Origin of the sequence: Cellulomonas sp., from assembly GCF_035634735.1 — a bacterium.
Taxonomy (GTDB): domain Bacteria; phylum Actinomycetota; class Actinomycetes; order Actinomycetales; family Cellulomonadaceae; genus Cellulomonas.
This window is the reverse complement of the sequence record NZ_DASQCJ010000172.1, coordinates 1-45510: the sequence shown is the minus strand read 5'-3', so window position 1 is coordinate 45510 and position 45510 is coordinate 1. Positions and strand designations below refer to the sequence as shown.

Below are 45510 nucleotides of genomic sequence, written 5' to 3'. Positions count from 1 at the left end.
GCAGGCCGAACATCTCCTTCTCCTCCTCCGGCTCCGCGTGGTCGTAGCCCAGCAGGTGCAGGATCCCGTGCGTCGTGAGCAGCAGCAGCTCCTCGGCCGTGGAGTGGCCGGCGGTGCGCGCCTGCTCGACGGCGACCTCCGGGCACAGCACGACGTCGCCGAGCAGCCCGGCGGGCGTCGGCTCGTCGGCGCGCCCGGGGCGCAGCTCGTCCATCGGGAACGACAGCACGTCCGTGGGGCCGGGCTCGTCCATCCACTTCACGTGCAGGTCCGTCATGACCTCGGTGTCGACGAACATGATCGACAGGTCGGTCTGCGGGTGCACGTGCATCTGGTCCAGGACGAAGCGGGCGAGCGCGGCGAACTCCGCCTCGTCGACCTCGTGCCCGGACTCGTTGTTGACCTCGATACTCATCTCTTCGTGCTGTCCCAGCGTGCGTAGGCGTCGATGATGTCGCTGACCAGGCGGTGCCGGACGACGTCCGAGGAGGACATCCGGCAGAACGCGACGTCGTCCACGTCGTCGAGGATCGACTCGACCACCCGGAGGCCCGAGGTCGTGCCGGACGGCAGGTCGACCTGGGTGACGTCGCCGGTCACGACCACCTTGGAGCCGAAGCCCAGGCGGGTGAGGAACATCTTCATCTGCTCGGCCGAGGTGTTCTGCGCCTCGTCCAGGATGATAAAGGAGTCGTTGAGCGTGCGGCCGCGCATGTAGGCGAGCGGCGCGACCTCGATCGTGCCCGCCTCCATCAGCCGCGGGATGGACTCGGGGTCGACCATGTCGTGCAGCGCGTCGTACAGCGGGCGCAGGTACGGGTCGATCTTCTCGCTGAGCGAGCCGGGCAGGAACCCGAGTCGCTCCCCCGCCTCGACAGCGGGCCGGGTCAGCACGATGCGGTTCACCTGGCGGGCCTGCAGCGCCTGCACGGCCTTGGCCATGGCGAGGTAGGTCTTGCCGGTGCCCGCGGGGCCGATGCCGAACGTGATCGTGTTCCGGTCGATCGCGTCGACGTACTCCTTCTGGCCCGCGGTCTTGGCCCGGATGGTGCGGCCGCGGGAGGACAGGATGTTGAACGTCAGCACATCGGCCGGGCGCGTGGCGGTGCCGGCGGTGAGCATCGCGACGGAGCGCGTGACGACGTCGGGCGTCAGGGGCGTGCCGGCGACGGCGGTCTCGACCAGCTCGTCGACCAGCCGGGCGACGAGCGCCACGTCGCCGGCCGGGCCGGCCAGGGTGATCTCGTTGCCCCGGACGTGCACGTCGACGCTGGTGAAGCCGCCCTCCACGGCGCGCAGGACCTGGTCGTCCATCCCCAGGAGCTCGACCATGGACACGCTCGACGGGATCGTGATCCGGTGCTCGACCCGGGCGGCGCCGGGGAGCGATCGCCTCGGGCGATCGGGTGTGGTCTCGGCCATGTGCTCGGCGTGCGCCGTGCGCTCCATTCATCGAGGCGGGACTGGTGCTCCCATCCTACCGACCACCACCGACGGACCGCCCCCGGATTCTCCCGGTCGCGGCGGGCCCCCGCCAGGTACCGATGGCCCTACCGGACCGCGACCGCGGGGAGCACAGTAGGGAGAGCGGGTGCAACGACGCCCCCGCGGTCGTACCGGAGGTGCACGTGGCCAGCTATGTCCAGGACTTCTCCGAGGGTGGCAAGGACCAGAAGGACCTGCTCGGCGGCAAGGGCGCGAACCTCGCCGAGATGACCCGCCTCGGCCTGCCGGTGCCGCCCGGCTTCACCATCACCACCGACGCCTGCCGCGCGTACATGCGCACGGGCCAGCTGCCGCCCGAGCTGCGGGTGCAGGTCACGATGGCGGTCCGCCGGCTCGAGGACGCGCTGGGCCGCGGCCTCGGCGACTTCCACGAGCCGCTGCTCGTCTCCGTGCGCTCGGGCGCCAAGTTCTCCATGCCCGGGATGATGGAGACCGTGCTCAACGTCGGGCTCAACGACGCGTCCGTCAAGGGGCTGGCCGAGCTCGCGGAGGACGAGCGGTTCGCGTGGGACTCGTACCGGCGGCTCATCCAGATGTTCGGCAAGACCGTGCTCGACATCGACGGCGACGTGTTCGCCGACACGCTCGACAAGGCCAAGGCGGCCAAGGGCGTCGAGCAGGACGTGGACCTCGACGCGGCGGACCTCCGCCAGCTGGTCGAGGCGTACAAGGAGATCGTGCGTGCGGAGTCCGGGCGCGAGTTCCCGCAGCACCCGCGCGAGCAGCTCGACCTGGCGATCGTCGCCGTGCTGCGGTCCTGGAACACCGACCGCGCCCGGCTGTACCGGCGCCGCGAGCGCATCCCGGACGACCTGGGCACCGCGGTCAACGTCGTCAGCATGGTGTTCGGCAACCTCGGGCCCACCTCCGGCACCGGCGTGGCGTTCACCCGCGACCCCGCGACCGGGCACTCCGGCGACTACGGGGACTACCTGGCGAACGCGCAGGGCGAGGACGTCGTCGCCGGCATCCGGAACACCCTGAGCCTGGCCGAGATGGAGCAGGTGTCCCCGCAGGCGTACGGCGAGCTGCGCCAGGCGATGCGCCGGCTCGAGACCCACTACCGCGACCTCTGCGACGTCGAGTTCACCGTCGAGCGCGGCAAGCTCTGGATGCTGCAGACCCGGGTCGGCAAGCGCACGGCGCCGGCCGCGTTCCGGATCGCGACCCAGCTGGTCGACGAGCACCTCATCACGATGGACGAGGCGCTGGCGCGGGTCAGCGGCGCCCAGCTGTCGCAGCTGATGTTCCCGCGGTTCGACGCGCACGCCGAGCGCACCCTGCTCACGACGGGCATGGCCGCCTCCCCCGGCGCCGCGGTGGGGCGGGCGGTGTTCGACTCCGCCACGGCCGAGGCGCGCGCCGCCGCGGGCGAGGACGTCGTGCTGGTCCGGCGGGAGACCAACCCGGACGACCTCGGCGGCATGATCGCCTCGGTCGGCGTGCTCACGGCGCGCGGCGGCAAGACGTCGCACGCGGCGGTCGTGGCGCGCGGCATGGGCCTGACCTGCGTGGTCGGTGCCGACGCGCTCGACATCGACCTGCCGGCCCGGTCCATGAAGGTCGACGGGCACGAGGTCGCGGAGGGCGACGTCATCGCGATCGACGGCTCCACCGGCGAGGTCTACCTCGGCGCGGTGCCGGTCGTGCCCTCTCCCGTCAGCACGTACCTGGCCGAGGGGCTGGACGCCGCGCTCGAGCAGGCCGGCGCGGACGAGCAGACCGCGGACCTGGTCCGGTCCGTGCACCGGGTCCTCACGCACGCCGACGACACCCGGCGGCTGCACGTGCACGCGAACGCCGACACCGCCGAGGACGCCCGGCGGGCCCGCGCGCTCGGCGCGCAGGGCATCGGCCTGTGCCGCACCGAGCACATGTTCCTCGGGGAGCGGCGGGTGCTGGTCGAGCGGGTGGTGCTGGCCGCCGACGACGAGGAGCGGCAGGCCGCGCTCGACGCCCTGCTGCCGCTGCAGCGCGAGGACTTCGGCGCGCTGCTCACGGAGATGGACGGGCTGCCGACCACGATCCGGCTCATCGACCCGCCGCTGCACGAGTTCCTGCCCGACCTCACCGACCTGGCCGTCAAGGTGGCGCTGGCCGCCGAGCGCGGCGAGGAGGACCCGCACGACACGAGGCTGCTCGCGGCCGTGCGCCGGATGCACGAGGCCAACCCGATGCTCGGGCTCCGCGGCGTCCGGCTCGGCCTCGTGGTGCCGGGGCTGTTCGCGCTGCAGATCCGGGCGATCTGCGAGGCCGCGGCCGACCGGCTCGAGGCGGGTGGGACCCCGCACGCCGAGATCATGGTGCCGCTCGTCGGCTCCGTGATGGAGCTGCACCTGGTCCGCGACGAGGCGCTGCGGATCATGGCCGAGGTCGGCGCCGCGCGGGGCGTCGCGCTCGACCTGCCGGTCGGCGTCATGATCGAGCTGCCGCGCGCGGCGCTCACCGCCGACCGCATCGCCGAGGTGGCGCAGTTCTTCTCCTTCGGCACCAACGACCTCACGCAGACGACGTGGGGCTTCTCCCGGGACGACGTCGAGGGGGCGTTCTTCCCGGAGTACCTCGCGAACGGGGTGCTGACCGTGTCCCCGTTCGAGACCATCGACACGAAGGGCGTCGGCCGGCTGGTCCGCATCGCCGTCGAGGAGGGCCGGGCGACCAGGCCGGACCTCACCGTCGGCGTCTGCGGGGAGCACGGCGGTGACCCGGAGTCGATCCGGTTCTTCGACTCGGTGGGCCTGGACTACGTGTCCTGCTCCCCGTTCCGGGTTCCGGTCGCGCGGCTCGAGGCCGGCAGGGCCGCGATCCAGGGAGCCGACTCCGACGCCCGGTGAGGGGGCGCGCGGCGCCGCCCGCCCGGTTGGGACACCGGGCGGGCGGCGGCGGGCGCCCGTTCCGCCACCCGCGCGACCTCGATGGTTGCCGACCGCCCCGCGACGGCGCACCCTCGACCCCGGCGGGCCGGGACGCGCGGAACGCCGGGTGCGGGGCGGGCTGCGCGGCTAGGCTCCCGCGTCCGGGGTGCGTCGGCACAGGATCGGGCGGGGGGCGGGACGGTGCGGCTGATCGGCTGGGGCGCGATCTGGGGCGCGGGGCTGTTCCTCGTCCCGTACCTCGCGGTCTCCGCGCTCGGGGTGCTGGTCAACCCCGCGGGCGCCGGCTACCTCCTCTTCTCGCTCCCCGTCGTGGTGGTCACGGGCGTGCCGGCGGGCGCGACCGCGGGCGCGCTCGGTGGCGCGCTGGCGGCTGCGGTCGCGCCGCTCGCGCGACGGGGCGCGACGGCGGTCCCGGCGCTGGCCGGGAGCGCGGCCGCGTACTTCGCCGCGCTGACGCCCGCCGTCGTGGTCGGGGTCCTGCTGCTCGCGCCCGCGTACGCCCGGCTGGAGCTGGCCGCGCTGTCCCCCGTCGTCACGCTGGGCGCGACCGGGCTGGCGACGTGGGGCCTGGCTCAGGAACGACGGCGGGCGGCGCGCGCCGCCGTCCCGGTGCCCCTGCCCCCGGGGTGGTGAACCCGCCCCGCCGGCGCCGCCGCTCGGGCGGGCTTCCCGTCAGGCCAGCGGCAGCCAGACCCGCATGGCGCCCGGGGCGCGGTTGCCCCACTGCGCGTACGGGATCGCGGTGAGCCGGACCGGGCGTCCCGCGGGCGGCAGGTCGGCGCCGGCGCGGTACAGCGGGACGTCGGACGCGTCTGTCGCGACGCCCTCCGCCACGATGCGCGGCAGCGGGTCGTCGCCCGGGACCACGGTGAGCGCGGCGCCGGCCCGGAGCCGCACGTCCTCCACCGACGGGCCGTCGGGGTGGTCCGCCTGCTCGACGCAGTACACGACCGGGCCGCGCACGATCGCGACCGAGCCGCGCACGGCGTCCACCCGCGGGTGCGCGGCGACGGCGGTGGCCGGCATGTCGAGGTCCAGCTCGACCCGGCGCGTCCCGGGGGGCAGCACGAGGTAGCCGTCGTCCAGCGGCAGGTCCGCCCGGGTCGTCGCCGCGAGCGGCGCGCCGTCGACGGTCACCCGCACGCCCGTGGCCCAGCCGGGGACGCGCAGCGCCAGCGATCCGGTGAGCGCGCCGTCGACCTCGACCCGCACCCGGCCGTCCGCCGGGTAGGCGGTGTCGACCCGGACGGTGCCGGCACCGAGGTGCCCCGGGACCTCGATCGTGGCCGCGCCGTACAGGTGCACCCGCAGGGTGTCGTCCGTCGCCGTCGCCAGGTAGGCGTGCAGCGACGCGACGAGGCGCGCGATGTTCGGCGGGCAGCACGCGCAGGAGTACCACGGCGTCCGGCGCGACGGGGCGTTCTCCTCCTCGCGGTGGCCCTCGCGCAGGTGCAGCGGGTTGGAGTAGAAGAACGACCGCCCGTCCGCCGACACCGAGGCGGCGACCGCGTTGAGCAGCGCGCGCTCGATGGCGTCGGCGTACCGCGAGCCGCCGTCGGCCAGCAGCATCCGGTACGACCACTGCACGTCCGCGATCGCGGCGCAGGTCTCGGCGTAGGCGCGGTCCGGCGGCAGCTCGTACGCGTCGCCGAACGACTCGTCGAAGTGCCGCGAGCCCATCGCCCCGGTGACGTACATCTTCTGGTGGTGCGCCGAGTCCCACTGCGCGCGCATCGCGGCCAGCAGAGCGGGGTCGCCCTGCTCGGTGAACACGTCCGTGACGCCCGCGTCCAGGTAGAGCTGCCGGACGGCGTGGCCGGTCGCCTCCAGCGACTCGCGGACCGGGGCGTGGTCCTGGAAGTAGTGCGCGCCGAGCCGGTCCGGCCCGAGCAGCGCCAGGTCCTGGCCGCGCTCGTCGACCATCCGGCGGGCCGTCGCCAGGTACGGCTCGTGGCCGGTCTCGCGGTACAGCTCGACGAGGGCGGTCTCGACCTCCGGGTGGCCGCAGTAGCCGACGCGGCCCTCGGGACCGAACGTCGCGACGACCAGGTCCGCGCAGCGGCGGGCCAGCGCGAGGTAGTCCGCCCGGCCGGCGCCACGGTGCAGCGCGACGCCGGCCTGGACCAGGTGCCCGGCGCAGTACAGCTCGTGCGCCCAGCGCAGGTCCGCCCAGCGCTCGTCGGGGCGGTCGACCTGCACGAACGAGTTCAGGTAGCCGTCCGCGTCCTGCGCCCGGGTCAGCAGGTCGAGGATCCGGTCCAGGAAGGCGTCGAACGCGTCGGTCCCGGTGCGGCCGATCTCCCAGCCGATCGCCTCCAGCACCTTGTAGACGTCCGAGTCCGCGAACTGGTAGCCGACGAACGTGCCGTCGTGCTCGCCGGTGACCCGGCGCAGGTTGGGCAGGGCGCCGCTGTCCTCGAGCATCCCGATGCTGTGCGGGAGCGTCGCGTCGGCGTTGAGGCGCTGCCAGCGGCCGAGGTGGCCGGCGGGGTCGAGCCGGACCGCGGAGGCGGGCAGCGGGCGCTGCGCGAGGCGCTCGGTGGCGCGCGGGGCGACGGGGCCGGGGTGCGCGGGGCCGGGGTGCGCGGGGCGGGCGGTCGTGGGGGCCGCGGTCGGGTCCGCGGAGGTGGTCGCGTGCGTCATGGGGCTTCCTCGCCGTGAGCGGTGCAACGGTGCCCGCGCCACTCTCCCGACGGTTCTACATCGTTGTCAAACGGGAGATCACGGGCCGCCGGGCATCCGCCGACGCGACGACGCCCGGCCTCCGCAGGGGGGAGGAGGCCGGGCGTCGACGGGCGGGTCCCGGGCGTCAGTCCGCCGGGCCCGCGATCAGGGTGACGGTCGCCGTCTGCGTGGTGCCGTCGGTCGCGGTCCAGGTCAGGGTGACCTGGTCGCCGGGGGCGTGCGCCGCGAGCGCCGCGCTCAGCGCGTCGCCGTCCGCCACGGCGGTGCCGTCGACCGCGGTGACGGTGTCGCCCGCCGCCAGGCCGGCCTGCGCCGCCGGGGTGCCGTCGATCACGCCCGCGATGGTCGCGCCGGCGCCGGTGGAGCCGGTCGCCCCGTCGAGGCCGCCCAGGCCCGGGACGGTCGTGGTGGCGCCGGTCGCCAGCTGCACGCCGAGGAACGCCGGGTAGCCGAGGGTGATCGTGTCGGAGTCGTGGCCCGCGATGATCTGCGTCGCCACGTCGAGCGCGTCGTCGATCGGGATGGCGTACCCGGTGATGTCCGCCGAGCCCGAGGACGCCGCGGTCGTGATGCCCACGACCTCGCCCTGGTCGTCCAGCAGCGCGCCGCCGGAGTCGCCGGACACCACGTCGGCGTCGACCTGGATCAGGCCGGTCAGCGACTCGCCCGACGACACGCCCTCGGCCTGGGTGGTGATCGACTGGTCGAGCGCGGTGACGGTGCCGTCCGCCGCGAGCAGCACGCCGCCGCCCTCCGCGTTGCCGACCGCCGTCACCGCGTCGCCCACCGCGAGGTCGTCGTCGGAGTCGAGCGTGGCGGTGGTCAGGCCGGACGCGCCCTCGAGCTGGAGGACCGCGACGTCCGCGCTCGCGTCCGTGCCGACGACCTGGGCGGTGTACGTCTCGCCGGTGGCGCCGATCGTGACGGTGATCTCGGTCGCGCCCTCGACGACGTGGTTGTTCGTCAGCACGAGGCCGTCGGAGGTGAGCACGACGCCGCTGCCCGCCGCCTCGGCCGACTGGTAGCCGAGCACCGTGTTGATCAGCACCACGCCCTGCTGCTGGGCCTCGGTGGCGGTGCTGGTGTCGAGCGTGGCGGTGCCGGTCGAGGACGAGCCGGAGGAGCCCGGGCCGGGGAGCCCGGTCGACGGGCTGCCGTACCCGTACCCGGAACCGGAACCGGACGACGAGCCGCCCTGCGACCCGGTGGACCCGCTCGACCCGCCGAGGCCGAACGCGGAGCCGTCGCGGCCCGCCGAGGCGGTGAGCCCCGTGCCGGCGGTGGGAGCGGGCCAGCCGAGCGCGACCGCCGAGCCGCCGAGGACCAGCGCCCCGGCGACCGCGCCGGAGGCGACCAGCGCGACGGCGGTGCGGCGCCGGCGGGAGCGGCGCGGGGCGGGCGGGGCGGCGGCCGGGTCGCCGGGGCGGGCGGTGTCGCCGGGGTGCGCGGTGTAGCCGGGGTGCGCGGCGGCGAACGCGGGGTCGACCGCGGGCTGCGGCGGGGTCGCCGGCTGCGGCGCGGCGGGCTGCTGCGGGTCGGTCGGCTGAGCGGCCTGGTCGTGCTGGTCCATGCTGGACACCTCCTGCGGGGCGCCGCTGTGGCGCCGACAGGAGCAAGAGAACGCCCGGATCCCGGAAGGTCGCTGAACCCTCCCTGAGCGCCACCCATGAACCCGTCCCCGACGCCCCGCGCGAGGTCGGCACAACCGGGTGAGGTCGTCACTCGTCCGTGACGACCTCACCCGGTTGTGCCGACCTCACGGCCGCGGGCGGGGGCGGGTCAGGCGGTGAAGCGCTCGGACCGCTCGACCACGTGGGCCGTCTGCGTCGCGTCGTCCCAGGTGTAGACCGTGCGGCCCTCGATGAGGACGTGCTCGGCGCGGGCGTGCACGTCCAGCGGGTCGCCCGACCAGATGACGACGTCGCCGTCCCGGCCCGGCTCCAGCGCGCCCACGCGGTCGTCCAGCCCGAGGAACGCCGCCGGGTTGACGGTCAGCGCCTCCAGCGCGGTCTCCCGCGGCAGGCCGTCCTTGACCGCGAGCGTCGCCTGGTGCACCAGGAAGTTGATCGGGACCACCGGGTGGTCCGTGGTGATCGCGACCCGGACGCCGGCCTTCGCCAGCGCGGCGAGGTTGGCGATCGCGCGGTCCCGCAGCTCGACCTTCGACCGGGAGGTGAACATCGGGCCGAAGATCACCGGGATGTCGCGCTCGGCGATGACGTCGGCGATCTTGTGTCCCTCGGTGCCGTGGTTGAGCACCAGGCGGTAGCCGAACTCGTCGGCCAGCCGGATCGCGGTCACCAGGTCGTCGTGCCGGTGCGCGTGCTGGTCCCAGGCGAGCTCGCCGTCGAGCACCCGCGCCAGCGTCTCCAGCCCGAGGTCGGCCTTGAACGGCTCGCCCTTCGCCTCGGCCGCGGCGCGCGCGGCGCGGTAGTGCTGCGCGTCCGTGAACGCCTGCCGGATGATCAGCGCGGTGCCGAGCCGGGTCGACGGGGTCTGCTTCTTCTCGGCGTAGACCCGCTTGGGGTTCTCGCCGAGCGCCGACTTCACCGAGACGGCGGCCTTGATGACCTGCTCGTCGATGGTGCGGCCGCCCCAGGACTTGATCGCGACGGACTGGCCGCCGATGGGGTTGCCCGAGCCCGGCTTGACGACCACCGAGGTGACGCCGCCGGACAGCGCGTCGCGGAAGCCCTCGTCGTCGATGTTGATCGCGTCGATCGCCCGGACCGCCGCCATGTTCGGGCCGGTCATCTCGTTGGTGTCGTTGCCCGCGACGCCCTCGCCCTCCTCGTGGATGCCCACGTGGCCGTGCGCCTCGACGAAGCCCGGCAGCACCCAGCGGCCGGTGGCGTCGACGACGGTCGCGCCCTCGGGGACGGCGACGTCGGCGCCGACGGCCTCGATGCGGCCGTCGCGGATGAGGACGGTGCCGCCGTCGATCGGGTCGGAGGAGACGGGGACGACGTGGCCGCCGGTGATGGCGACGACAGTGGAGGTCATGACCTCCACCGTACGTCGGCCTCCGGGGCGGTCCGCACCCGCGGCCCGGGCGCCCGGCGGCCGGGCCCGCACGCCGCGGGGGCCGCGCGTGTGGCACGGTGGCACGCGTGCGATACGTGATCATCGGCGCCGGCGCGGTCGGCGGGACCATCGGCGGGCTGCTGGCGGAGGCGGGGCGCGAGGTCGTGCTCGTCGCCCGCGGCGCCCACCTCGACGCGCTGCGGGCGGACGGCCTGCACCTGACGACGCCCGCGGGCGCGCGGGTGGTCCGGGCCGCGACGGCCGCCGGGCCCGAGGACGTCGACCTGCGCCCCGGCGACGTGCTCGTGCTCGCCGTGAAGGGCCAGGACACCGCCGCGACCACGGCGCAGTGGGCCGGCCGCCCGGTCGCCGGCGGGCGCACCGCGGGCGAGGACCTGCTGCTGGTGTGCGCGCAGAACGGCGTCGACAACGAGCGCACCGCGCTGCGCCGGTTCGCCCGGGTCGCGGGGATGTGCGTGTGGCTCCCGGCGACCTTCCTCGAGCCCGGCCGGGTGTCGGCGGCGGGCAGCCCGGTCACGGGCGTGCTCACCACGGGCTCGATCCCGGCGGGCGAGCCGGACCCGGACCTGGCGGCGGTCGGCGCCGACCTGGAGGCCGCCGGGTTCCGCGCCCCGGTCGTGCGGGACGTCATGGCCTGGAAGTACGCGAAGCTGCTGAGCAACCTGGGCAACGCCGTCGAGGCGCTGTGCGGCCCGGTGCGCGAGCCCGCGGCGAAGGAGTTGCTGACCGCGACGGCCGCCGAGGCCCGCGCGGTGCTGTCCGCGGCCGGGATCGAGCCGACGTCGCCCGAGGAGGAGGCCGCGGCCCGGGGCGACTTCACGCTCGTGGAGCTGCCCGGCGTCACGCGGCGCGGTGGGTCCTCCTGGCAGAGTCTGGTGCGCGGCGCCGGGTCGATCGAGGCCGCCTACCTCAACGGCGAGATCGTCCTGCTCGGCCGGCTGCACGGCGTGCCGACCCCGCTGAACGCGGCGCTGCTGCGGCTCGCCGAGGCCGCCGCGGCCGCCGGCGCGCAGCCGGGCGGGCACGACGCGGCCGAGATCCTTGGCGCGGCGCGGGCCGCGGCCTGACCGGGGCGGCGACGTGCTGAGCGACGAGGCGGCGGGCCGGGCGGACGGCGGCAGGGCCGCGGGCGGCACCGCTGGCGGTCCGGGGGCGGCGGGCTCCTCCGCGCCCGCCGCCAAGCCGCTGCCGCCCGGCCCGCCGTCCACCCGGGTCGACCGCTGGGTGTGGGCCGTCCGGCTCACCAAGACCCGCGCCGCGGCGGCGACCGCGTGCCGCGCCGGCCACGTGCGGGTCAACGGCGAGCGCGCCAAGCCCGCGACGTCGGTGAAGGTCGGCGACGAGGTCCGGGTCCGCGGCGACGGACCGGAGCGGATCGTCGAGGTCGCGCACGTCCTGGAACGCCGGGTGGGCGCCGAGCCCGCGGCCCGGTGCTACGTCGACCGCACCCCGGCTCCCCCGCCGCCGTCCCAGGTGGCGGTCGCCGCGCAGCGGGACCGGGGCGCCGGCCGGCCGACCAAGCGCGAGCGCCGCGAGATCGACCGCCTCCGCGGCCGCGGCTGACCCGCACGGGCGCGCGGCTTCGGGCGCGGACGGTCGCGCACGGGCTCGACAGTGGATGGTTGTGACGGACACGCCGTCGGCGTGTCCGTCACAACCATCCACTGTGGACTGCTGCCGGGCCGGCCGGGCGGGTCAGCCCCCGCCGGGCCGCGGCCCCACGCCCAGGCGCGCCGCCAGCGCCATCGCGTCGACCGGGGCGCGCACCTTGGCGTCGTTGTCGAAGTACACGTACACGTCCCGCCCGCCCGGCGCCGGGGCGGCCGCCGGCCCCAGCCGGCGCGCGTCCTCCGGCTCCCCGCCCGCGGCCCACGCCCGCACCCGCGCCGCCCACCGGTCGAGCGCGGGGTCGTCGTAGCCGGAGACGTACAGCTCGGAGTCGCCGTGCAGCCGCACGTAGACCAGGTCCGACGTGACGTCCTCCAGGTACGGCCAGCGCCCCGCGGTGTCCGCCACCACCAGCCCGATCCCGTGCTCCCGGAGCAGCGCCGGGAACTCCGGCGTCTCGAACGACGCGTGCCGCACCTCCAGCACGTGCCGCAGCGGCCGGTCGGCCTCGGTGGTGGTGAACGCCCGGTCGTCGAGCCGCTCGTCGTGCCGCCCCGCGAGCTCCGCCGCGGCGGCCGTCGTCCGCGGCAGCAGGTCGAAGAACCGGGCCAGCCGATCGGGGTCGTAGCCGAGCGTCGGCGGCAGCTGCCACAGCACCGGGCCGAGCGCCGGTCCCAGCGCGAGCACCCCGGACGCGAAGAAGTTGGCCAGCGGCACCTCGACGTCCGCGAGCTTCTTCATGTGCGTGACGAACCGCCCGCCCTTGACCGAGAACACGAAGCCCTCGGGCACCTCCGCGCGCCACGCCTGGTAGGACTCCGGGCGCTGCAGGGCGTAGAACGAGCCGTTGATCTCGATGGTCCCCAGGTGGCGGGAGGCGTGCTCGAGCTCGCGGCGCTGCGGCAGGCCCTTCGGGTAGAACACCCCGCGCCACGGCGCGTACCGCCACCCCGAGATGCCGATGCGGACGGTCGAGGTCATGGCCGGACCGTAGGCAGGCGCCGCGCGCGCGGCAACCGGTCCGCCCGGCCCGCCCGGACGGGTGACGCGCCCGGCCGCGTCGCCGCGCGTTCAGCCGTTCGACACGCGCGGGACGCCCGATGACGGTATGCCTGGCGGGTGCACGCCGACCCCGCCCCGCTGCCGCCGACGCCGGCCGGTCCCCCGACGCCCGGCCCCGCGGCGCACGGCGCCGACGCCCCGGCCGCCGCCGCCCCCGCCCCCGGCGCGCGCGGCCGCGTCGTCGCCTGGTCCCTGTGGGACTGGGGCTCCGCCGCGTTCAACGCCGTCATCACGACGTTCGTGTTCACGCGCTGGCTCACCAGCGACGCGTTCGTCGACCCGGCCGTGGTCGCGGCGGGCGGCGACGCGCTGGACGCCGCGCTGGCCCGGCACTCCACCTGGCTCGGCTGGGGCCTGACCGCCGCGGGCGTGCTCATCGCGCTGCTCGCCCCGCTGTCCGGCACCCGCGCGGACGGCTCCGGGCGACGCCGCCGGAACCTCGCCGTCCAGACCGCGGTCACGGTGGCGCTGTGCGCGGCGATGGCCCTGGTGCGGCCCGACCCCGACTCGCTCACCGCGAACCTGCTGCTGGGCATCGCGCTGCTCGCGGCCGGCAACCTCACGTTCGAGCTCGCCAGCGTGCACTACAACGCCCTGCTCCCCCGGGTCGCGACGCCCGCGACGCTCGGCCGGGTCAGCGGGCTCGGCTGGGGCGCGGGCTACCTGGGCGGGATCGTGCTGCTGCTCGTGCTGTTCGTCGGGTTCATCAACCCGGAGGTCGGCTGGTTCGGCGTGACGGGCGAGGACGGCGCGAACATCCGGGTCGCGGTACTGGTGTCGGCGCTGTGGTTCGGCGCGTTCGCGATCCCGGTGCTCGTCGCGGTGCCGGACGACCCCGCGGAGGCCGCCGCGCGGAACCGTCGGCCGGGCGTGCTCGAGGCGTACCGCCGGATCGGCGCCGACGTCCGCGACCTGTGGCGGACCTCGCGGAGCACGGTGTGGTTCCTGCTCGCCAGCGCCGTGTACCGCGACGGGCTCGCGGGCGTGTTCACGTTCGGCGCCGTCATCGCGTCCGGCACGTTCGGGTTCTCCGCGAGCGAGGTCGTGGTGTTCGCGATCGCCGCCAACGTGGTCGCCGGGGTCTCGACGCTCGCCGCCGGGGCGCTGGACGACCGCGTCGGGCCCCGGGTGCTCATCGTCGTGTCGCTGGTCGGCCTGGTGGTCGCGGGCGTCGCCACGTTCGCGCTCGCCGGCGCGGGCACGTCGGCGTTCTGGGTGTGCGGCCTGCTGCTGTGCGTGTTCGTCGGCCCCGCGCAGTCGGCGAGCCGGTCGCTGCTGACCCGGATCGCGCCGCCCGGGCGGGAGAGCCAGATCTTCGGCCTGTACGCGACCACCGGGCGCGCGGCCAGCTTCCTGGCGCCGTTCGCGTTCTCGACCGCGGTGGCGGTCGCGGGGTCGCAGCGGTGGGGCATCCTGGGCATCGTGCTCGTCATCGCGATCGGCCTCGCCGCCCTGCTGCCGCTGCGGCTGCCCGCGGCCCGGCCCGGCGCGGGGCGCGCGTGACCGGCTGGGGGCCCGACCCGCTCGGGCCCGGCTGGGAGCAGCGCACGCTCGCGCTCTCGGGGACCGACCCGGACCTGGTCGCCACCGTCGTGCGCCGCACCCCGGAGCGCGGGGCCGCGCCCGGCGGCAGCGCGGTGCTGCACGTGCACGGGTTCAACGACTACTTCTTCCAGACCCACCTCGCCGACGCGTTCGCCGCGGCGGGCCACACGTTCTACGCCCTCGACCTGCGCCGGTGCGGCCGGTCGTGGCGCGAGGGCCAGGTGCCGCACTACGTCGACGACCTCGCCGAGTACCGCGCCGACCTCGGGCTGGCCGCCCGGCTGCTGCGCGACGAGCTCGGCCACGACCGCCTCACCGTGCACGGCCACTCGACCGGCGGGCTGACGGCGGCGCTGTGGGCGGACAGCCCCGGCGGCCGCGGGGCGGTCGACGCCCTGGTGCTGAACAGCCCGTGGTTCGACCTGAACTCCCGGTGGTTCCACCGCGTCGTGTCCACCTGGGTGCTGGACAGCCTGGGCCCGGTGGACCGGATGCGGGTGCTCGCGGACGGGCCGTCGGCCTACTCGTGGCACCTGCACGTCGACCACGGCGGGCGCTGGGACTACGACCGGTCGCACAAGCCCGCCGAGGGGTTCCCCGTGCGCGCCGGCTGGCTGCGCGCGGTCCGGCGCGGCCAGGCCCGGCTGGCGCGCGGGCTGCGGATCGACGCCCCGGTCCTGGTCGCCACCGCGGCGGAGTCCGGTCCGAACTCCCGGTCGAACCCGCTGCTCGACGCGCAGGACACCGTGCTCGACGTGCAGCAGATCTGGGCCCGCGCCCCGCGGCTCGGCGACGACGTCGCCCTCGTGACGATCCCGGGCGGGATCCACGACCTGGCCCTGTCGGCGGACGGGCCGCGCGCGGAGTACCTGCGCACGGTCACGGAGTTCCTCGCGCGGGTGCAGGGCGACCGCGCGGCCTGACCCGTCAGCCCGGCAGGCCCGCGGCGTCGATCAGCGTCGCCGCGGCCGCGCGCGCCTGGGCCGCCGCCTCCGGCGTGCCGGCGATCGCCGCGGTGGTCTGCGCCCCCTCGGCGAGGATCGCGAGCTGTGCCGCGAGCGCGGGCGGCCCGCCGGCCTCCGCCACGAGGCCCGCGACGTACTCCTGGAACGCCGCCTTGTGGGCGCGGACGATCTCGGCGACCTCGGGCGAGCACCCGCCGAGCTCGCCGAACGAGTTGATGAAGATGCAGCCGTGGAAGTCGGTCTCGCCGAACCACCCGGCCAGGTGGTCGTAGACGGCCAGCAGACGCTCGCGCGGGGTGCCGGCGGCGTCCACCGCGGCCCGCACGCCGACCTCCCACAGCGCCCCGCGGCGGCGCAGCACCTCGGCGACGATCGCGTCCTTGCCGCCGAACAGCGCGTACAGCCGCTTCAGCGGGACGCCGGCCTCGGTACGGAGCTCGTCCATGCCGACGGCCTGGATGCCGCGCCGGTAGTAGAGCCGGTCGGCCGCGGCGAGCACCCGCTCGCGCAGCTCGTCCGCGGACGGCGCCGGACGGCCCGCCTCCTGCACCTGGCTCATCGCCGCCTCCTCGGGGGTTGCGCGGAAAACGCTCGTTCTCTAGTGTAGGCGACATCGCGGAGAACGACCGTTCCCCGACAGAGGGAGAGGGCAGACCATGCCGTACGTCACCGTGGGCACCGAGAACACCACGTCGATCGACCTCTACTACGAGGACCACGGGACCGGGCAGCCCGTCGTCCTGATCCACGGCTACCCGCTCGACGGGCACTCGTGGGAGAAGCAGTCCGCCGCCCTGCTGGACGCCGGCTACCGCGTCATCACCTACGACCGCCGCGGCTTCGGGCAGTCGAGCCAGCCGACCACCGGGTACGACTACGACACGTTCGCGGCCGACCTGAACACGGTGCTCGAGACGCTCGACCTGCGCGACGCCGTGCTCGTCGGCTTCTCGATGGGCACCGGCGAGGTCGGCCGGTACCTCGGCACCTACGGCTCCGGGCGCGTCGCGAAGGCCGTGTTCCTGGCCTCGCTCGAGCCGTTCCTGCTGCGGACCGACGACAACCCGACCGGCGTCCCCCGCGAGGTGTTCGACGGGATCGTCGAGGCCGTGACGGCCGACCGGTACGCGTACTTCACCAGCTTCTACGCCGACTTCTACAACACCGACGAGAACCTGGGGTCCCGGCTGTCGGAGGAGGCGCTCCGGCACTCCTGGGACGTCGCCGCCGGCTCGTCCTGGTTCGCGTCCAGCGCGGTCGTCCCCTCCTGGCTGACCGACTTCCGCGGCGACCTGCCGACGATCGACGTCCCGACGCTGATCGTGCACGGCACGGCGGACCGGATCCTGCCGATCGACGCCACCGGCCGGCCGTTCCACGCGGCGCTGCCGCAGGCCGAGTACGTCGAGATCGAGGGCGCGCCGCACGGGATGCTGTGGACGCACGCCGCCGAGGTCACCGAGGTCCTGCTGGACTTCCTGAAGCGCTGACCCGGCGCGCCCGCGACGGCGCCGGCACGGCCCGCGCGGCCCGTGTCGGCGCCGTCCGGCATGCTGGAGGGGTGCAGCACCCCGGCGGCCCCGAGACCCGCGGGTACGTCCCGGACGGCCCGCTGGACCTCCGGCTCACGCTGATGCTGGTCCGCCGCGGCGGCCTCGACCCCGCGCTCCGGATCGAGCGCGACGGCACCGTCTGGCACGCGCTGCGCACCGCCGACGGCCCCGCCACCCTGCACCTGCGCCCGGGCCCGGGCGGCGTGGCCGCGTCCGCGTGGGGCCCGGGCGCCGCCCGCGCGCTCGCCGGGCTGCCGGACCTGCTCGGCGCCCGCGACGACCCGCGCACGTTCGACCCCGTCGGCCACCTCGCGCTGGCCGCCGCGCACCACCGGCTGCGCGGGCTGCGCATCCCCCGCACCGGCGACGTGCTGGGCGCGCTGGTGCCGGCGGTGCTGGAGCAGCGGGTGGTCACGGTGGATGCGCACCACGCGTGGCGCTGGCTGCTGCTCCGGCACGGCGAGGTGCCGCCCGGGCCCGCGCCCGCGGGCATGCGGGTGCCGCCGGACGCCCTCGGCTGGCGCCGGGTCCCGGTCTGGGACTGGCGGCGCGCCGGGGTGGACGACCAGCGGTCGTCCACGATCCTGCGGGCCGCTGCCGTCGCGGGGCGGCTGCAGGAGGTGCTGGAGGTGGCCCCGGACGCGCCCGGCGCCGCCGCGGAGGTCCGGCGCCGGCTGGCCACCGTCCCCGGGATCGGGGTGTGGACCGTGGCGGAGACCACCCGGCGCGCGCTCGGCGACGCCGACGCGGTGTCGGTGGGCGACCTGCACCTGCCCCGGCTCGTCGGCACGGCCGTCGCCGGGCGGCGGGTCGAGCAGGAGGAGGTGCTCGAGGTGCTCGCGCCCTGGGCGCCGCACCGCGGCCGGGTGGTGCGGCTGCTCGAGCTCACCGACCGGTCGCGCTCCGGTCGCACCCGGCCGCGCCCGCGGCGCGCGACCCGGCCGGCCTGAGCCGCCGACACCTCCGTCCGGCCCGCGCGCCCGGAATACCGCGCGCCCGGCGACCGCTGCACAATGATCCCGTCCGACCGCTGCACCCCCGAGGGAGTCCCGTGAACCAGCCCCGCATGAACGTCGAGTCGTTCAACCTCGACCACCGGACGGTCGCCGCGCCGTACATCCGGCTGGCCGACACGAAGGTGCTCCCGGCGGGCGACGTCATCAGCAAGTACGACATCCGGTTCGCGCAGCCGAACAAGGCGCACCTGGAGATGCCGGTCGTGCACTCGCTGGAGCACCTGTTCGCCGAGCACTCGCGCAACCACAGCGACCGGGTCGTCGACTTCTCCCCCATGGGCTGCCAGACCGGGTTCTACCTGATCCTGCAGGGCGAGTGGGCCGAGGACGACGTGCAGGCCCTGGTCGCCGACACGCTGCAGGACATCACCGGCGCCGCCGAGGTGCCCGCCGCCAACGAGGTGCAGTGCGGCTGGGGCGCCAACCACACCCTGGAGGGCGCGCAGGGCGCGGCGCGGGAGTTCCTCGCGCACCGCGCCGAGTGGAGCCAGGTGACCGCGTGACCGCGGCGAGCGCCCTGACGACCGCCCTGGCGGGCGTCGACGTCGTCGTCTCGGTGGCGATGCCGGACGAGGCCGCCCCGTTCCTGGACCGGGCGGACGCGGTCGGCGAGCCGGCCACCGTCGGCGGCGCCGAGCACCACGTGCTGACCGTCGCGGGCCGCGACGTGCTGCTGGTCCGGTCCGGGATCGGCCTGGCGAACGCCGCGTCGGCCGCCTCCGCGGCGCTGGTGCTGGTCGCGGCGGCCCGCGGCGGCGCGGCCCCGGCGGCGCTGATCAGCGCCGGCAGCGCGGGCGGCGTCCAGGCCGGCGTGCACGTCGGCGACGTGGTGGTCGGCTCGGAGCACGTCTACACCAACGCCGACGCCCGGGCCTTCGGCTACGCGCTCGGCCAGGTCCCGGGCATGCCCGCGACCTACCACGGGGACCCGGCGCTGCGCGGCGCTGCCCTGGGCGCGGATGCCGGCGACCTCACGGTGCGCGCGGGGCTGATGCTGTCGAGCGACGCGTTCGTCGACGCGACCCTGGTGGGCCCGGTGCGCGAGCAGTTCCCCGGCGGGCTGTCGACCGACATGGAGACGACCGCGCTCGCGCAGGTGGCGCACGTCTACGGCGTGCCGTTCCTCGCCGTGCGCGGCATCTCCGACCTGTGCGGCCCGGCCGGCGCGGACGACTTCCTGACGCACGTGGACGACGCCGCGGAGCGCTCCGCGGCCGTGGTGCTGGCCATGCTCGCCCGGGTGGGCGCGCCCGCCTGACGGCGCCCGGACCGGCCCGCCCGACGACGGCGACCGGCGCGCCGGGGACTCGAGGATCCGCCTCAGCCCCCGGCGCGCCGGCCGCCCTCGTCGGCGGGAGCGCGGTCGCCCGCGCGCCGCCCCGCCGAGCCCCGCCGCGCGCCGCCCCGCCCGGGCCGGTCGCCGCCGAGCTTGGCGTCGTACATCACCTGGTCGGCGTCGTGCAGCAGCTTCTCCGTGGTGTGCGCCCGGTCCGCCACCGCGGCGCCGACGCTGGCGCTGACCCGCGCCCACGCCCCGCCGACGGGCACCGACACCTGGCCCATGTCCTGCACCGCCGCCACGGCGCGCCGCACGGCCGCGGGCGTCCCGGTGACGAGCACGGCGAACTCGTCCCCGCCCAGCCGCGCCACGGCGCCGGGGGACGGCACGAGCTCGCGCAGCCGGTCCGCCACCGCCACCAGCACCCGGTCGCCGACCGCGTGCCCGAAGCTGTCGTTGACGGCCTTGAAGTCGTCCAGGTCGACGTACATGACCGCGACCCCGCGGCGGCCGTCGACCCGCCCGGCCAGCGCCTCGTCCACCAGCCGGTGGAAGTGCGAGCGGTTGACCAGCCCGGTGAGCGCGTCGTGGTCGACCATGTGCGCCAGGCGCTCCTCGAGCGTCTTCTCCTGCGTCACGTCGACCAGCACGCCGTGCAGGCGCGGCCGGCCGTCGCTGTCCCGGCGGAGCACGGCGTCGTCGCGCACCCACACGTCGTAGCCCTCGCTGTGCCGCAGCCGGTAGGTGATGGACGGCAGCTGGCCGCCCTCGCCCAGGCCCTCGCGCAGCGCCTCCTCGTGGAACCGCATCGCGCGGTCGGACGGGTGGATCGCGCGGGTCCACTCCTCGGAGTCGTCCAGCCAGTCCTGGGGCGAGCGGCCGAGCATCCACTCCAGGCGCGGGCTCACGTACTCGAACCGGCCGCCCGGGCCGGGCTCGGCGATGTAGACCACGGCCGGCACGTGCTCGACCAGGAGCCGGTAGTGCAGCTCGGCCGCCGCGAGCTCGTCGGCCAGCCGCTTGCGCTCGGTGATGTCCTGGACCATGCCGATGGCGTAGTCCGGGCGCCCGGCGGCGTCCCGCACCAGCGAGACGGTCAGGTCCACCCAGAGCGTCGTGCCGTCCTTGCGGACGAACCGCTTCTGCATGGCGAAGCTGTCGGCCTCGCCGTCGCCGTCCACCATCGCCCGGAACAGCCGGTCGTTCTCGGCCTGGTCCTCGGGGACCGTGTAGTCCGCGAACGGCATCGTCGCGAACTCCTCGGTCGAGTAGCCGAGCAGCTGGCGCAGGGTGTCGTTCGTGAGCGGGGTGCGGCCGTCGAGCTGCACCAGGCCGATGCCGACCGGTGCCGCCTCGATGAGCGTCTCGAGCTGCCGCAGCCGCTGGGACTGCCGCGCGAGGAGCACCGGCAGGTCCTCCGCCGCGGGGGCGCCGCCCGCCTCGACGCGGCGCCGGCGGCGCGGGAGGCCCGGGACCCGCCCGGCGCCCTCGGCCGCCGACGCGGGCGACCGGGGCGTGAGGCCGTCGAGCGGGAACGAGCCGTCCCGGGTCAGCGCCGCCAGGGCCCCGCGCAGCACCCGGGCGCCCTCGTCGGCCTCCCACTCCTGCGACCCTGCGCCGTCCACGTCCCGATCCTCGCTGTTGCACGTGCCGACCCGGCGAGCGTGCCGGGTACCTGCACGTGTCATCGGCGTCCCCGCAGGTCATCTGAGGGTCCGACCGGGTGGACCGCGGCGGCGGGCGGGTGACTTCTCAGACCTCCGAGGACCCCAGGTCGGGGCCGGCGGCGAACGCCACGCGCGCCGCGGCGGCGCCGTGCAGCTCGAGCACCACGACCTCGTTGCCGGCGGCGCGCAGCAGCGGCCCGGGGACGTACAGGGTCGCGGTCGGGCCCGCGCTCCAGTACCGGCCCAGCAGGACGCCGTTCACCCACACCAGCCCCTTGCCCCAGCCGTCGGTGCGCAGGAAGTGGTCGGCGCCCGCGACCGTGTCGAACGTGCCGCGCAGGAACGCCGGACCGGCGACCGGGGTCGCGGCGTCGGCGGCGGGCGCGGCCTCCAGCAGGGCGGCCAGCGCGGGCTCGACACCGTCCAGGCGCAGGGGCGTCACGGACCAGTCCGTGAGCTCCCGGGCCGCGGTGCGCGCGGGGCTGATCAGCCCCTTGGGCTCGCCGATCCGCGGTCCGTAGTTGACCCGGCCCTGGTCCTCGACCAGCAGCGTGAGCTCGCCGGCGCGGGCGGGCAGCGGGAGCGTCCGGCTGTGCTCGGTCCGGCTCAGCACGCCGACCGGCTCGCCGTCGAGGGCCACGACCGCGCGGTCCCGCACCTCGGCCAGCGTGAGCACGCGGTCCTCGGCCGTCACCGTCGTGCGGTACAGCGTGAACCCGGTCCAGTGGCCGAGCTCGTCGGTGGTCGGCAGGTGGTCGGCGTCGACCGGCTCGCCGAGCGCGGGCAGCGCGTCCGCGAGGGCCAGCCGGCGGTCCAGGTCGACGGTCAGCTCGGGCGCGGCCGCGCGCGGGGCCGGCACCTCGTCCGGGACCGGGGCGTGCCGGGCGATGACCTCGCGCATCGCGAAGTACTTCGCGGTCGGCGTGCCGTCCTCGGCGAGCGGCGCGTCGTAGTCGTAGGAGGTCGTGATGGGCAGGTAGGTGCCCTTGTCGTTGGCGCCGTTGGTGAAGCCGGTGTTCGTGCCGCCGTGGAACATGTAGAGGTTGACCGACGCGCCCGCCGCGAGCAGGTCGTCGAGGTCCTGGGCGTTCGCCTCCGCCGGCGCGACGTGGTGGTGCAGGCCCCAGGAGTCGAACCAGCCGTTCCAGAACTCCATGCACATCAGCGGGCCGGTCGGCTGGTGCCGGCGCAGCAGGGCGAGCCGCTCGGTGGAGCGGGACCCGAACGTCGCGGTCCGGTGCAGCTCGGGCACGCTGCCGCGCTGCTGCATGGCGTCGTCGGCCTGGTCGCAGCTGAGCAGCGGGACGTCGACGCCCCGCTCCCGGGTCAGCTTGATGAGCGCGCGCAGGTACTCGGCGTCGTCGCCGTAGGCGCCGTACTCGTTCTCCACCTGCACGGCGATCACGGAGCCGCCGCGGGTGACCTGGCGCTCGGCGACGAGCGGCAGCAGCTGGTCGTAGTACTCCTCGATGGCGGCGAGGTAGCGCGGCTCGTGCCGGCGCACGCCGACCTCGGGGTCGGCCAGCAGCCAGGCCGGCAGGCCGCCGTTGTCCCACTCGGCGCAGATGTACGGGCCCGGCCGCACGATCGCGTGCAGGCCCTCGGCGGCGGCCAGGTCGAGGAACCGGCCCAGGTCGCGCGGCCCGTCGAGGTCGAACCGCCCGCGCTCGGGGGCGTGGAAGTTCCAGGCGACGTAGGTCTCGATGGTGTTGAGCCCCATGAGCCGCGCCTTGCGGATCCGGTCGGCCCACAGCTCGGGGTGCACCCGGAAGTAGTGCAGGGCACCGGAGATCACCTGGTGCGGGCGGCCGTCGAGGAGGAAGTCGGTCGCGCCGATCTCGAACGTGGGCATGGCGGGGTGCTGCTCCCGGGTCTCGGTGTCGGGGCCGGCGCTGCTCCAGCCCGGCGGGTGCCGGCCGGCGGCGGGGGGACCGCCGCCGGCCGGCCGGCGTCACTTCGCGGTGAAGCCCTGCTCGTTGCCGTAGGCCACGGACTGCTTCTGCCAGTCCGCGAGGCCCTCGGTCAGCGTGGTGGAGCCGACGTACGCCTGGCCCACGGTGTCGTTGAAGATGCTGTTCGCGTAGACCTGGTAGGGCAGGTACTGCCAGCCCTCGACCACGTCGGCCGCGGACTGCGACAGCACCTCGTTGATCTTCTGGCCGCCGAAGTACTCGGACTCCTTGCCCAGGAACTCGTCGGACTCCAGGTCCGCGGTGGTCGCGGGGAAGCCGCCGGCGTCGATGCGGATCTTCGTGCCGTCGCCGTTCGACAGGTAGGTCAGGAAGTCGTAGGCGAGCTCCTTGTTGGGGCTGGCCTCCGTGATCGACAGCGCGGAGCCGCCGTTCTCGGACGACGCGGTCCGGCCCGCCTCCCACTGCGGCAGCGGGGCGACCCGCCACTGACCCGCGGACTGCGTCACGCTGGCCTCGAGGTTGCCGGGCATCCAGGCGCCGATGGCGAGCGAGGCGATCGTGCCGTTGCCCAGGCCCTGGTACCACTCGTCGCTCCACGAGGAGGTCGGGGCGACCAGGTCCTCGTCGAGCAGCTGCTGCCACAGCTCGGCGAACTTCGTCGAGCCCTCGTCGGTGAAGTCGACCGTCACGTCGGTGCCGTCCACCTGGTACGGGTGGCCGCCGGCCTGCCAGATCATCGACGTCGCGAAGCCCGCGTCGCCGGTGTCGTTGGTGATGTAGACGTTCGGGTCGGCCGCGTGCAGCGCCCGGGCGGCGGTGAGGTACTCGTCCCAGGTGGTGGGGACCTGCACGCCGTACTTCTCGAACACCGTGGTGTTGTAGAACAGCGCCATCGGGCCCGAGTCCATCGGCAGGCCGTAGATGCCGTCGCCCTGGTGCACCGCGCTCCACGGGCCGGGGCTGTAGGTGCCGTCCAGGTCGTCCGCGCCGAGGTCGGACAGGTCGGCCAGCGCCTCGCCGATCGCGAACTGCGGCACCGCGTAGTACTCGATCTGCGCGAGGTCCGGCACGCCGGAGCCCGCGGCGACCGCGTTCTGCAGCGCGGTGTACTCGTCGGTGTTGGTGCCGGCGTTCACGACGTCGATCGTGACGTCCGGGTGCTCGTCCATGTACGCCTCGGCGATGGGCTCGACCGTGTTGTCCCAGGCCCAGACCGTCAGCGAGCCGCCGTCGGCCGCGTCGGAGCCGGAACCGGAGTCGGAGCCGCCCGAGGAGCAGGCGGTCAGGGCCAGGGCCAGGGCGCCGGCGACGGCGGCGCCGCGCCAGAGCCGGGAGGGGGTGGTGGTCATGCGGGGTCCTCTCACTTCGTTGTCAGAACGGGACGGACGGGGGTGGGTCGGGACCGCGCGCGACGGGACGGGGCGCACGCGCCCCGGGCTGCCGTCGGGCGCGTCACTCCTTGACGGAGCCGGCGGACAGGCCGGACTGCCAGAACCGCTGCAGCAGCAGGAACGCGGCGATGAGCGGGATGATGGTGAGCAGCGCGCCGGTGAGCACCAGGTTGAAGATCGCCTGGCCGCCCGCGGTGGCCGCCTGCGCGTTCCAGGCGTTCAGCCCGAGCGTCAGCGGGTACCAGTCGGGGTTCTTCAGCATGATCAGCGGCAGGAAGTAGTTGTTCCAGGTCGCGACCATCGTGAACAGCAGCACCGTGACGATGCCGGGGCCGAGCAGCGGCAGGCAGATGCGGCCGAAGGTCCGCAGCTCGCCGGCGCCGTCCATCCGCGCCGCCTCGAGCAGCTCCGTGGGGATGGCCTCGGCCGCGAAGGTCCACATCAGGTAGAGCCCGAACGGCGAGATCAGCGAGGGGATGATGACCGACCACGGGGTGTTGGTCAGGCCCATCTGGCTGAACATGAGGAACGTCGGCACGGCCAGCGCGGTGCCCGGGACGGCGACCGCCCCGATCACGACGGCGAACACCCCGCGCTTGCCGGGGAACTGGAACTTGGCGAGGCCGTAGCCGCCCAGGACCGCCAGGGCCGTCGCGCCGCCGGCGCCCACCACCACGTACAGCAGCGTGTTGCCGAGCCAGCGCAGGAAGATGCCGTCGTCGTAGGTGAGCGTGTCGGCGATGTTGGAGAACAGCGCGAAGTCGCCGCTGAACCACAGGCCGAACGAGTCGAACAGGTCGGACTGGGTCTTGCTCGAGTTGATCAGCAGCCAGGCGAGCGGGATCAGCGCGTAGATCCCGACGATCGCGGTCAGCACGGTCAGCAGGACGCTGCGGCGCGGCTTGTCCGCGCTGTACCGGCGGCGCGGCGTGCGCAGCCGGGGGCCCGCCGGGCGGCGGGGGGACGCGGCCGGCGCGGGGGCCGGGACGGAGGTGGTCGTCATCGGGCTCACGCCTCCTTGCGCATGCCGCGCAGCTGGACGACGTAGGCGACGATCATCGTGAGGACGCCCATGATGATCGCGACCGTCGCCGAGTAGTTGTACTGCTGGCCGGAGAAGGACAGCGAGTAGGCGTACAGGTTCGGGGTGAAGGACGTCGTGATCGCGTTCGGCGCGAGGCTCTGCAGGATGCTCGGCTCGTTGAAGAGCTGGAAGCTGCCGATGATCGAGAAGATCGTCGCGATGACCAGGGCGCCGCGGATGGCGGGGATCTTGATGGACCGCACGACCTGCCACTGGCTGGCCCCGTCGAGCTCGGCCGCCTCGTACAGCGAGGCGGGGACGACCCGGAGCGCCGAGTAGAAGATCAGCATGTTGTACCCGACGAAGCTCCAGGTCACGATGTTGCCGATCGACGCGAGCACCAGGTCGGGCGACAGCGGGTTCGGCAGCTGCACGCCGAGCAGGTCGTTGATGTTGCCGACCAGGCCGAACCGGGTGCCGTACATGAACCCCCACATCAGCGCGGCGACGACGGCGGGCACGGCGTACGGCAGGAAGATCGAGATCCGGAAGAAGCTCTTGCCGTAGAGCCGGCCGCTGTCGACCGCGAGGGCCACGAGCAGCGCGAGGCCGAGCATGATCGGCACCTGCACGACGAGGAACCCGCCGACGCGGCCGACGGCCGCCCAGAACTGCGGGTCGGTGAACGCCCGCTGGTAGTTCTCCAGGCCGACGAACGAGTTGCCGCCCACCAGCTGCTTGCGGAACAGGCTGAGGTAGATCGAGTACGCGATCGGGGCGAGGAAGACGAGGGCGAACACGGCCATGAACGGGCCGACGAAGCCCCAGCCGGCCCACCGGCCGCGTCGCGTGCGCCGGCGGGTGGCGGCACGGGGTACCGCGGTCGCCGGCACCGGGACGTTCTGGGTCGTCACAGCGAGCCACTCCTTCGGGGGTCGGGGCGCCGGTCGATGTTGACGTCAACATCCGGCGGCGCGGGCGACACGTTGCCACGCGGTCGGGAAGGGTGTCAACACGGCGCGGGTCCCGGATGGCGACGTCACCATCCGCATGACGACGCGTCAGGGGGCTCCGACGCACGGCGACGCGGCCCGTGCGCCCGGCGCGCGCGCACCGCCCCGGTGCGCCGACGCCGGCGTCCCGGATGATGACGTCACCATGTGGCTATCATCGCGGCATGACTGAGACCGTCCAGGCGCCGGGCCGCGGCCGCTCCGGCCCGTCGATCGCCGACGTCGCCCAGCTCGCCGGGGTCTCGTCGCAGACGGTGTCCCGGGTCTCGACCGGCGCCGAGAACGTCCGGCCGGCGACGCGCGAGCGCGTCCTCGCCGCGATGGACGAGCTCGGCTACTCCCCCAACCACGCCGCGCGCGCCCTGCGGTACGGCAGCTTCGGCACGATCGGCGTGATCGCCCACCGGCTCGCCCGCACCGGCGAGTCCCGGACGGTCGAGGCGGTGGTGGAGGCCGCCCGCGCCGAGGGCTACACGGTCAGCCTGGTGGACGTGCAGAGCCCCTCGTCGGACGACGTCACCGCGGCGGCGGCGCGGCTCTCGCACCAGTCGATCGACGGGCTCGTCATCATCCGCGCGGAGACGGCCACGCCGGCGAGCCTCGCGGTCCCGCCGCGCATGCCCGTCGTCGTCTCCGACTCCCGGTTCGTCGGCCACCACCCGGCGGTCGCGGCGGACCAGGTGACCGGGACGCACCTCGCCGTGCAGCACCTCCTCGACCTCGGCCACCGGACGGTGCACCACCTCGCCGGCCCGGCGGACTCCGCGCCCGCCGAGATCCGCGTCGACACCTGGCGCGAGCACCTGGTGGGGTCCGCCCGCCCGGTGCCCGCGGTCGTGCGGGGCGACTGGAGCGCCCGGTCCGGGTACGAGCAGGGGCGGCTGCTGGCCGCCGACCCCGACGTGACGGCGGTGTTCTGCGCGAACGACGAGATGGCGGCGGGGCTCGTCCGCGCGCTGTACGAGCAGGGCCGGCGCGTGCCGGAGGACATCTCCGTGGTGGGCTTCGACGACATCCCGCTCACGGAGTTCCTCTGGCCGCCGCTCACCACCGTGCAGCAGGACTTCCACCTGATCGGCAGCCGGCTGGTCGACCTGCTGCTCCGGCAGATCCGCGACCGCGAGACGCTGACCGACTCGCGGATCGTGGTGCCGACCCGGCTGGTGGTGCGCGCGAGCACGGCCGCGCCGCGGGGCTGAGGTCAGGCGGACGCGGTCGCGCGCTCCGGCCGCGGCGGGCGCGGCTCCGGCATCGCCTCCGCGCTGCGGGTGACCAGGACCGGGCACTCGGCGCGCTGCACGACCGGCCGGCTGGTGGACCCGAGCACCAGGCTGGCGAACCCGCCGCGGCCCCGGGTGCCCACCACGAGCAGGCTCGCGTGCCGCGAGCGCCGCACGAGCGCCTGGGCCGGCCGCCCCTCGGCGAGGTCGAACGACACCTCCACGTCCCGCCGGGACGCCGCCCACGACCGCCCGCGCTCCAGCACGCGCTCCGCCTCCTCCAGCGCCACCTCGCCGGGCGAACGCTGCGGGTAGGTGAACGCCCAGTACGCGGCGCTGGTGGTCTCCACCGCGGTGGTCCACGCCGTCACCACGCTCACGCCGGTGCCGAGGTGGACGGCCTGGTCGCAGCCCGCCTCCAGCGCCCGGAACGACCCGGCGGACCCGTCGAAGCCGACGAGCACCGGGTCCCGGCCCGCGCCCGCGCGCGCCGCGGCGGGCACCACGACCACCGGGCAGCGGGCGCGGTGCAGCACGCCGGTCGCGGCGGAGCCCACCAGCGCGTTCACCACGCCGGCGCCACGCCGGCCGACGACGACCATCCGGGCGTCCGCCGCCCGGTCGACCAGCACCCGCGCGGGCGGGCCGTGCCGCACCTCGGGCCGGACGTCGACGCCGGGCGCGGCCTCGACCGCGATCCGCGCGCCCTCCTCCGCGACCTGCCGCACCTGCTCCTGGACCTCGCGGCCCAGCCAGGACTCGCCCGCACCGCCGCCCTCGCGGCCGGCGAAGCCCCAGACGTGCACCACGTCGAGCTCCCAGCCGCGGCCCGCCGCCTGCGTCGCGGCCCACCGGACCGCCGCGGCCGACTCGACCGACGTGTCGTAGCCGACGACCACCCTGTCGTCCATCTCCCGCACCTCCGTCCAGCTGACGCCGGATCAGACCACCATGCGCCCCGCCCCCCGGGGAGCGCCAGGCCCTAGGTCCCTGGCGCCGACGGGTCAGCGCCCCGCCGCAGGTCAGCGCCCGGTGGACTCGGCGGCCCGCCGCCCCGCCCGCGCCTCACGACGTCAGCTCCACGTCCACCAGCACCGCGAAGTGGTCCGACGGGTACCGCCCGCCCACCGGCTCGGTGCCGGCCAGCCGGGCCCCGTCCGCGCGCAGCGTCCCCCCGGGCCGGCCCGGCCGGGCGAGCACGTGGTCGATCCGCCGGTCGATCAGCTCGGTGACCTCGCGGGGCGCCTCCGGCACGACCGAGCTCAGGGTCGCCGCGCCCGGGTCGCCGCCGCCCAGCGGCCACAGGTCCGCGAGCTGCCGGGTCAGCGCCGCCAGCTGGGGGCCGTCGGGCCGCGCGTTGAGGTCGCCCAGCACCAGGACCGGCAGGTCGCCGTCGAGCGCCGCATCGGCGGCGAGGTCCGCGAGCGCCCACGCCTGCGCCATCCGGTCCTCGGCGTACCGCGGCTCCCACTCGAGCGTCGCGACCACGACGTGCAGCGGCCCGGCCGGGTGGTCGAGCGTGGCGTGCAGCGCGTGCGCCGGCGGCCCCGGGCGCTGCGGCGCGGGCAGCGGCACGGTCCGGGTCGCGAGGGCGGGCCAGCGGGCCACCAGGGCGATGCCCATCTCGACGCCGGCCAGGTCCGGCTCGGGCGCGTCGGGCACCGGCGGCAGGCCGGTCGGCACGAACACCGCCGTCGGCAGGCCCAGGTGCTCGGCCACCAGGTCGGCCTGCGTGCGGTCCCCGTCCCGCCAGGTCTCCACGAGTGCGAGCACGTCCGGCCGGGCGTCCGCGAGCACGCCCAGGATCGCGGGCTCCCGCTCCCGCCACGCGCCCCCGAAGCGCCACCACACGTTCCACGTCATGGCCCGCACGCCGCCAGCGTAGGGACGACCGGCCCGACGCGCGCGCCCACCTGCGCGGCTGGCCCCCGGGGCGCCGCCGTGCCTACCGTGGTGCCTCCCCGACCCCGGACGAGAGGCACCCGCGTGCGCCGACCCGCCCTGCTGATCGGCACCGGCGCCGTCGTCCTCGTCCTCGTGCTGCTCGTGGTGGCGCTGCTGGTGCGCGACGACGGCCGGGACGACCGCCCCGACGACGGCTCCCCCGCGCCGACCGCCTCCGCGAGCACCCCGCCGGCCGAGGCCATGACCACCGTGCTGTCCAGCAGCTTCGACGAGGGCGACGAGGGCTGGTCCCCGCTCGGCGACGGCGTGCAGGTCGCCGCCGCCCAGGACGTCACGCACGACGGCGCGGGCAGCCTGCTGGTCTCCGGCCGCTCGGAGGCCTGGCACGGCGCCGCCGTCGACCTGTCCGGCTCCCTCGCCCGCGGCCAGGTGCACACCGTCTCGGCGTGGGTCCGGCTCGGCGACGGCGCCCCGGAGGCGGACGTGCAGCTGACCCTGGAGCGCGACCCCGGCGGCGACGACCCGCTGTACGTGCACGTCGCGCGGGTCGGGGCGTCGTCCGGCGACTGGGTCGAGCTGTCCGGCACCGCCGAGGTGCCCGAGGGCGACGGCGAGTGGCGGCTCTACGTCGAGACCACCGAGTCGACGGCCGACCTGCGGCTGGACGACGTCACCGTGCAGCGCCCGACCCCGGAGGTGCAGACCGACGTGACCGCGCTCAAGGACGCGACGGAGGTGCCGCTCGGCGTCGCCGTCGGGCCGCAGGACCTGACCGGCCGCCCCGCCGAGCTGCTGCTCCGGCACTTCGACCAGCTCACCCCCGAGAACGCCATGAAGCCGATCACGGTGCAGCCGGCCGAGGGCGAGCTCGACTTCGGCCCGATGGACGAGGTGCTCGACTTCGCGGCCGCCCACGGCCTGACGGTGCACGGGCACACGCTGGTCTGGCACCGGTCGACGCCCGACTGGTTCTTCGAGGCGCCGGACGGCCGCCCGCTGACCGGCAGCGCCGAGGACCGCGCCCTGCTGCTCGACCGGCTGCGCGCCCACACCCGCGCGATCGCCGACCACCTGGCCGAGCGGTACGGCGACGCGAGCCCGGTGACGTCGTGGGACGTCGTGAACGAGGCCCTCGACCCGCAGCAGCCCGACGGCCTGCGGCACAGCCGGTGGTACGAGGTGCTCGGCCCGGACTACGTCGCCGAGGCGTTCCGGATCGCCCGCGAGGAGCTGGGGCCCGACGTCGCGCTGTACCTCAACGACTACGACACCGACGCCCCCGACCGCCGCCGCGGGCTGGTCCGGCTCGTGATGGACCTGCAGGCCGCGGGCGCGCCGGTCGACGGCGTCGGCCACCAGATGCACGTCGACCTGGGCTCGGACGTCGACCGCGTCGCCACCACGCTCGACGCGGTCGCCGCGCTCGGCGTGCGGCAGGCGGTCACCGAGCTGGACGTCGCGATCTCGGGGCGGGACGAGCAGCTGGACCGCACCCCGCCGGACCGGCTCGAGGCGCAGCGCGGGCAGGTGCGCGACCTGGTCGCGGCGTTCGCGCAGCGGGACCTGGCGTTCGTCGGCGTGTGGGGCCTGTACGACACCCGCTCCTGGCTGCGGGCCTGGCCCGAGGAGCGGCCCTACGAGGCGCCGCTGCTGTTCGACGACGACCTGCAGGCGAAGCCCGCCTACGAGGGGTTCCTCGAGGGGCTGGGCGGGGCCGGGTGACGCCTCAGCGGTCGTCGTCGGCGGCGACCGCGCCCGCCCGGTAGACCACGAGCGCCACGTCGTCCTCCGCGCCGCGCGGGGCGAGCGCGCGCAGCAGGTCGTCCGCCACGGCGGCGGTGCGCGCGCCGGCCGGCTGCGCCGCCACCTCCGCGACCAGCCGGTCCAGGCCGTGCCGCAGCGACTCGCGCCGCCGCTCGATCAACCCGTCCGTGCAGACCACCAGCAGGTCGCCGTCGGCCAGGCGCTCGACGGCCTCCGGCCGCGCGGCGGTCGAGACCCCGAGTGCCGCGCCCCGGCCGCCGACCAGCATCTCCGCCCCGCCGGCCGCGCGGCGCAGCACCGGGGGCAGGTGGCCGGCCGAGGAGTGCACGACCGTGTGCTCCACCTCGTCGACGACGCCGCAGAACACGGTCGTGCACTCGGCCCCGGGCAGCGTGCGGGCGAACCGGTCGAGGCCGGCCAGCACGTCGGCGGGGCTGCGGTCCTCGAGCAGCAGCGCGCGGGTGGCCGCGCGGAGCTGGCCCATCCGGGCCGCCGCGTCGAGCCCGTGGCCCACGCAGTCGCCGACGACGAGCGCCCGGCGGCCGGGGCCGAGCTCGACCACGTCGTACCAGTCGCCGCCGACGGCGAGGTCGCCGACCGCGGGCAGGTAGCGCGCGACCACCCCGGCGACGCTCGACCCCTCGGGCACGATCGCGGCCTGCAGGGTGTCGCTGACCTCGCGGAGGTGGTCCACCTCGGTCTGGTGCCGCAGGGTCCCGCCGACCGCGGCGCCGACGATGCTCGCGACCAGGTGCAGGTACGAGCGGTACGCCTCGTCCCAGGGCCGGCGGCCGGCGCCGGTGAGCACCATGACGCCGACGGGGACGGCGTCGACGACGCCGGCGAGCGGGACGAGCACGGTCCGCCCCCGGTCCTCGGCCACGCCGGTGCGGGCGACCCGCTCGACGACGTCGCCGGGCACCTCGGAACCGCGGGAGGCGCCCGCGCTGCCCCGCAGCTCCAGGGCGCCGTCCGCGTCCCGCACGTACAGCGCGGCCGCCAGCACGTCGGGAGCGTCGTCGAGCAGCCCGAGCGTCGCGGACGCGAGCGCGTCCAGGTCGTCCCGCGCGGTGGTCAGCGCCGCGGACAGGTCGCCGAGCAGGCGCATGCGGCGCTGCTCGACCACCCGCTCGGTCGTCTCGGTGACGATGTCCAGCAGGCCCCGGACCTCGTCCGCGGAGTCGCGGATCGGCGAGTACGAGTAGGTGAAGTAGACGTCCTCGTCGTAGCCCGACCGGTTGGTGACCAGGTGCCGGTCGACCTCCCACGTCGGCTCGCCGCGCTGCATCACCGCGTCCACCGACGGTCGCAGGTCGTCCCAGATCTCCTTCCACACCTCGGCGAGGGGCGCACCCATCGCGCCCGGGTGCTTGTCGGAGCCGAGCATCTCCCGGTAGCCGTCGTTGTAGATCATGGTGAGGTCGGGGCCCCAGGTGACCAGCACGGGGAACCGGGTGCTGAAGCACATCTCGACGGTCAGCCGCAGCGCGGTCGGCCAGGTGCTCGGCACGCCGAGCGGCGTCGCCGCCCAGTCGACCTCGCGCGCCAGCAGGCCGGTCACGCTGCCGGCCGTGACGCGGACGAACCAGGGTGATCGCACGCTGGTGACCCTACGCGCGACGGCCCTCCGCCGCCGGACGACCGGGGCAGGACGGGCCGGGGTCAGCCGTCCCGGTAGAGGCAGAACGGGTGACCGGCCGGGTCGAGCAGCACCCGGCGCGACGGCTGCGGCTGGTGCGCGGCGAGCCGGGCGCCGAGGCGCAGCGCGCCCGCGACCGCCTCCTCCAGGTCCAGCACCTCCACGTCGAGGTGCACCTGGCGCTGCTGCCGGCCCGGCTCCGCGGGCCACACGGGCTGCTCGTGGTCGGGGCTGCGCTGCACGGCCAGGTAGGCCACGCCGGACGGCGCCGCCACGACCGCGTGGTCGGGCTCGTCGCCGACCACCTGCCAGCCGAGCACCTCGGCGTAGAAGGCCGCGAGCGCGGCCGGCTCCGGCGCGTCCAGCACCACGCCCCACCAGCCGTCCTCGGCGCGCCCCTGCATGCGCCCATCGTGGGGGCAGGTGCGGCCCGGCCGCACGTCGGGGGCCGCGGGGCGCGCCGCCCTGCAGGCGGGTCGGCGCGTCAGCGCGCGCCGAACTCCGCCACCCGCGGCACCGCCGGCGCCACGTGGTCGCGCACCCAGGTGGCCAGCGGCACCCCGGCCGGGGCCCGCAGGATCACGGTCTCCACGCCGAGGTCGGCGTACGGCCGCGCCGCCTCGACGAACCCGTCGACGTCCCCCCGCAGCAGCTCGTCGCCGCCCATCAGCAGCGTCACCCGGATGTCGCCGGGGTCCCGCCCCACGTCGTCGCAGTGCCCGCGCAGCACGTCGAGCTTGCGGCCGACCTCCGCGGGACCCGTCTCGAACAGGTTGCACGCGTCGCCGTACTGCGCCACCAGCCGGAGCGTCTTGCGCTCCCCGGACCCGCCGACCAGGATCTCCGGCCCGCGGCCCGGGCGGCTCAGCGGCAGCGGGCGGCACAGCGTCTCCGCCAGCCGGTAGTGCGTGCCCTCGAACGGGCCCTCGTCCTCGGGGTCCCACATCTGGCGGCAGATCCGCAGCGTCTCCTCGAGCCGCTCGAACCGCTCCTTCAGCGGCGGGTACGGCACCCCGAGCGCCAGGTGCTCCTTCTCGTACCAGGCCGCCCCGATGCCCAGCGTCGCGCGGCCCTGCGACAGCACGTCCAGGGTCGCGACGATCTTGGCGAGCAGGCCCGGGTGCCGGTAGGTCACGCCGGTGACGAGCGCGCCGAGCTGCACCGTCTCCGTGCGGCCGGCCAGCAGCCCGAGCGTCGTGTAGGCCTCCAGCATCGGGTCGCTCGCCGGGAAGCCCGCGGGCTCCATCTGGAAGAAGTGGTCCATCACCGACAGCCAGGCGAGGCCGGCGTCCTCCGCCGCCTCGGCGGTGTCGGCGAGCTCGCGGCCGAGCCGGGAGGGCTCGACCGCGTCGAACCGCATGAGGTGGGCGCCCAGGCGCATGGTGGCTCCTCGGGGGATCGTGCCGGGCGCGCGGGCCGCGCCGGTCCCCCGGACGATGCCGCTTGCAGCGCGCTCGAAGTCAAGGGGCCCGGGCGGCGAGCGGCGGGTCGGCGGCGGGCGGCGTCTGCTGAGGGCAGAACGGCGCGCCCGGCCGCGGCGGGGGTGGCGGCGTTAGCGTGGCGGGACCCGAGGAGGTCCGCCCATGCCGCACGTCGCCGCCGCCCCGCCGGCCCGTCCCGCCGCGCCCGCAGCCCCGCCGGCCCGTCCCGCCCCGCCCGCCGGCCCTGCCCGTCCCGGCGCGCCCGCCGCGCTCGCCGACCCTGCCGCGCCCGCCGCCGCCCGCCCCGAGCCGCCGCTGCGCGTGCTCGTCGGCGCCGTGCTCCGCCGGCACCGCGAGCGCCAGGGCCGCACCCTGCGCGACGTCGCCGACGCCGCCCGCGTGTCCGTGCCGTACCTGTCCGAGGTCGAGCGCGGCCGGAAGGAGGCGTCGTCCGAGGTGCTGGGCGCCGTGTGCCGGGCGCTCGGGCTGCGGCTGGTCGACCTGGTGGGCGACGCGCACGCCGTGCTCGCCCGCGCGGAGGGCCGGGTGGTCGTCGACCTGGCGGCCGCCCCGGGCGCGGCGGCCGTCTCCAGCCCGGCGGGCACCGTCGCCCCCGGGCTCGCCCCGGTCACCCCGCTCCCGACCCGGCAGCCCCCGCGCTCCGCGGTCCTGCTCGCCGCCTGACCGGAGGCCCGCGCCCCATCCCGGACGCGCGCGGCCCCCGGACCGGCCGGACCTGTCGGACGCCCGAGTGGAACGTTGTGACGGACACGCCGTCGGCGTGTCCGTCACAACGTTCCACTCGACCCGGGCGGTGGGGCCGGGACAGGGTGCGGATGAGCCGGGCCGGGCCGCCGGGCTTCCCGCGCCCCGCCGCCAGACCCCCCCGCGGTCAGGCCGCCGCGGACGGGGCCGGGGCCGGCTTCAGGGTGGTGATCACCGTGTCCGCGACGCCGTAGGCGACCGCCTGCTCGGCGGTCAGCACCAGGTCGCGGTCCGTGTCGGCCCGCAGCTGCTCCCGCGACCGGCCGGTGTGCGCCGCCAGGATCTCGTCCACCTGAGCGCGCAGCCGCAGGATCTCGGCGGCCTGCAGCTCCAGGTCCGCCGCGGTCCCCTGGGCCCCGCCCGACGGCTGGTGCAGCAGCACCCGGGCGTGCTCGAGCACGTGCCGCTGCCCCGGCGCCCCCGCCGCGAGCAGCACCGCCGCCGCGGACGCCGCCTGCCCGAGGCAGAACGTCGCGACGTCCGGGCGGACGTACCGCATGGTGTCGTAGATCGCGAGCAGCGCCGTGACCGAGCCGCCCGGCGAGTTCAGGTACAGGTGGATCGGCTTGTCCGGGTCCTCCTGCTGCAGGTGCAGCAGCTGGGCGATGACGACGTTCGCCACCCCGTCGTCGATCTCGGTGCCGATGAAGACGATCCGGTCGCTGAGCAGCCGGGAGAACACGTCGGACGCGCGCTCGCCGTTCGGCCGCTGCTCGACGACGACCGGCACGGTGTAGGTCCCGGCCATCACAGGCCCGCCCGTCGCTGCGCGGCGTCGGGTCGGACGTCGTCCAGGTGCTCGACCACGCGGTCCACGAACCCGTAGGCCAGCGCCTCCTCGGCGGTGAACCAGCGGTCCCGGTCGGAGTCGCGCTCGATCGTCTCGACGGTCTGGCCGGTGTGCTCGGCGATCAGCGCCTGCATCGTCCGCTTGGTGTGCGCCATGTTCTGCGCCTGGATCGCGATGTCGACGGCGGTGCCGCCGATGCCGCCGGACGGCTGGTGCATCAGCACGCGCGCGTGCCGCATGACGTTCCGCTTGCCCGGGGTGCCGGCGCTGAGCAGGAACTGCCCGGCGCTGGCCGCGAGCCCCATCGCGAGGGTCGCGACGTCGTTCGGGATCAGCCGCATCGTGTCGTACATCGCCATCGCGGCCGTGACCGAGCCGCCGGGCGAGTTGATGTAGAGCGCGATGTCGCGGCGCGGGTCCTCGGCGGACAGCAGGAGCAGCTGGGCGCACACGCGGTTGGCGACGGCGTCGTCGACCTCCTGGCCGAGCACGACGATGCGCTGGTGCAGCAGCCGGGCGGCGAGGTCGTCGTCGAACGCGCGGGCCGGCGGGGCCTCGGCGCGGGCGGCGGGCGGGACGGGGACGGGTGACATGCGGGCCTCCTCGGTGGGGTGGTCCTCGCACGCTCGCACCGCGCCGCCGCCCGGCGGGGCCGGGTCTGCCGTGGGCAGACGGCGTCTGCCGGCAGCAGACGGCGCTGCTCCCCCGCCCGGGTCAGGCCGCCCGGCTCAGCCCGCCGCGGCCGGCAGCCGGTCGTCGGCGGCGGCCCCGGCGAGCCTCGCCGATCCCGCAGCCCGCTCGTCCCCGGCGGCCACCACGTCCGCCACCACGACGGTCACGTTGTCCCACGCGTCCGCGTCCAGCGCCTCGCCCACCAGCGCCTCCGCGACGGCCTCCGGCCCGCCGGCCGTGCCGAGCAGCGCCAGCACCCGCTCCTCCGGCACGTAGTCCGTGAGCCCGTCGGTGGACATCAGCCACCGGTCCCCCGGCCGTGCGTCGACCTCGAGCACCGTCACGTGCGCCGCGTCCTCCGCGTCGCCGGCGAGGCAGTGCAGGATCACGTTCCGCCGGGGGTGGTGCGCGGCCTCCGACGCGTCGATGACCCCGGCCTCGACGAGCAGCTGCACCAGCGAGTCGTCCCGGGTCACCCGGCGGCCCTCGCCGTCGCGCCACAGGTAGGCCCGCGAGTCGCCGATGTGCATCACGCGGACCGCCTCGTCCGCGCAGAACACCCCGGTGAACGTCGTCGCCATGCCCTCCAGCGACGGGTCCGAGCGCACCCGCTCGGCCAGGTCGGCGTTCGCGGTCGCGACGGCGGCGCGCAGGTCCTCGGCGGTGAACCCGTCCCCGCCGGCGGCCGCGAGCGCGGTCATCAGCCGGTGCGCGACGGTCCAGGAGGCGACGTCGCCCCCCGCGTGGCCGCCGACGCCGTCGGCGACGAACGCGTACCCCGGCGCGCAGCCGGCGGAGTCCTCGTTGTGCGGCCGGTGCTCGCCCGCGACCGAGCGCAGGGCGGTGTCGAGGGTCAGCGGCACTGCGGCACCTCCAGGGGGGTCGGGCACCTCGTGACCCCACGATGCCACGTCCGGGCGCACCTGCGTACCGGACCTCAGCGGATCAGCCCGCGCAGCGCCTCCGGCCGCACGTCCGTCTGCCCCGCGACGACCTCGCGCGCCCGGTCGGTGGCGTCCCACACGTTCCACAGCAGCACGCCCGCGACCCGGCCCCCGTCCAGGTAGTAGACGACGCCCGCGCCGAGGTCGTCCGCGTGCCAGTCCTCGACGGTCTCCAGCGACGCGTCCAGCCGGCCGACGGCCTCGTAACCGAGCTCGAACAGGTCGGAGTAGAAGAACGGCGTGTGGTCGTACGGCTCGTCGGCGCCCGCCAGGTTGCGCCCCGCCTGCCGGCCCATCGTGGTCGCGTTGTCGACGTGCTCGACGCGGCGGCGCCCGAGCAGCCGGTCCGGGTACTGCGCGACGTCGCCCGCGGCCCACACGTGCGGGTCCGACGTCCGCAGCCGGTCGTCGACCAGCACGCCGTCGTCGACCTCCAGGCCCGCGGACCGCGCGAGGTCGGTCTCGATCTCCAGGCCCGCGCCGACCACCACGCCGTCCGCCTCGAGGGTCCGCCCGTCGTCCAGGGTCACCGTCACGCCGTCCGGCCCCGACTCCGTCGCGGCGACCTTCGCGCCGCGCAGCAGCGTCACGCCCGCCTCGGCGTACCGGCGCTCGACCCGCCGGGCCAGCGCGTCCGGGAACGTCGCGCCCGTGAGCACGTCCTGGGTGAACACCAGCGTGACCCGGGTGTCGTTCTGCACCAGGGCCGCGGCGAGCTCGGTCCCGATGTAGCCGCCGCCGACCACGACGACGTGCCGGCCGCCGCCCGCGAGGTCGCGCAGCCGCTCGTAGTCCCGGACGGTGCGGAAGTAGATGACCCGGCCGGAGTCCTCGACCCCCGGCAGCCGGCGCGGGTGCCCGCTGGTGGCGAGCAGCAGCGCGCCGTAGCCGACCGTCACGTCCGCGTCGGTGGTGACCGTGCGCGCCGCGGTGTCGACCGCGACCACCGACTCGCCGAGCAGCAGCTCGGCGCGCGCCTCCTCGGCGGTGGGCAGCCACACCTGGTCGAACGTGAACTCCGGGTCGGTCCAGAGCTTCTTGGTCAGGGCGGGCCGGGTCACCGGCGCCGTGGGCTCGCGCCCGACGACCAGGACGGTGCCGTCCGGGTCGACCTCCCGGATGCCGTGCGCGGCGGCGTCCCCCGCCATGCCGGCCCCGACGATGACGTAGTCGTAGCTGTCCCGCACCGTGTCTCCTCACCCCGTGCCGTCCCACCTCAGCCTGGCCCGGCGGCGGGCGGCGCGCCACCCCCGGGTCAGGGCAGCGGCGTCACGGTCCACGACCCGCGCGTGCCGAGCACCACCACGCCGGGCATCCGGACGTCCACCCGCTCGCTGAACGCGACGTCGTCACCCAGCAGCAGCGTGTCGGGGTTGCCGGACTCGGTGACGTCGACCGCCGAGAACACCCGGGCGGTCATCGAGTCGTCGGCGTCGACCGGGACGTAGTCGAGCTGCACGGCGGCGGCGTCGTCGCCGACCAGGAGCACGGCCGCCCCGGTCCCCTGCTGCACCCCGGTCACCGGGGGCAGGTCGTTCCAGCTCTCGAACCGCAGGGTCCAGGGCCCCTCGGCGCGGACCACGACCTCCTGCTGCGGGTCCGACTCCTTGAAGATGTCCACCAGGTACGACCCGGTGAGCGGTGCCGGGCCCTCGCCCCACGCGGACATCCGCTCCTCGGCCGACAGCACGACGCGCCCGGTGCAGGCCGAGCAGTCCAGGTGGGCCACCACGCCGAACTCGCCCTGCCGCAGCACCTGCACCACCGCCGCGCCCGTGCCGGACACCGTGGCCGGCGCGCCCTCGGCGACCGCGCCCGCGTCGAGGCGCTGCTCCGGGAGCGGCTCCTCTGTCGGGGTCGGGTCCGGGGACGGCGTGGCGGTGGGCGCCGCCGTCGCCCGCGGGGCGGACGCGGCCGCCGTGCGCGCGGCCTTCGGGCCGGGGTCGGCGGTGCAGCCCGCGACGACCAGGAGCAGCAGAGCGGGCACGGCGAGGGCGGCGCGCGGGCGCCCGAGCAGGGAGGTCACCCGGGCAGCGTGCCCTGGACGACCCGCCCGCGCGAGACGACGGCCACGATGTTCTCGACCCGCAGCGCGTCGACGTCCTCCCACGGGCGCCCGCGCAGCACGACGAAGTCGCTGCCCAGGCCGGGGCGGAGCCGCCCGGTGACGTCCCCGAGCCGGATCGCGTCGGCCGCGTCCGAGGTGGCGGCGGCCAGCGCCCGCGCGGGCGTCCAGCCGAACATCGCCGCCATCGTGCGCACCTCCTCCATCTGGTCGCCGAACCCGACGAACTGGCCCGAGGCGTCCGTGCCGAGCACGAACCGCACGCCGGCCTCGGCCGCGCGGGCGAACCCGGCGTCCCGCAGCGCGACGACGTCGCGGGCCTTGGCCTGCGCCTCGGCGGACACCGGGCGGCGCGCCTCGGCGATGATGTCGTTGATCAGCAGCGTCGGCGCGACCGGCAGGTCCCGCTCGACCAGGGCGGCGAGGTGGTGCTCGGCGATCGCGGTGCCGTGCTCGATCGAGTCGACGCCCTCGGCGAGCGCGATGTCGAGGCCCTCCACGGAGTGCGTGTGCGCCGCGACCAGCATGCCGAGCGCGTGCGCCTCGTCGACCGTGGTGCGGATCTCCTCGGTGGTCTGGTTGCGCCAGCCGACCTTGTCGCCCATCGACAGCACGCCGCCGGAGGTGTAGATCTTCACGCCCGCGGCGCCCGACCGGGCCCAGACCCGGACCAGCTTGCGGCACTCGTCCGGGCTGTCGGCGGTCGGCGGCCGGTGCGGGTAGTGCGGAGGGACGAACAGGTCGCCGTGCCCGGCGGTCATGCCGACCTGGCCGTGCGACAGCAGGCGCGGGCCGGTGAGCACGCCGGCATCGAAGGCCCGGCCGACGGCGAGCTGGATCGAGTCGGCGGCGAGGTCGCGCAGCGTGGTGACGCCGGCGCGCGCGCAGCGCAGCGCGTTGGCCGCGACGTGCAGCGACCGCTCCTCCGGCGGGGTGAGGATCGGCCACGCCGACGGGTCGGCGGCGGGCGCGCCGGCCGGGTACCCGAGGTGCACGTGCGTGTCGACCAGGCCCGGGACCACGCTGAGGTCCGCGTGCCGGGCGGGCGCCTCCTCGACCGCGAGGATCTGGTCGCCGGACCAGGTCAGCCGGGCGGGGCCGACCTCGCGCTCGCCGTCCCAGAGCGGGAGGCCGTCGAGGACGTTCTCGTGGGTGCTGTCGGTCATGGCGGGGGTCCTTCGCGGGTGGTGCGGGCCGGGGCGGGCCCCGGCGGGGGTCGGTGGGGCGGGCGGGCGCCCTAGAGGCGGGGCGTGATCTCGCCGACCACGCGGTCGTCGGCGTCGACCAGCGGGAGGTGCCGCCAGCGGTCGAACGCGCCGCAGGGGTGGCTGATGCCCAGCCGGAGCACGGTACCCGGGGCGACGGCCGTGCCCGGCGGGACGCGGAGGAAGGCGTGGTGGTCGTTGACGCCGGTGACCTGCCACCCGGCGACGTCCGGCGCGTCCGCCCCCAGCGCCCCGAGCACGACCGGCAGCCGGTCGTCGGTCGGCACCTCGCGGCGCCCGAACCCGGCGATCACCAGCCCGTCCTCCGGCGCCGACAGCACCGACGCGCGCAGCTCGAACGCGGGACGGAGCGTCGCGGTCCCCCGGTCGGCGCCGAGCGGCGAGGTGCGCCGGTAGACGCCGTGGTCGTGCGTGACGTAGCAGCCGGACCGCAGCACGGTCGTGACCGGGCGGTCCCACATCGCGGGGCCGAGCTCGCGCGCGACCAGGTCGAAGTACGACGAGCCGCCCGCGGTGACGACCGGCACGCCGGCGACGAGGCCCTGCTCGGTGACGGCCGTGACCAGCGCCCGGACCCGGGCGAGCAGGTCGACCGCGCCCGTCGGGGCCCCGGGGTCGTCGCCGGCCGGCATCAGGCCCTCGAACGCGGAGACGCCCGCGAGCCGGACCCGGTCGGCGGCCGCGACCCGCCCGGCCAGCGCCAGCGCCGCGACGTCGTCCCGCACGCCGGTGCGCCCGCCGGGGAACCCGAGCTCCAGCAGCAGCGGCAGCGGCCGGTCGGGCCGGAGCCGGTCGAGCTCGGCCAGCAGCAGGTCCAGCCCGGCCTCGCCGTCGACGTAGCAGAGGTACTCGGTCGCCGAGCCGGCGGCGAGCAGGTGCTCGGCGACCCAGGCGATCGACCCGCGGTCGACCAGCACGTTCGCGTGCAGCACCCGCCCGACGCCCCAGCCCGCGAGTGTGCGGACCTGGGCGGGCGTGGCGGCGGTGAAGCCCCACGCGCCCGCGGCCGCCTGCCGGCGGACCAGGTCCCGGGACATGTGCGTCTTGGCGTGCGGGGCGAGCTGCACGCCCGCGGCCCGGCACCAGTCGGCCATCGCCCGGACGTTGTGCTCGATCGCGTCGTCCCGCAGCAGCATCGCGGGCAGCTCGAGGTCGGCGGCCCCGGCGGCGGTCGCCCCGGCGGCGGTCGCCCCGGCCCCGGCGGCGTGCCGGCCGCTCACGCGCGCGCCCCCGCCCGGCCTACCGGCTCCGGCCGGCCCGCCCGCAGCACGCGCCCCGCGCGCACCCCGGTGAACTCCCCGCCGTCCACGACGACGGTCCCGGCGAGCACCGTGCAGACGACCCCGGAGGGCCGCTCCCACGGCCGCTGCGGCGTCCCCGGGTGCCCGACGGTGGCCGGGTCGAACACCGCCACGTCCGCGATCGCGCCCGGGACCAGCCGGCCGCGGTCGGGCAGCCCGAGCGCGTCGGCGGTCAGCGAGGTCATCTTGCGCACCGCCTCCGCGAGGTCGAGCACGCCGAGGTCGCGGACGTACCGGCCGAGCACCGTCGGGAAGCAGCCCCAGCCGCGCTGGTGCGCGTTGCCGACCGGCACGGAGTTGTCCGAGCCGATCGCGATCAGCGGGTCGGCGAGGATCGCGCGCACGTCGTCCTCGGCCATCAGCTCGTAGACCATCATCGCGCCGGGGTCGGCGAGCACGAGGTCGCACAGCGCGTCCCACGCGTCGAGCCCGCGCGCGGCGGCGACGTCGGCGACGCTCCGGCCGAGCAGCGCGGTGTCGGCGTGCATGCTGAGCAGCACGCCCGCGGGGGTGGTCTGGGTCCAGGACCCGGAGCCCGGCCCGCCGGCGAGGGCGCGCTCGAGCAGGGCCGCGCGCGTCGACCGGTCCGACAACCGGCGCACGAGCTCGGCGCGCCCGCCGACCTGGGCCTCCGCCGGCAGCAGCGCGGTGAGGAAGCTCTCCCCCGTCGTGTACGGGTAGGCGTCGCCGTGCGCGTCGATCCCCTCGGCGCGCGCGGCCCGCAGCGCGGCGAGCAGCTCGCCGGCCCGGCCGTGGTTCCGGCGACCGGCGGCCTTGCAGTGCGACACCTGCACCCGGACGCCGGTGTGCCGCGCGACGTCGAACGTCTCGGCCAGCGAGTCCGCCAGGCCGTCGCCCTCGTCGCGCATGTGCGTGGCGTACGGGCGGCCCCAGCGGGCGGCGACCGCGGCCAGCGCGGCGACCTCGTCGGTGTCCGCGTACACCCCCGGCGCGTAGATCAGGCCGGTCGAGAACCCGAACGCGCCGTCGGCGAAGGCCGCGTCCGCGAGCGCGACCATCCGGTCCAGCGCGCCCGGCGCGAGGCGCTCGGCCATGCCGTTCGCGCTGATCCGGAGCGTGTGGTGCCCGACCAGCGACGCGACGTGCGTCGTCGGGCCGTGCTCCTCGACCGCGTCCAGGTACTCCCCGAACGTGCGCGGCCAGGACGACACCCCGGCCGCGACGGTCGACGAGATCGGCCGGTGCAGCTCGACCGCGCGGTCGTCGACCAGCGGGGCCGCCGAGTTGCCGCAGTTGCCGACCACCTCGGTGGTCACGCCCTGCAGCACCTTGAACGGCTGCGCGTCGGCCATGAAGGGCACGACGTCCGAGTGGGTGTGCGCGTCGATGAACCCGGGCGCGACGACCAGGCCGGCGGCGTCGACCACCGGCGCCCCGGCCGGCGCGGTGGCGGCGAGCCCCGGGCCGACCGCGGCGATCCGGTCGCCGGCCACGAGCACGTCCGCGACGACGGGCGCCGCGCCGGTGCCGTCGACGACGGTCCCCCCGCGGACGACGAGCGTCACGGGCCCCGCGGGCGCCGCGGTCACGACAGCTGCCCGATCCGCTCCTGCACCAGCGTGTCCACGATGCTCAGCACCGCGTACGCCAGCATCGTCACCGCGGCGACCGTGATCGCCGAGGCCCACATCGCGTCGTAGCCGAACGAGCCCGCGGCCTTGGAGATCGCGCCGCCCAGCCCCTGGCCGGTCGACAGCCACTCGGCGATCATCGCGCCGGTGACCGCGGACGGGACGGCGATCCGCGCGGAGGCCAGCGTCGACGGCACGGCCGCCGGCAGGGCCACCTTGCGCAGCACCGTCCAGGACGAGCCGCCGTACGCGAGCACCAGGTCCCGGTGCTCCCCGGAGACGCTGCGCAGGCCGTACAGGATGTTCGCCAGCGCGGGCAGGAACACCACGAGGATGACGATCGCCGTCACGCCGGCCTGGCCGATGCCGAAGATCAGCGTGATCAGCGGCGTCAGCACCACGAGCGGGATCGACCGCAGCACCATCGCGGTCGGCATCACGATCCGCTCCAGCACGGGCGACACGCAGAACACCACGGCCAGGGCGAACGCGGCGGCCAGGCCGACGACGTACCCGATGCCCGCGTCCCGCACGGTGACCGCGAGGTCGGCGGCGATGGTCGCGCGGTGGTCCGCGGCGCCCTCGGCGGTGACCACGTAGGCGAACACGTCCCACGGGCGCTTCCCGATCAGCGGGCTGACGTCGAACGCCTCGAGCACGGCCACCCACAGGGCGAGGGCCACGACCACGGCCGCCGCGAGGGTGCCGACCCGGCGGGCGACGAACCGCCCCGTCCCGCCGATCATCCGCGCGTCTCCTTCGCCCAGGGGGTGAGGACCCGCCCGACCAGGCCGACGAGCGCGTAGCCGCCGAGCGCGATCAGACCGGCCAGGATGCTCAGCGCCCACACGCGGTCGGGCTGGATCTGGCGCTGCGCCGCGTTGAGCGCCACGCCGATGCCCGCGTCGATGCCGCCGAGGTACTCCCCGACGACGGCGCCGAGCAGCGCTGCCGGGACCGCCACCTGCAGGGCGGTGACGATCGCCGGCAGCGCCGACATGAGCTGGACCTTGCGGATCCGGGTCCACCGGCCGCCGCCGTACGCGGCGACGAGGTCCAGCGAGCTGCGGCTCGCGGAGCGCATCCCGAGGATGGCGCCGACGAGCGTGGTGAAGAACACGAGCAGGGCGCCGAGGAAGATCGCCGAGGCGCGGCCGCCGAAGATGACCATGACGATCGGGCCGATCGCGGTCACCGGCAGGCACGCCGAGATGACGCCGATCTGGGTGACGACGTCCTCCAGCCGCGGCACGACCAGCACGACCGCCGCGAGCGCCAGGCCGGCGAGGTTGCCCCACAGGTAGCCCTGCGCGGCCCGGGTCAGCGTCGGGACGACGTTGGCCTCGTAGAACGGCCAGCCGTCCGCGACCGCGGACCGGGCCACGTCGACCGGGGACGGGAACGAGGTGCTGTTCTCCAGGTTCGCGGTCATCGCCCACCACAGGGCGACCAGCAGCACGATGCCGACGGTGCCGCCGACCCAGGGACGGGCCAGGGCGCCGCGGAACCGCGCGAGGGCGACGCTCACTCCGCGGCCTTCCCGGCGGCACCCGGGGAGAACAGCAGCCCCGACAGGTGGTCGACCACCTCGTGGAACTCCGGCGTCCGCATCATCTCCGGCGTGCGCGGGCGCTCGAACGGGATCTCGACGACCTCGACGATCCGCCCCGGGCGCGCCGACATCACGGCGACGTAGTCGGACAGCAGGGCCGCCTCGGCGATGCCGTGCGTGACCATCAAGGTCGTGGCGGAGCGCTCGGTCCAGATCCGCTGCAGCTCGAAGTTGAGCCGCTGCCGGGTCATGTCGTCGAGCGCGCCGAACGGCTCGTCCAGCAGCAGGAAGTCCGGCCGCACCGCGAGGGCCCGGGCGATCGACGCGCGCTGGCGCATGCCGCCGGACAGGTGCGCGGGGCGGGACTTCTCGAAGCCGGTCAGGCCGACGAGCTCGATCAGCTCGTCGACGATGCCGTCGTCCCGGCGCTTCTGGATCTCCAGGGGCAGCCGGATGTTCTTCTGCACCGACCGCCACGGCAGCAGCGCCGGGTCCTGGAACGCGAT

The 45510-nt window shown here is 75.9% G+C and carries 41 protein-coding genes; 13 read left to right on the top strand and 28 right to left on the bottom strand.

Annotated features, from left to right (window positions below):
• Both ybeY and VER05_RS14440 read right to left on the bottom strand, forming a co-directional pair.
• A partial coding sequence (gene ybeY, locus VER05_RS14445) for an rRNA maturation RNase YbeY (RefSeq protein ID WP_324846029.1) occupies window positions 1-415 on the bottom strand: 415 nt, incomplete at its 3' end.
• Window positions 412-1422 (bottom strand): PhoH family protein, encoded by a 1011-nt coding sequence (locus VER05_RS14440; protein ID WP_324846034.1) that lies wholly within the window; start codon window positions 1420-1422, stop codon window positions 412-414. The genes VER05_RS14440 and ybeY, both read right to left, overlap by 4 nt.
• Before the next feature lie 206 nt (window positions 1423-1628).
• On the opposite strand from VER05_RS14440, the gene ppdK reads away from it, so the two are divergent.
• Window positions 1629-4340, top strand: a complete 2712-nt coding sequence (gene ppdK, locus VER05_RS14435) for a pyruvate, phosphate dikinase (protein WP_324846028.1) — start codon at window positions 1629-1631, stop codon at window positions 4338-4340.
• A 222-nt stretch (window positions 4341-4562) separates the two neighbouring features.
• Complete coding sequence (locus tag VER05_RS14430) at window positions 4563-5015, top strand: hypothetical protein (RefSeq protein ID WP_324846027.1); 453 nt, start codon at window positions 4563-4565, stop codon at window positions 5013-5015.
• A 39-nt stretch (window positions 5016-5054) separates the two neighbouring features.
• Here the strand turns inward: VER05_RS14430 and VER05_RS14425 are convergent, their stop codons facing one another.
• From VER05_RS14425 to VER05_RS14415, 3 genes are all read right to left on the bottom strand, one after another.
• Window positions 5055-7025 carry a glycoside hydrolase family 127 protein gene (locus VER05_RS14425; RefSeq protein ID WP_324846026.1) on the bottom strand — a complete coding sequence of 657 codons (1971 nt, stop codon included), beginning with the start codon at window positions 7023-7025 and terminating at the stop codon, window positions 5055-5057.
• A 166-nt stretch (window positions 7026-7191) separates the two neighbouring features.
• The gene (locus tag VER05_RS14420) at window positions 7192-8637 is read right to left on the bottom strand and encodes a S1C family serine protease (protein WP_324846025.1); all 1446 of its coding nucleotides are present in this window, start codon (window positions 8635-8637) and stop codon (window positions 7192-7194) included.
• Window positions 8638-8846: 209 nt separating this feature from the next.
• A complete protein-coding gene (locus VER05_RS14415; protein ID WP_324846024.1) occupies window positions 8847-10070 on the bottom strand; it encodes an amidohydrolase in 1224 nt (407 codons plus the stop codon).
• A gap of 107 nt (window positions 10071-10177) precedes the next feature.
• Here VER05_RS14415 and VER05_RS14410 point away from each other — a divergent pair, with 107 nt between their 5' ends.
• A complete protein-coding gene (locus tag VER05_RS14410; RefSeq protein WP_324846023.1) occupies window positions 10178-11179 on the top strand; it encodes a ketopantoate reductase family protein in 1002 nt (333 codons plus the stop codon).
• 118 nt (window positions 11180-11297) lie between these two features.
• A complete protein-coding gene (locus VER05_RS14405; protein ID WP_324846033.1) occupies window positions 11298-11675 on the top strand; it encodes an RNA-binding S4 domain-containing protein in 378 nt (125 codons plus the stop codon).
• A gap of 132 nt (window positions 11676-11807) precedes the next feature.
• On the opposite strand, the gene VER05_RS14400 is transcribed toward VER05_RS14405, so the two are convergent.
• Complete coding sequence (locus VER05_RS14400) at window positions 11808-12701, bottom strand: DUF72 domain-containing protein (RefSeq protein ID WP_324846022.1); 894 nt, start codon at window positions 12699-12701, stop codon at window positions 11808-11810.
• Between the two features lie 138 nt (window positions 12702-12839).
• Between VER05_RS14400 and VER05_RS14395 the strand changes: the two genes are divergently transcribed.
• Window positions 12840-14285 carry an MFS transporter gene (locus VER05_RS14395; protein WP_324846021.1) on the top strand — a complete coding sequence of 482 codons (1446 nt, stop codon included), beginning with the start codon at window positions 12840-12842 and terminating at the stop codon, window positions 14283-14285.
• On the top strand, window positions 14282-15250 hold the full coding sequence (locus VER05_RS14390) for an alpha/beta hydrolase (RefSeq protein WP_324846020.1): 969 nt from the start codon (window positions 14282-14284) through the stop codon (window positions 15248-15250). The genes VER05_RS14395 and VER05_RS14390 overlap by 4 nt, the downstream gene beginning before the upstream one ends.
• Before the next feature lie 4 nt (window positions 15251-15254).
• On the opposite strand, the gene VER05_RS14385 is transcribed toward VER05_RS14390, so the two are convergent.
• Window positions 15255-15851, bottom strand: a complete 597-nt coding sequence (locus tag VER05_RS14385; RefSeq protein ID WP_324846019.1) for a TetR/AcrR family transcriptional regulator — start codon at window positions 15849-15851, stop codon at window positions 15255-15257.
• A gap of 97 nt (window positions 15852-15948) precedes the next feature.
• On the opposite strand from VER05_RS14385, the gene VER05_RS14380 reads away from it, so the two are divergent.
• The 4 genes from VER05_RS14380 (at window position 15949) to mtnN (ending at window position 19119) form a co-directional block, all read left to right on the top strand.
• Entirely contained in the window at window positions 15949-16782 is an 834-nt protein-coding gene (locus VER05_RS14380) for an alpha/beta hydrolase (protein WP_324846018.1), read from the top strand.
• 71 nt (window positions 16783-16853) lie between these two features.
• Complete coding sequence (locus VER05_RS14375) at window positions 16854-17795, top strand: DNA-3-methyladenine glycosylase 2 family protein (RefSeq protein WP_324846017.1); 942 nt, start codon at window positions 16854-16856, stop codon at window positions 17793-17795.
• Window positions 17796-17911: 116 nt separating this feature from the next.
• Complete coding sequence (locus VER05_RS14370; protein WP_324846032.1) at window positions 17912-18364, top strand: S-ribosylhomocysteine lyase; 453 nt, start codon at window positions 17912-17914, stop codon at window positions 18362-18364.
• A complete protein-coding gene (gene mtnN / locus VER05_RS14365; RefSeq protein ID WP_324846016.1) occupies window positions 18361-19119 on the top strand; it encodes a 5'-methylthioadenosine/S-adenosylhomocysteine nucleosidase in 759 nt (252 codons plus the stop codon). The genes VER05_RS14370 and mtnN overlap by 4 nt, the downstream gene beginning before the upstream one ends.
• A gap of 62 nt (window positions 19120-19181) precedes the next feature.
• Here the strand turns inward: mtnN and VER05_RS14360 are convergent, their stop codons facing one another.
• The 5 genes from VER05_RS14360 to VER05_RS14340 form a co-directional block, all read right to left on the bottom strand.
• Window positions 19182-20765: a diguanylate cyclase domain-containing protein gene (locus VER05_RS14360; RefSeq protein ID WP_324846015.1), complete on the bottom strand. Its 1584-nt coding sequence runs from the start codon at window positions 20763-20765 to the stop codon at window positions 19182-19184.
• Between the two features lie 127 nt (window positions 20766-20892).
• On the bottom strand, window positions 20893-22659 hold the full coding sequence (locus VER05_RS14355) for a beta-galactosidase family protein (protein ID WP_324846014.1): 1767 nt from the start codon (window positions 22657-22659) through the stop codon (window positions 20893-20895).
• Between the two features lie 99 nt (window positions 22660-22758).
• Entirely contained in the window at window positions 22759-24069 is a 1311-nt protein-coding gene (locus VER05_RS14350) for a sugar ABC transporter substrate-binding protein (protein ID WP_324846013.1), read from the bottom strand.
• 103 nt (window positions 24070-24172) lie between these two features.
• Window positions 24173-25114 carry a carbohydrate ABC transporter permease gene (locus VER05_RS14345; RefSeq protein ID WP_324846012.1) on the bottom strand — a complete coding sequence of 314 codons (942 nt, stop codon included), beginning with the start codon at window positions 25112-25114 and terminating at the stop codon, window positions 24173-24175.
• A gap of 5 nt (window positions 25115-25119) precedes the next feature.
• Window positions 25120-26049 carry a sugar ABC transporter permease gene (locus VER05_RS14340; RefSeq protein WP_324846011.1) on the bottom strand — a complete coding sequence of 310 codons (930 nt, stop codon included), beginning with the start codon at window positions 26047-26049 and terminating at the stop codon, window positions 25120-25122.
• Between the two features lie 263 nt (window positions 26050-26312).
• On the opposite strand from VER05_RS14340, the gene VER05_RS14335 reads away from it, so the two are divergent.
• On the top strand, window positions 26313-27347 hold the full coding sequence (locus VER05_RS14335) for a LacI family DNA-binding transcriptional regulator (protein ID WP_324846010.1): 1035 nt from the start codon (window positions 26313-26315) through the stop codon (window positions 27345-27347).
• A gap of 2 nt (window positions 27348-27349) precedes the next feature.
• Here the strand turns inward: VER05_RS14335 and VER05_RS14330 are convergent, their stop codons facing one another.
• Together VER05_RS14330 and VER05_RS14325 are read right to left on the bottom strand one after the other, a co-directional pair.
• Window positions 27350-28279 carry a universal stress protein gene (locus VER05_RS14330; protein ID WP_324846009.1) on the bottom strand — a complete coding sequence of 310 codons (930 nt, stop codon included), beginning with the start codon at window positions 28277-28279 and terminating at the stop codon, window positions 27350-27352.
• A 154-nt stretch (window positions 28280-28433) separates the two neighbouring features.
• Window positions 28434-29231, bottom strand: coding sequence for an endonuclease/exonuclease/phosphatase family protein (locus VER05_RS14325; RefSeq protein ID WP_324846031.1), 798 nt, complete (start codon window positions 29229-29231; stop codon window positions 28434-28436).
• A 123-nt stretch (window positions 29232-29354) separates the two neighbouring features.
• On the opposite strand from VER05_RS14325, the gene VER05_RS14320 reads away from it, so the two are divergent.
• Window positions 29355-30995: an endo-1,4-beta-xylanase gene (locus VER05_RS14320; RefSeq protein WP_324846008.1), complete on the top strand. Its 1641-nt coding sequence runs from the start codon at window positions 29355-29357 to the stop codon at window positions 30993-30995.
• Between the two features lie 4 nt (window positions 30996-30999).
• Here the strand turns inward: VER05_RS14320 and VER05_RS14315 are convergent, their stop codons facing one another.
• From VER05_RS14315 to VER05_RS14305, 3 genes are all read right to left on the bottom strand, one after another.
• Window positions 31000-32637: a SpoIIE family protein phosphatase gene (locus tag VER05_RS14315; protein WP_324846007.1), complete on the bottom strand. Its 1638-nt coding sequence runs from the start codon at window positions 32635-32637 to the stop codon at window positions 31000-31002.
• 62 nt (window positions 32638-32699) lie between these two features.
• Window positions 32700-33080 (bottom strand): VOC family protein, encoded by a 381-nt coding sequence (locus tag VER05_RS14310; protein WP_324846006.1) that lies wholly within the window; start codon window positions 33078-33080, stop codon window positions 32700-32702.
• A gap of 80 nt (window positions 33081-33160) precedes the next feature.
• On the bottom strand, window positions 33161-34057 hold the full coding sequence (locus tag VER05_RS14305; RefSeq protein WP_324846005.1) for an LLM class F420-dependent oxidoreductase: 897 nt from the start codon (window positions 34055-34057) through the stop codon (window positions 33161-33163).
• A 355-nt stretch (window positions 34058-34412) separates the two neighbouring features.
• Between VER05_RS14305 and VER05_RS14300 the strand changes: the two genes are divergently transcribed.
• Entirely contained in the window at window positions 34413-34781 is a 369-nt protein-coding gene (locus VER05_RS14300) for a helix-turn-helix domain-containing protein (protein ID WP_324846030.1), read from the top strand.
• A 208-nt stretch (window positions 34782-34989) separates the two neighbouring features.
• Here the strand turns inward: VER05_RS14300 and VER05_RS14295 are convergent, their stop codons facing one another.
• The 11 genes from VER05_RS14295 to VER05_RS14245 form a co-directional block, all read right to left on the bottom strand.
• A complete protein-coding gene (locus VER05_RS14295) occupies window positions 34990-35610 on the bottom strand; it encodes an ATP-dependent Clp protease proteolytic subunit (RefSeq protein ID WP_324846004.1) in 621 nt (206 codons plus the stop codon).
• Window positions 35610-36245 carry an ATP-dependent Clp protease proteolytic subunit gene (locus VER05_RS14290; RefSeq protein WP_324846003.1) on the bottom strand — a complete coding sequence of 212 codons (636 nt, stop codon included), beginning with the start codon at window positions 36243-36245 and terminating at the stop codon, window positions 35610-35612. The genes VER05_RS14295 and VER05_RS14290 overlap by 1 nt, the downstream gene beginning before the upstream one ends.
• A 135-nt stretch (window positions 36246-36380) precedes the next feature.
• Window positions 36381-37187 (bottom strand): PP2C family protein-serine/threonine phosphatase, encoded by an 807-nt coding sequence (locus VER05_RS14285; RefSeq protein WP_324846002.1) that lies wholly within the window; start codon window positions 37185-37187, stop codon window positions 36381-36383.
• A gap of 74 nt (window positions 37188-37261) precedes the next feature.
• Complete coding sequence (locus VER05_RS14280) at window positions 37262-38455, bottom strand: NAD(P)/FAD-dependent oxidoreductase (protein WP_324846001.1); 1194 nt, start codon at window positions 38453-38455, stop codon at window positions 37262-37264.
• A 68-nt stretch (window positions 38456-38523) separates the two neighbouring features.
• Window positions 38524-39294 (bottom strand): hypothetical protein, encoded by a 771-nt coding sequence (locus tag VER05_RS14275; RefSeq protein ID WP_324846000.1) that lies wholly within the window; start codon window positions 39292-39294, stop codon window positions 38524-38526.
• The gene (locus VER05_RS14270) at window positions 39291-40499 is read right to left on the bottom strand and encodes an amidohydrolase family protein (protein ID WP_324845999.1); all 1209 of its coding nucleotides are present in this window, start codon (window positions 40497-40499) and stop codon (window positions 39291-39293) included. Before VER05_RS14270 ends, VER05_RS14275 begins: the two co-directional genes overlap by 4 nt.
• 71 nt (window positions 40500-40570) lie before the next feature.
• Window positions 40571-41779 carry an alanine racemase gene (locus VER05_RS14265; RefSeq protein ID WP_324845998.1) on the bottom strand — a complete coding sequence of 403 codons (1209 nt, stop codon included), beginning with the start codon at window positions 41777-41779 and terminating at the stop codon, window positions 40571-40573.
• On the bottom strand, window positions 41776-43410 hold the full coding sequence (locus VER05_RS14260; RefSeq protein ID WP_324845997.1) for an N-acyl-D-amino-acid deacylase family protein: 1635 nt from the start codon (window positions 43408-43410) through the stop codon (window positions 41776-41778). The genes VER05_RS14265 and VER05_RS14260 overlap by 4 nt, the downstream gene beginning before the upstream one ends.
• Entirely contained in the window at window positions 43407-44198 is a 792-nt protein-coding gene (locus VER05_RS14255) for an ABC transporter permease (RefSeq protein ID WP_324845996.1), read from the bottom strand. Before VER05_RS14255 ends, VER05_RS14260 begins: the two co-directional genes overlap by 4 nt.
• Entirely contained in the window at window positions 44195-44980 is a 786-nt protein-coding gene (locus tag VER05_RS14250) for an ABC transporter permease (protein ID WP_324845995.1), read from the bottom strand. Before VER05_RS14250 ends, VER05_RS14255 begins: the two co-directional genes overlap by 4 nt.
• A partial coding sequence (locus VER05_RS14245; RefSeq protein WP_324845994.1) for an ABC transporter ATP-binding protein occupies window positions 44977-45510 on the bottom strand: 534 nt, incomplete at its 5' end. The genes VER05_RS14250 and VER05_RS14245, both read right to left, overlap by 4 nt.

What these genes read in the sequence shown, in the direction of transcription:
- VER05_RS14440 (WP_324846034.1), bottom strand. Translation starts at nt 1,422, where the DNA reads ATGGCCGAGACCACACCCGATCGCCCGAGGCGATCGCTCCCCGGCGCC.
- VER05_RS14425 (WP_324846026.1), bottom strand. Translation starts at nt 7,025, where the DNA reads ATGACGCACGCGACCACCTCCGCGGACCCGACCGCGGCCCCCACGACC.
- VER05_RS14420 (WP_324846025.1), bottom strand. Translation starts at nt 8,637, where the DNA reads ATGGACCAGCACGACCAGGCCGCTCAGCCGACCGACCCGCAGCAGCCC.
- VER05_RS14415 (WP_324846024.1), bottom strand. Translation starts at nt 10,070, where the DNA reads ATGACCTCCACTGTCGTCGCCATCACCGGCGGCCACGTCGTCCCCGTC.
- VER05_RS14400 (WP_324846022.1), bottom strand. Translation starts at nt 12,701, where the DNA reads ATGACCTCGACCGTCCGCATCGGCATCTCGGGGTGGCGGTACGCGCCG.
- VER05_RS14385 (WP_324846019.1), bottom strand. Translation starts at nt 15,851, where the DNA reads ATGAGCCAGGTGCAGGAGGCGGGCCGTCCGGCGCCGTCCGCGGACGAG.
- VER05_RS14380 (WP_324846018.1), top strand. Translation starts at nt 15,949, where the DNA reads ATGCCGTACGTCACCGTGGGCACCGAGAACACCACGTCGATCGACCTC.
- VER05_RS14370 (WP_324846032.1), top strand. Translation starts at nt 17,912, where the DNA reads ATGAACGTCGAGTCGTTCAACCTCGACCACCGGACGGTCGCCGCGCCG.
- VER05_RS14355 (WP_324846014.1), bottom strand. Translation starts at nt 22,659, where the DNA reads ATGCCCACGTTCGAGATCGGCGCGACCGACTTCCTCCTCGACGGCCGC.
- VER05_RS14350 (WP_324846013.1), bottom strand. Translation starts at nt 24,069, where the DNA reads ATGACCACCACCCCCTCCCGGCTCTGGCGCGGCGCCGCCGTCGCCGGC.
- VER05_RS14345 (WP_324846012.1), bottom strand. Translation starts at nt 25,114, where the DNA reads ATGACGACCACCTCCGTCCCGGCCCCCGCGCCGGCCGCGTCCCCCCGC.
- VER05_RS14335 (WP_324846010.1), top strand. Translation starts at nt 26,313, where the DNA reads ATGACTGAGACCGTCCAGGCGCCGGGCCGCGGCCGCTCCGGCCCGTCG.
- VER05_RS14330 (WP_324846009.1), bottom strand. Translation starts at nt 28,279, where the DNA reads ATGGACGACAGGGTGGTCGTCGGCTACGACACGTCGGTCGAGTCGGCC.
- VER05_RS14325 (WP_324846031.1), bottom strand. Translation starts at nt 29,231, where the DNA reads ATGACGTGGAACGTGTGGTGGCGCTTCGGGGGCGCGTGGCGGGAGCGG.
- VER05_RS14310 (WP_324846006.1), bottom strand. Translation starts at nt 33,080, where the DNA reads ATGCAGGGGCGCGCCGAGGACGGCTGGTGGGGCGTGGTGCTGGACGCG.
- VER05_RS14305 (WP_324846005.1), bottom strand. Translation starts at nt 34,057, where the DNA reads ATGCGCCTGGGCGCCCACCTCATGCGGTTCGACGCGGTCGAGCCCTCC.
- VER05_RS14295 (WP_324846004.1), bottom strand. Translation starts at nt 35,610, where the DNA reads ATGGCCGGGACCTACACCGTGCCGGTCGTCGTCGAGCAGCGGCCGAAC.
- VER05_RS14290 (WP_324846003.1), bottom strand. Translation starts at nt 36,245, where the DNA reads ATGTCACCCGTCCCCGTCCCGCCCGCCGCCCGCGCCGAGGCCCCGCCG.
- VER05_RS14270 (WP_324845999.1), bottom strand. Translation starts at nt 40,499, where the DNA reads ATGACCGACAGCACCCACGAGAACGTCCTCGACGGCCTCCCGCTCTGG.
- VER05_RS14255 (WP_324845996.1), bottom strand. Translation starts at nt 44,198, where the DNA reads ATGATCGGCGGGACGGGGCGGTTCGTCGCCCGCCGGGTCGGCACCCTC.